We start from the raw sequence: 57,671 nt of genomic DNA, 5'->3' as shown, positions 1-57,671 counted from the left end.
ATCCAGCCGCCAGAGTGGCGAATTCTCTTCTCTGACCGCGGTGATGACCTGATCGGCGGCACTGATCTGCGTATCGAAGGCCGCTTCTATTCTGGCCATCAACTGGTATTCGGGCATGCTCTGCGTCCTGATTGCAGCAAGGGAGACGTGATTTTTTATCGCGTTATCTTGTTTAGCCTAGCGTGACCGGGATGGCAAGTCAGACCATGGCGGCATGCGCGGACAGAAGAGGGGCTCCGAGAGACTGAACCACCCGGATGGAGTGACGGGAGAGGCCGGCTGCGCCGGCGCCGACAGACTGAAACAGAAGAGAGCGCCACGCTGGGCGCCCTCCTGTCTCTGCGGGGGTCTGTGTGATCTCGACAGGGTGCTGTTGTCAGGCCGGCACCTGCAAAAGCCCGATGGGCTCAGCGGTCGCGATAGCGCTCGGTGAGATCGCCATAGGCATCGATGCGACGATCGCGCAGGTAAGGCCAGATGCGGCGCACGTCCTCGCCGCGCGCCAGGTCCACCTCGACCAGCAGCTCCTCGGGCTCGGTGCCGCCATGCGCCAGCAGCTCGCCCTGAGGGCCGCAGATGAAGCTGCCGCCCCAGAACTGGATGCCTTCGCTGGCAGGCGTCGGGTCCGCTTCGTGACCGACCCGGTTGGCGACGATCACCGGCACGCCATTGGCGACGCCGTGGCTGCGCTGGATCAGGGTCCAGGCATCCTTCTGGCGCGTCTGCTCGGCTTCATCGTCGCGCGGGTCCCAGCCGATGGCAGTGGGGTAGAGCAGCATCTCGGCACCGGCCAGCGCCATCAGGCGTGCGCCTTCGGGATACCATTGGTCCCAGCAGACCTGCACGCCCAGACGGCCGACCGAGGTGTCGATGGGCTCGAAGCCGCGGCGCGGGGACTGTGCGCTGGGGGCATCGCCCGGCGTGAAGTAGAACTTCTCGTAGAAGCCGGGATCATCCGGGATGTGCATCTTGCGGAAGGTGCCGACCAGGCCAGCGGCCTTGTCGAGTACCACGGCGGTGTTGTGATACACGCCCGCCGCGCGGCGCTCGAAGATGGAGCCGACGATCACCAGGCCGAGTTCGGCGGCCAGGCCGGCCAGACGCTGGGTGGTCGGGCCTTCGAGGGGTTCGGCGAGATCGAAGATCTCGGTGTCTTCGGTCTGGCAGAAGTAGTGGCTGGCATGCAGCTCCTGCAGCATCACCAGCTCAGCGCCATTGGCGGCAAGGCGACGAATGGCGGCTTCGCTGGCCGCCAGGCTTGTGTCCTTGTCGGGCCAGCCCTGTTGCTGGACGACACCGACCTTGAGTGTACGGCGGGAAGCAGTCATCACAGTGCTCCTTGAGAGGTGTTCGAGGTGGCCAGCGTGCCCTTGGGCAGTTGCATGGTCATGCAGTGCAGGCTGCCATGCTGGCGAATCACGGCGCGGCAATCGACCGGAATGATGTCACGCTTGGGGAAGGCGCTGGCGAGGGCCTTGAGGGCGATCATGTCGTGACGATCGGCGTAGGTCGGCACCAGCACGGCCCCGTTGATGATCAGGAAGTTGGCGTAGGTCGCCGGCAGACGATGGCTGTCGTCCGGATCGAAGCAGGCATCCGGCCACGGCAGCGGCACCAGGAAGTAGGGGTCGCCATTGGCGTCGCGCAGTGCTTCAAGCTCGGCTTCCATCGCCTTGAGCGCCGGGTAATGCGGGTCGTCGCGATCATCGCAGCGGACATAGGCGATGGTGCGCGGGTCGCAGAAGCGCGCCAGGGTGTCGACATGGCTATCGGTGTCATCGCCTTCCAGATGACCATTGGCGAGCCACAGAACGCGTTTGACCCCGAAATCGGCCTTGAGTTGCGCCTCGACCTGGGCGCGGCTCAGGCCGGCATTGCGGTTGTCGTTGAGCAGGCAGGCCTCGGTGGTCAGCAGGGTGCCCTGGCCGTCGCTCTCGATGCCGCCACCTTCCAGAATGAAGTCGCGGCTTTCCACCGGGCTTGCGTAAGCCCCCTGCGCGGCGAGGGCGCGGGTCAGGGCATTGTCGCGGGCGGCCTCGAACTTGCCGCCCCAGCCGGTGAAGGTGTAGTCGAGCAGCACCGGCTGGCCATCACGTTCGATGGTGATGGGGCCATGGTCGCGCGTCCAGGTGTCATCCAGCGGCGCCACGAAAAGATGCAGGCGCTCGGCGGGCACGCCGAAACCGGCGAAGCGCGCGGCGAGGCGCTCGCGGGTGGCGTCATCGCTGACGCTGATCAGCACGTGCTGATAGCGGCTGATGGCGATCACCATGGCCTCGCAGGTGGCTTCGATGCTCTCGAGCATCTCGCGCCAGTCACTGTGCGGGCTGGGCCAGCTGAGCTGGATGGCGTCCTGCGGGTGCCATTCGGCGAGCAGACGGGTGGCCATGGGCATCTCCCTGATGAAGAGGTAACGATAAAGGCGCAAGCCGCAATGCCGCGGACTCGGCGCGCGATGATAGCAGAGCCATGCGCCGACGCTAGCCCTGTGGCGTCTGACGTGCACATGTCTTGCCATGCTGGCGGTTCATGTTGGCCACAGACGAAGGCTGGCAAACTGCGTTCGAATATGGCTCCATGCGCCGAGCCTGCGGAATGCGTATCATGGCCCGCGACCCTGACCCAAGGAATCGACTTCGATGCTGCTGGATCGCCTACCCTTTCTGATCGGCCTGCGCTATACCCGCGCCAAGCGCCGTAACCATTTCATTTCCTTCATTTCCTTGACCTCGATGCTGGGGCTGTCGCTGGGCGTCGCCGTGCTGATTCTGGTGCTGTCGGTGATGAACGGCTTCGACCACGAGCTGCGCACCCGCGTGCTGGGCATGGTGCCGCATGTGCGCGTCGAGGCGCGTGACAGCGTCACCGACTGGGAGACGCTGGCCGGCAAGCTGCGCGAGAAGCCGCATGTCGTCGGTGCGGCGCCCTATATCGAGCAGCAGGGCATGTTCACCACCAACGGCCGCAACAAGGGCGCGTTGGTCACCGGCATCGATCCGTCCGCGGAGGACCAGGTCTCGATCATCAGCGAGCATATGGTGCAGGGCAGTCTGGCGGATCTCACGCCCGGCAGCTGGGGCATCGTGATGGGCGAGCTGCTGGCGCGCAACCTGGGCGTCGGCGTGGGGGATCGCGTCACGCTATTGGTGCCCGAGGCCTCCATCACGCCCGGGGGTATCTTCCCGCGCCTCAAGCGCTTCACGGTGACCGGTATCTTCAAGGTCGGCGCGGACGTCGATGCCAGCCTTGCCTACACCGATATCTCGGACATGGCCAAGCTGGCGCGCTTCAAGGAAGGCGACGTCCAGGGGGTGCGCCTGAAACTCGATGACCTGTTCAGCGCCGATCAGGTCACCCGCGACATCGTCAGTCAGCTGGGGCCGCAGTATCGCGGCATGGACTGGAAGCGTACCCACGGCAACCTGTTCGCCGCCATCCAGATGGAGAAGAACATGATCGGCCTGCTGCTGATGGTGATCGTCGCCGTCGCGGCCTTCAACATCGTCTCGACGCTGGTGATGATGGTGACGGACAAGCACGCCGACATCGCCATCCTGCGTACCCTCGGGGCCAGGCCCGGTTCCATCATGGGCATCTTCATCGTGCAGGGGCTGACCATCGGCGTGATGGGCATCATCATCGGCGCCATCGCCGGTGTGGCGCTGGCGCTGAGCGTCTCCGACATCATCGCCTGGGTGCAGTCGACCTTCGGTATCCAGTTCCTGGACCCCAACGTCTACTTCATCAGCTATCTGCCATCGCGCCTCGAGATGAGCGACATGGGCATCATCATCGGCTCCGCGCTGGTGCTGAGCTTCCTGTCGACGCTGTATCCGGCCTGGCGCGCCTCGCGCATCCAGCCGGCGGAGGTGCTGCGCTATGAGTAATCCGTCGACACCGTCTGATGCATCCATCCGTTCCGCTGCTGGAGACACCGCCATGCCGACGCCGGCTTCTGACACTCATGCGCCGGGTCAGGCCCACGGCAAGCCGATGCTGATCTGTGAGCGCCTGAGTCGCAGTTACGATGAGGGCCCGCAAGAGGTACAGGTGCTCGACGAGCTGGAGCTGCGCGTGCATGCCGGTGAGCGAGTCGCCGTCGTCGGCAGCTCCGGCTCCGGCAAGACCACGCTGCTCAACCTGCTCGGCGGGCTGGACCATCCCAGCCAGGGCATCGTGAAGGTGGCCGGCCAGCGCCTGTCCGAACTCAGCGAGTCGGCGCTGGGCAGCTTCCGCAATCAGCACATCGGCTTCGTATATCAGTTCCACCATCTGCTGGCGGAATTCAGTGCCGAAGAGAACGTGGCGATGCCGTTGATCATCCGTGGCCACAAGCGCGCCGAGGCCGCCGTCAAGGCGCGCAAGCTGCTGGAGCGGGTCGGCATGGCGCCGCGCGCCGATCACAAGCCGGGCGAGCTGTCCGGAGGCGAGCGTCAGCGCGTCGCCATCGCGCGTGCGTTGGTGACGGACCCGAGCCTGGTGCTGATGGATGAGCCGACCGGCAACCTGGATCAGACCACGGCGGCGCGCATTCTCGAGCTGATGGATGACATCGCGCGTGAGGCGCAGGCGGCCTTCATCATCGTGACCCACGACAACGGTCTGGCTGCGCACCAGCACCGTGTGCTGCGCCTGGACGGCGGCAAGCTGCACGAGGACTGAGTCGAGCCGCTGACTGATTCACGCCATGCCTGAAAGCCAAACGCCCCGCCATCGAGAGATGGCGGGGCGTTTTTCATGCGTGTCTGTCGGCAGTGTTCAGAGCTTGTCCGTGTCCTGCTCAGCGTTCTGGCGTGACGACTGCTCCTTGCTGCAGCGCCTGGCGGCCAGGCGCGCCTTGCGGCGGCTGCGCCAGTTGCGCACCACCTGATAGCGCCACAAGAGGCGGACCAGCATGTTGGCCAGCAGCGCGAGGACGACGGCGCTGACCAGCGAACCCAGCGCCAGGGCGGGCAGGATGTCTTCCAGCTGATTGGCGAACCAGGCCGCGGAGACCTGGTCCGGCATCACGCGTGCGGGCGTGTCCAGCATCCAGGCACCCACGCGGTAAGTGGCGTAGTAGACCACCGGCATGGTCAGCGGGTTGGTCACCCACACCAGACCCACCGACAGCGCGAGGTTGCAGCGCAGTGCCCAGGCACCGAAGGCGGCCACCACCATCTGGAAGGGAATCGGCAGTAGCGCACAGAACAGCCCCACCATGCAGGCATTGGCCACAGTACGTCGCGACAACGCCCACAGTGCGGGATCGGCGATCAGGTGATGCATGAAGCGCAGCGACTTCTTGCGCTTGAGGGCATCCGGTTCCGGCATGAGCCGCTTGAGTAGACGACGAGGCATGACTTGGCCATTTGGCATTCAACGCCGGCCATTATCCATACATGGCTACAGGACTGCCATGCTGACTGCGCAGTTATCCGGTTCGTGATCTGCAACCCGCGTGTCTCGATTCGGCACTGAGTACAGCAAAGCCCGCGCCATGCCTGACGGGCTGCGCCACGGGTGACCTTGCAAGAGGCCAGCAACATGTCAGGCGCCACCGTGAATAAATCGTCCCATCCCGCTCGATTCTGGCTGTCACCGGCCTCGCTGGCCCAGCTGCTGGCGGGACTGGTGGCGGGAATCTGGCTGTCACGCCAGGGCGAGTGGGGCGCGGATTGGCAGTCACGCTCATCGGCAGGGCTCGGCGCGCAAGAGAGTGGGGCGCATGGCTGGGCCACCTTCATGACGCTGAGCGACAACCTGCTGTTGGCCGCCTTGCTGCTCTGCTGGCTGATGGTGGCCGGGGTCTTGGCCGCCATTCCCTCCCGTGCTTTCGCGCACTCTGCTCCCGACGCTGAGTCACGCCGCTCTCGGCTCGGAGCCTTGAGCCTGCGACTCTCGGCAGCGCTGGGGGTCGGACTGGTGATAGGCCTTCTGCAGCAGCCGCTCGTGATGGCGGAGGCGCTGACGCGCCAGGAGCTGTGGCTGGAAGGCCGGGTCGAGCAGGTCAATCGCGCACTGCCGACCCCTGATGACTCGGTGCGCCTGGTGCTGCGTGTCTCGCGCTGTGATCTCTTCCAGACGACGGAGGCACCCAGCGCGGATGCCGGGCGTCAGGCCGCCTGTCAGCGGCTGCTGGATCAGCGGGTCCAGCTTCGGCGCTACTGGCCACGCAAGCTGCCTCGCGATGTTGCGACACGCGAGGCGCTGGCGACTCCCTGGCAGGCCGGTGAGCGCTGGCGCATGGTCGTGCGTCTGGTGCCGCCTCATGGCACCAGCAACCCGGCCTTCGGGCGCTCAGCGAGCCCTGCGGAGTTTGATCGTGTCGCCTGGCTATGGCGCGAAGGTATCGTCGCCACGGGTTACGTGCGCCAACTGTCCCTGGCGCAGCGCTTGGCGCCACCCGGCGGGCTGGCAGCACTGCGCCTGCATGCCGAGCAGGCTCTATGGCAGCGCTGTGGCGAGGGCGAGGCACTGGTCGACTGGCCGGGGTCGACCTGTCGCTGGCTGGCAGCATTGACGCTGGGCAAGGTCTCGGCACTGACCCACGACGACTGGGACACGCTGAACGCCACGGGACTGACGCATCTGGCGGTGGTGTCGGGGCTGCATGTCGGATTGATGGCAAGCCTGGTGCTTGGGCTGAGTTTCGGCGTGCTGCGCCTCTGGCGCCCGGGCGGGTGGCGATTCAGCGTTGCGCCCTGGTGGCTTGCCTGTCTGGCGGCCTGGAGTTTCGCCTTGCTGGCAGGCCTGGCGCCGCCGGCATTGCGCGCCGCCTTGATGGTGACGGTCGGGCTTTGGATGGCGAGTGGCCGCAGCGGCCTGGGTGTCTGGCAGGTCTGGATGCTGGCGCTGATTCTGGTGCTGGGGCTGGACCCGCTGGCGCTGTGGCGCCCGGGCACCTGGTTGTCGTTCATCGCCGTGGCGGTGTTGCTGCTGGCCTGGCAGGGCCGCTCGCGACCGCGAGGAATGCGCGGCTGGTATCTGGCCACGTTGCGCAGCCAGTGGTTGCTGACACTGGTCATGGGCGCGGCCCTGCTGCTTTCGCGCGGCCAGCTGTCCTGGCTGTCGCTGCCGATGAATCTGGTGATGGCGCCCTTGGTGACGCTATTGATCGTGCCGCTTGGCATGCTGGGCTGGGGGCTGGCGGGACTCGAGCAGCTGTTGCTGTTCACGGGACTCGTCCCGTCACGGCCCGCGGCGATGCTCGCCGATGGTGTGTTCAGTGGCGGTCTATGGCAGCTGCTGGCACAGGGCATGGCGCAGACGATGGAGACCTTGCCTTCGCTGGCGTCGACGCAGGGGCGCTGGCCGCAGGCGCCAATGGCGGCGGGCCTGTCGGACGCCACTCCCTCGGCCCTGATCCTGACGCTCGCGGTCATGGCCCTGCTGGGTGCCTGGCTGGCGGAGGGGGTGCCGGGCCTCGATGGCCGTCTGAAGCGCCTGTGTGGCAGCGTGGCACTCTGCTGGGGGCTGTCACTGGCGGTGTTGGCCTTGCCGTGGTCACCGGCGGCGCTGGCCACCGTCGGGCAGGACGCCGGTGCGCGCGCGACAGAAGCCGCCTCGTTCTCGCCCCGGGCGCCCGCGCTCAGTCTGACGGTGCACGATGTCGGGCAGGGGCTGGCGCTGTCGCTGCACAGTCATCTGGCGTCGAGTGCGAGTGACTCGACAGGCGCGTTACGGCAGGTGCCGAGGCACTGGCGTTACGACCTGGGGGCGGCGTCGCGCAATACCAGCGCCCGTTTGCCGGGGGCAATGCCCGTGGCGGGAGAGCCTTTCGGCGTGATCATGAGTCACGGGGATGGTGATCACGCCGGTGGACTGCAGGCCCTGTCTGCCGAGGAGATCGCCGCCCTGTGGGTGCCGGCCGGGCAGCGGGCGCGACTGGAGCGTCAGGTAAGCTGGCTCGATGAGGTGGCGATGCGGGAGTGTGTCGCCGGACGCAGCATCACCCTTGGTCAGCTGCAGGGCCACCCCGTGCGCCTTGAGGTGCTGTGGCCGCCAGCAGGGTTGAAGGCCCGACGTGACAACGCGCACTCCTGTGTGGTCTTGATAGCACATGGCGCCCGCCCGCTGGCGTTGCTGACCGGCGATATCGGCCAGCAGCAGGAGCGCGAGTTGCAGGCGACGCTGCGCCAGCGACTGGCCGGGCGCAGCTTGCCGTTGCTGGTGGTCGCACATCACGGCAGCCGCTCCAGCAGTGATGATGCCTGGCTTGAGAGCCTGGCGGCGCGTCACGCGATTGTCAGCGCCGGTCGCTACAATCCGCATGGTCATCCGCATCCGGACGTGGTGGAGCGTCTGGCGCGTCATGTCGAGTGTCTCTGGCATGTCGGGCTGGATGGTGCCTTGCACTGGGAGTGGTCGCCGCAGGGGGAGCGGCTGCAACCAGCGCGCAGGGCTGGCGGTATCGGAGTGAGGTGCCTTGGGGTAAAATCCGCTGAATGATCAGATGCATGGCGGATTCATACGGCCTGCGCGACAGGGATGGCGCGTGACATCTGACACGACAACAATGGTGCCCGCAGAGGCATCGAGACCAAGGGAGAGGTCACATGCTGGAAGCCTTGTACGCAGGGGGAGTCTTGATGCTCCCCATCCTCGGATGTTCCGTCGTGGCACTGGCCATCATCCTAGAGCGCCTGTGGACGCTGCGTCGTCGACGCATCGCGCCGAAGGGCCTGGGACAGCAGGTGTGTGAACTGATCAGCCAGGGACAGGTCAATGTCTACTGGCTGGAGAGTCATTCGCCGCTGGGCAACGTGCTGGCGGCAGGGCTGCGCAATGCGCGCCTGGGCAATGAGCAGGTACGCGCGCGCATGCAGGAGTCGGCCGTGGCCGTCATCCATGACATGGAACGCTTCCTGAGTCCGCTGGGCACCATCGCCGCCATCACGCCGCTTTTGGGGCTGCTGGGCACGGTGGTCGGCATGATCGACGTCTTCGCCGTGATCGTCGATGCGGGCAGCGCCGAGCGAGCCCAGGAGCTGGCCGGCGGGATTTCCCAGGCGCTGGTGACGACGGCGTCCGGCTTGACGGTGGCGATTCCGGCGCTGATGTTCCATCGCTATTTCCAGCGCTGTGTCGAGGACATCACCGTCAACATGGAGGAGCAGGCAGGGCAGGTGGTGGAATATATCTCGCACCATCAGGGCGAGCTCGGGCTGGCCGAGAGCCATGACGGCATCGACCGTCGCCCGGGCCACCGCCCCGGCCAGGTGCCGGAGCCCCATGAGCGCCTGCCGGAAGACCTGCCGGCCTACATGCGCCGTGACGCCGATGACCCCTATGGTGGCGATGATGGCAAGGGGGCAGGTGCCGGGAGGCCGTCATGAGGTTTCCGCGTCGCCAGCGTGAGTCGGTGGAGGTCAATCTCACCCCGCTGATCGACGTGGTGTTTCTGCTGCTGATCTTCTTCATGGTCTCGACGACCTTCGATAGTCGTCGAGCGCTGGACCTCATCCTGCCGCAGTCCAGTCAGGCCAGCGCGGTAGAGCAGGCGCCCTTGATCCTGAGCATCGGGGCGGCAGGTGATTTTACGCTCGGCGAGACAAGCCTCGGCGAGGATGAACTGGGAGCGCAACTTGCGCAGTACAAGGACCAGGCAGATCGCTTCGGGTTGATCCTCGAAGCCGATGGCCGCACGCCCCACGCCAAGGTGGTCACGGCGCTGGACGCCGCCGCTGAAGTGGGTATCACCCGTGTGCGCATCAGTACGCGTATCGGGACGGAATCATCATCACCGGATGCCCCATGAGGGCGCCGCCCAAGTCTATGGAGACCCCGTGAGTCGCGACTCCACCTGGATTCATTACCGCCGCTTGCTCGGCTATGTTCGCCCGTACTGGAAGATGTTTCTGGCCGCCGTCGTCGGCTACATCATCTACGGTGCCTCGAGTACGGCGCTGGCCGAGATGATGAAGCGCCTGATCGACGGCATTCAGAATCCTGACGCCCAGTTCAGACTGTTCCTGCCGCTGTTCGTGATCGGCATGTTCGCCGTGCGCGGCGTCGGCACCTTCCTGGGCACCTACTGCATGAGTGATGTGGCGCGCAACGTGGTGCATACCCTGCGCACCACGGTGTTCAACCACATGCTGCACTTGCCGGGGCGCTATTTCGACGAGAACTCCACCGGCCATCTCATCACCCGCGTCACCTACCATGTCGAGCAGATCACCGGAGCGGCCACCAAGGCGCTGACCATCATCATGCGCGAAGGCTTCTTCGTGCTCGGCCTGCTGGGCTATCTGTTCTGGACCAACTGGAAGCTGACGCTGGTCTTCATCGCGGTCACGCCGCTCATCGGCTGGGTGGTCAGCTATGCCAGCAAGCGCTTCCGCAAGCTCTCCAAGCGTATCCAGGGCTCGATGGGCGAGGTGACCCACGTCGCCTCCGAGGCGCTGTCCGGCCATCGTGTCGTGCGTACCCACGGTGCCGAGGATTACGAGAAGGCACGCTTTGCGGCGGTCAGTGAGTACAACCGCGAGCAGAAGATGAAGGAAGCGCTGACCAAGGCCACCGCCACGCCGGTCATCCAGCTGTTGATCGCCGTGGCATTGGCCACGCTGGTGTGGCTGGCGATGGCACCGGAACTGATGGCCGGCATGAGTGCCGGTGAGTTCGTCGGCTTCATCACCGCCGCTTCGATGATGGCCAAGCCGGTGCGTCAGTTGACCGAAGTCAACGGCGAGATCCAGAAGGGCATGGCGGCCTCGGAAGAACTGTTCGGCCTGCTGGATACGCCGGCAGAACCGGACAACGGCACCCTGGTACCCGAGGGGCGTCTCGAGGGGCGTGTGCGCTTCGACAATGTCCACTTCCGCTATGCAGACCATCAGCCGGAGGTGCTCAAGGGCATCGATCTGGAGGTGAAGCCGGGGCAGATGGTCGCCATCGTCGGGCGTTCGGGGTCGGGCAAGTCGACATTGATGAGCCTGCTGCCGCGCTTCTACGCGCCGACCACCGGCCGCATCCTGATCGACGATGTCGCCATCGAGGACTACAAGCTGCGCCCGATGCGTCAGCAGATCGCGCTGGTCTCGCAGAATGTCACCCTGTTCAATGCCGACCTGACCGCCAACATCGCCTATGGCACCGGTGAGGTCGACAAGGCACGGGTGGAAGAGGCGGCGCGCGCGGCCTATGCCCACGAATTCATCGAGCGCATGAGCGAAGGCTACGACACCATCGTCGGCGACAATGGCGTGATGCTCTCCGGTGGTCAGCGCCAGCGTATCGCCATCGCGCGTGCCATCTACAAGGACTCGCCGATCCTGGTGCTGGATGAGGCCACCTCGGCGCTGGATACCGAATCCGAACGCTATATCCAGCGCGCGCTGGAAGAAGTGTGTCAGGGCCGGACGACCTTCGTGATCGCCCACCGTCTGTCCACCATCGAGAAGGCGGACCGCATCCTGGTGATGGATGATGGCGAGATCATCGAAGACGGCACCCACGAATCATTGATTGCTCAGGAAGGTGCTTATGCCGCGCTGCATCGCATCCAGTTCCGGGAGACGGCAGACGCATGAGTGAACGACTGGTAGACGCCTGGTATCGCGGCGCCGGCTGGCTTCATCTGCTGCGCCCGCTGGAACATGTCTACAAGAATGTGGTGGCGCGCAAGCGCAACGCCTATCTCACCGGCAAGCGTGAGGTCTGGAAGGCGCCGGTGCCGGTGATCGTGATCGGCAACATCACCGTCGGTGGTACCGGCAAGTCGCCGCTGGTCGCCTGGCTGGGGCGCTGGTTGAGCGAGCAGGGCTGGCGCCCGGGCATCATCTCGCGCGGCTACGGCGGGCATTCGCCGCGCTATCCCCTCTACGTGCAGGCCGATACCGATCCTCAGCATGCCGGCGATGAGCCGGTGATGCTGGCCCAGCAGACCGGCCTGCCGGTGGCGGTCGACCCGGATCGCCCGAGCGCGGCGCGGCGCCTGATTGCCGCAGGCTGCGACATTCTGCTCTCCGATGATGGCCTGCAACATCATGCGCTGGGGCGCGATATCGAGCTGGTGGTCGTGGACGGTGAGCGTGCCTTCGGCAATCAGCGTTGCCTGCCCGCCGGGCCGCTGCGCGAGCCGTTGTCGCGCCTAGCCAGTGTCGATGCGGTGATCTCCAACGGTGTCATCGACTGCTCGCGCCTGCCGGTGGAATCGCATTGCATGAAGCTGACGCCGGTCCATTGGCGCCACCTGATCGACGACGTGCGCTATCCTGCCCACCAGCTGCCGTTCAGCGGTCAGGTGCATGCGTTGGCCGGTATCGGCAATCCGCAGCGCTTCTTCCGCACCCTGACCAACCTCGGGGTCGAGCATCTGCCGCGTCCGCTGGCGGACCACCATCGCTTCACGCCGACGGATCTGCGCTTTTCCGACAATCTGCCCGTGGTGATGACCGCCAAGGACGCCGTCAAGTGTCGCAGCTTCGCCAATGAGCGCTGCTGGGCGCTGGATGTCGAGGCGCGTCCGGATCAGGCGCTGGTGGACTGGCTCGCCAAACGCCTTGAGGCGCTCTGAGTGCTTGATCGCTGAATTTTCTTTCTTTTCTGCTGTTATTCCGGAGATGTCTCGATGGACAAGGAACTGCTCGCGCTACTGGTTTGCCCGCTGTGTCAGGCCAAGCTGACCTATGATGCGGCGAATGCCGAGCTCAAGTGCTTCTACGATGGCCTCGCCTATCCGGTACGCGACGGCATTCCCGTCATGCTGGAAGAAGAAGCGCGCCAGATGGATGCCGACGAGAAGCTCAAGGGGAGCCGCGGCTGATGAGTGACCTTCTGCAGCAGGGGCAGGCAGACGACAGCCGTTCAGAGGGCGAGTCCGGCTTCGTGGTCGTGATTCCGGCGCGCTTCAACTCCTCACGCCTGCCGGGCAAGCCCCTGGCGGACATTCATGGCCAGCCGATGATCGAGCACGTCTGGCGCAATGCCTGTGCCAGTCAGGCCAGTCGGGTCGTGATCGCCACCGACGACGAGCGCATCCGTGAGGCCTGTGAAGGCTTCGGGGCCGAGGTGGTGATGACGCGTGGCGATCACCCCAGCGGGACGGACCGCCTTGCCGAGGTGGTCACGCTGCTGGCGCTGGCCCCCGAGACCCTGGTGGTCAACGTCCAGGGCGATGAGCCGTTGCTGCCGGCGGCGCTGATCGATCAGGTGGCGGTACGCCTCGAGGAAGACGAGGGTGCCTCGATCGCCACGCTGGCGGAGTCGATCGCCAGTGTCGACAGCCTGTTCAATCCCAATGTGGTCAAGGTGGTGCGTGACCTGCGTGGGCGTGCCCTGTACTTCTCGCGTGCGCCTATCCCGTGGGACCGCGAGCACTTCACCACGCCGCCGGGCATGCTGGCCACCGATTCCTGGCTGCGCCATATCGGCCTCTACGCCTATCGTGCCAGCTTCCTGACCGATTACGTCGACTGGCTGCCGGCCCCGCTGGAGCAGCTCGAACAGCTCGAACAGCTGCGCGCGCTGCATCATGGTCATGCCATCCAGGTAGCCATTGCCTGCACGGCGCATCCGGCCGGTGTCGATACGCCGGAGGATCTCGAGCGCGTGCGCGACTGGCTGGCGCAAGCAGCGGCAGGCAGCGAGAGCGGAGAGGCCTGATGAGCGAGCTTCTTGAGCAACTGGCCCAGCGTCAGGCGCCATTGGAGCGCATCCTGATGGTGTGCCTGGGCAATATCTGCCGCTCGCCGAGTGCCGAAGGCGTGTTGCGTGCGGCGCTGACGCGCCATGGCCTGGAGCAGGTCGTCACGGTGGACAGCTGCGGCACCAGTGACTGGCATGTCGGTGGTCAGCCTGATTCGCGGGCCATCGCCCATGCGGCCAAGCGCGGACACGACATCAGCACGCTGCGTGCCCGTCAGTTGTGCGAGCAGGACTTTCACGACTTCGATCTGATTCTGGTGATGGACGACGCCAATCTTGCCGATACCCGTGCCTTGGCTGCGCGCAGCAACAGTGGCGATCAGGCGCTGATCGGTCGCCTGCTGGATCTGCTGCCGACCCCGCTGCCCGCGCTGGCAGCGGGCAGTCGTGAGGTGCCGGACCCCTACACCGGGGGGCCCGATGCCTTCGAGCGTGTGCTGGACCTGATCGATGTGGCCTGTGAGGCACTCATTGCGGCGCTGCCTGTGGCGACCACGACGCGGGCGCGCTCATGACTCGGGTATCCAGTGATCAGAGCGCTGGCGACACCTCGCAACGTGAGGGGGTGAAGCTGGATGGCTGCAATACGCTGGGCTTCTCGGCGCGTGCCCGTGCCCTGAGTGAGCCACACACCGTCGAGGCGGCCAGGGCGCAGGTGCTGGCCTCCCGGCAGGCTGGTGAGCGTCTGGTGGTGATCGGCGGCGGCAGCAATCTGGTATTGCTGCCGTGGCTGGATGCCCATGTCATGCGTCCGGCCTTTGACGAGGTCACCATCACGCCGGCAGAAGACGGCCTGACGGCCACGGTCTCCGTCGAGGCCGGCAAGCGCTGGCATGCCCTGGTGATGGAGCTGGCCGCCGCCGGCTGGTGGGGCTATGAAAATCTGGCGCTGATTCCCGGGTGCTGCGGTGCGGCGCCTATCCAGAATATCGGTGCCTATGGCGTCGAGCTGGCAGACCATCTGCTGCGCCTGGAAGTCATGTCGCTGGAAGATGGCAGCTGCCATTGGATGAATCGCGAGGAATGCGGTTTCGGCTATCGCGACAGCATCTTCAAGGGCGCGCTTGAGCATCGCGTGCTGATCACGCGTCTGGAGTTGCAGGTATCGCGCCAGGCGTCGCCCCGGCTCGGTTATGGTGATCTCGCCCAGCGCGTCAGTGCGGCGCTGCCGCAAGGGGAGGAAGTGACGCCGTTGCAGGTCGCCCAGGCGGTGATTGCCACGCGCAGTGAGAAGTTGCCCGACCCCGCGCAACTGGGCAATGCCGGCAGTTTCTTCAAGAATCCGCAGCTTCCCCAGGCTGAGGCCCAGGCGTTGTTGACTCGCTTCCCGAGCTTGCCGCATTACCCGCAGGCCGATGGCAGCATCAAGCTGGCAGCAGGCTGGCTGATCGATCAATGTGGTCTCAAGGGCGCGCGCAGAGGCCATGTCGGCGTACATGCTCGGCAGGCGCTGGTGCTGGTGCACTTCGGCGAGGGGGCCGTCACGGAGCTGCTGGCACTGGCGCAGGAGGTGCGTGAGGCCGTTCACGCCCGCTTCGGTGTCTGGCTCGAGCAGGAGCCGCGCGAGCTTGGGATGATGCCCGAGGGCTGAGGCCCAGAGTCGTGCACACGAGACCTGCGCTGAAGTGAAGGCACGCACACAAGGCGCTGAAAATAGCAAGCACTGAAAACAAGAACGCCCCGCAGGCAAGCCTGCGGGGCGTTCTTGTTTTCAGTGCTTGGTTCTGACTTGCTGCTCAACGGGAGCGGCTGGTAGATGCTGGCATAGGCCTTGGCATAGACCCTGTCTTGCTGCCTTTCTGTCGCCCCCTTCAGCGCTTGTGGCTGAAAGGGGCGGCAGAGTGACGGCAGGGGCAGGGCGCCAGCCTCAGGACTCAGTGAGACGTGTTGCTGTCATCCTGAGCGGTCGTGTCCTGAGTCTCTGCGCTGGCCTGTTGTGCAGCGGCACGTTCGGCAGCTTCACGCTCACGACGACGCACTTCGCGCGGATCGTTGTAGGCGCGTTCGCCACGGCGACGGCGGGTCTCGGTGGCTGGCTGCGTGCTGTCCTGCTGCGCGCCTTCTGCCACTGTCGTCTCGCCTGGCTCGCTCGGCGCCTGCTTGTGCTCGCTGTCAGCGACTTTCCCTGAGTGGGAGTCGTCGCTCACGGCTTGCGCCACGGCGACATTGTCGTGACGCTCGGCAGTCGCGAACGCTGCCTCGGCCGGCGCATTCTCGACGCTGGCGCTGACGTTGACGGCGCTTTCGGCGCCTTCAGCAGTAGCATCAGAGCCTTCAGCGTTTGCAGAGCCTTCAGCAGAATCAGAGCCTTCAGCTGATTGAGAGCCCTCAGCTGATTGAGCGCCTTCCGCAGCTTCAGCGACAGTATCTGCGGTGCGCTCAGTGCTGACGGCAGGCTCAATCTCAGTGCTGGCCACGTCAGCGCTTTGCGTCACCTTCACCTCGCTGGTCTCAGCCTGCTGAGGAGCCTCTTCGTGCGCGGCCTCCTGTACAGGCTGTTCAGCGGCAGCGTCTTCCACGGCAGCGTCTTCCACGGCAGGTTCTTCCGCCACAGGCTGCGCAGGCTGGCTGGCAGTGTCGGCTTCAGCGGCGACCGCTTCCTCTTCTTCAGCGACAGGTGCCTGAGCTTCAGTCTGCTCGGCAGCTTGCGCTTCGGCGGCCGGTGCCTGGACGCTTTGCTCGGCGGCGGCTGGTGCTTCAGGCACAGCGGCTTCGCTGGTCACGCTTTCCTTCAGCGACTGCTCATCGGCCGCGGCTTCCGGCGCGACTTCTGCCGCAGTGACGGCCGGCGTGTCGACGGTGACGTCAGCTTCGTTGGCCTGCGGCTGGTGTACGCTTGGCTGCTGGACGGCGTGCTGCTCAGTGCGCTGGGCGGCGTGTTGCTCAGTCTTCTGCGCCTGGTGAGCGCCAGTGACAGGCGCTTCGGACGCCTCTTCGACTGGTGCTTCGACGACCGGCTCGGGCACTTCCGCTGTCGCTGGCTCAGACTCAGATGCTTGCACGTCGGATGCCGCTGACTCAGGGGCTACCGTCTCTTTCAGCGCCTCGTTGCTCGGCTCGCTGACTTCCGGTGCAACGGCTGCCGTGAGGTCTGCGCTGGCAGACTGCACGGCGCTGGCCGGCGCGTCCTGTGTAGCGGTGCTGTTTTCACCCTGAGGGGCACTGGTTTCAGCCTGCGAGGCGCTGTCGTTGCCTTGCGGGGCGCTTTCCTTGCCTTGCGGGGCATTGGCTTCGCCCTGCGGAGCAGCAGTGGTGGCGCTGACGGCTTCGGCACCTTCCTCGGCAATGGCCGGCACCGCAGCGGCTGCCGAAGCAGCGGCTGCCTGCGGGCCTGCCAGCGTCATGGCCTTGAGCGACTTCTGCTCTTCGACCGCCTGCGGGTTCAGAGCATGCTGACGGCTGCGCACACGCGGGTTGTTGCGGGTCTGCTGGTCTTCGCTGCTGACCTGCTGTTCCACCTGCTCGGCCTGTTCGGCTGCCTTGATGGACTCGCGTGCCTGCTTGCTGTCGACCTGCTCGGCCTTGTCAGTCTTGGCCGGCTTTTCACCACGGGCCGGCTTGTCGCCGCGCTTGCCGGAATCGCGCTTGCTGGCGTTGTCGGCCTTGGCGTTCTGGCTGTCGCTGCTCCTGGCTTCGGCTTTCGGGCTGTTGTCAGCCTGCGGCGTCTGCTCCGGTTCGGCCTGCGGCTTGCTGTCGTTGGTGACGATTTCCTGCTGGCTGTCCTGACGCGACTCGTTGGACTTGCGACGGTTGCCACGGTCGTTGCGCTGACGACGCTTGTTATTGCTGCGGCCATCGTTCTGGCTGCTGCTGTCAGCGTCGTTGCCGCGGGAATCGTTGCCGCTGTTGCGTGACTCGCCGTCGTTGTTGCGTGACGCGTTGTCATTGCGACGACGGGAATCCTTGCGGTTGTCATCACGCTCGTTGCCACGGCCGTCATTGCTGCGGTCGTTGTTGCGGTCGTTGCTACGTTCAGCGTTGCGGCCATTGCGGGAGTCGTTGCGAGCCGCTGCCGGAGCGCTGGCTTCACTGACGGTCTCGCGACGCTCGCGGGCCTTTTCCAGTGCCTTGCGGGCTTCGCTGGACTTGGCCGGCACGGCGGTGTCGTTGTCATTGCCCAGCAGGCGGCTGAAGCCTCGGGCCAGGCGCGACAGCAGGCCGCCACCGGTGGCCGGAGCGGCAGTCCTGACGGGAGTCTGGGCTGAAGACTGCGCCACGACTTCCTGCTTGCTGGCCTGAGCGCGGGTGTCATTGCCCTGGCTCGAACGGTTGCCCTGACGGTTGTCATTGCGCGAGCTCTGACGGCTGTCGTTGCGGCCTTCGCTGCGAGTGTCATTACGAGACTCGTTGCGCGACTCCTGACGGTTGCGTCCGTTGCTGCTGCCGTTGCCGTTGCGACGACGATTGCCGTTGTTCTTGCCGTTGCCGTTGCGGCTATCGCTGTCATTGCTGCTGTCAGCGCTCTCTGCCACGGCGGCGGAGGCTGCGGCAGGCGCTTCCGGTGCGGCAACCGGGGCAGGCGTGGTGTGGGACACGCTCTTGACGGCTGCTTCAGTGCGCGCCGGCGGCTTGTCGAAGTTCGGATCCGGTTCCTTGCCGACTTCGGTCTCGACGGACAGCTCGAAGCTGGACTTGTCGGCACCGTCTTCATCGACGTGGTCGTCACGCAGACGCACGACTTCGTAGTGCGGCGTGTCGAGCTCCGGGTTCGGCAGCAGCACGACATTCACGCCCTGACGACGTTCGATGTCGAACAGCGTGGCGCGCTTCTCGTTGAGCAGGTAGGTCGCGACCGGCACCGGCAGGATGGCGCGGATCTGCGAGCTGCGCTCCTTCATGGCCTCTTCTTCGATCAGGCGCATGATGGAAAGCGCCATGGAGCGCACGTCACGGATGGTGCCCTGACCGTCACAACGCGGGCAGACCACGCCGCTGGTCTCGCCCAGTGACGGACGCAGACGCTGACGCGACATTTCCATCAGGCCGAAGCGTGAGATGCGACCGATCTGGACACGAGCGCGGTCGATCTTGAGCGCGTCGCGGACACGGTTCTCGACTTCACGCTGGTTGCGTGCCGGCGTCATGTCGATGAAATCGATCACCACCAGGCCGCCGATGTCGCGCAGACGCAGCTGGCGGGCGATCTCGTCGGAGGCCTCCAGGTTGGTCTGCAGCGCGGTTTCCTCGATATCACTGCCGCGAGTGGCGCGAGCGGAGTTGATGTCGATGGAGACGAGGGCTTCGGTGTGGTCGATGACGATGGCGCCACCGGAGGGCAGCTTCACTTCACGCTGGTAGGCGGTCTCGATCTGGGATTCGATCTGGAAGCGCGAGAACAGCGGCACGTCGTCTTCGTAGAGCTTGATCTTCTGCTGGTAGCTCGGCATCACCTGACGCACGAAGGACAGCGCTTCTTCCTGGACTTCCGGAGAGTCGATCAGCACCTCACCGATGTCATTGCGCAGGTAATCGCGCATGGCACGGATGATGACGTTGGATTCACGGTAGATCAGGAAGGGGGCAGGGCGGCTGGAGGCGGCCTTGGTCACCGCGTCCCACACCTGGGCCAGGTAGTCGAGGTCCCACTGCAGCTCTTCGGCGCTCTTGCCGATGCCGGCGGTGCGCACGATGACGCCCATCTTGTCCGGCAGGGTCAGGCTGTTCATCGCTTCTTTCAGCTGAGCGCGCTCTTCGCCCTCGATGCGGCGGGAGATACCACCGGCACGCGGGTTGTTGGGCATCAGCACGAGGAAGCGGCCGGCCAGACTGATGAAGGTGGTCAGGGCGGCGCCCTTGTTGCCACGTTCTTCCTTGTCGACCTGGACGATGACTTCCTGGCCTTCCTTGAGCACTTCACGAATGTTGGGACGGCCCTGGCCGGGGTCCTTGGAGAAGTACTCGCGGGAGATTTCCTTGAGCGGCAGGAAGCCGTGGCGCTCGGCGCCGAAGTCGACGAAGCAGGCTTCGAGGCTGGGCTCGATGCGGGTGATCTTGCCGCGGTAGATGTTGGCTTTCTTCTGTTCGCGGGCGCCGGACTCGATGTCGAGATCGTAAAGGCGTTGTCCGTCGACCAGTGCGACGCGCAGCTCTTCCGGCTGGGTCGCGTTGATGAGCATCCGTTTCATGTCGTCTCGCTAGACTGGGCGTGCCGAAGGGCAGCCGCATTGTGCGTCGGCGACGAGGAACCGTTTTCCGCTTCGTGTTGTGCTCAGCGCATGTCGTGGAATGCGTTTTTCGCATGCAGGCAAGTCCGTGGACGGGCCACATGCGGCATGATCATGTTGAGTACTTGGAAGAGGCAGGACGTGTTGCGGGGATTTGTACTCCTCCGGCCCTGCGGTCTCTTCCCTAACACCTGGCATTTGCCGATTCATCGACGCCGGCCTTCGGCACGGATATCGAATGATTACCCGGGCTTCATGCCCGAGCGGTCTTGTGTCGTTGGCCCATGAATGACTGGGCGTCTTGCTGTCTTGCCTGCGCAGGCGGCTTTCGGGCTCCCGCGACATCATCTCGTGGAGTCTGCAACGAAGGCTCGAAGGGCGATTGCGCTGCGGCGCGCGGCGTCATGCGTTCCGCGCCCGCTGATGTCGTCATCAGGTCCTGTGAGACCTGAGCGACATCGATGTTTTGCGTCAGCTGTTGGTCTGGCCACTGGCCGCGAATGACTGTCCTTGGGGCGGCCTTCGCTGCCTGTGATTGACAGGTGCGATGCGCGGGACAGCACGCTACCGACAGGGTAGATGACAACAGGGTGCTTGCGTGACCTGCACGGTGCTGATGTCGGTGCGCGTTGCTTCATTGCGGGCCATCTGACCCTCTCCGCCGGCGTGAAGCACCTTGTTGAAGTGCCGGGTGCGCCGTTTTTCCGGCCGCTGTGACAGGGCTGCGGAGACGATGATCGGGCATATAGAGAAGGCCCATCTCACTGCGCTCGAATATACCAGTAAAGGTATGTACCAGCAATTCAGCTGCCAGATCAAACGCTTCGCTACATCGCCCGAGATACGAGGCCCGGCGAGCCGTGGATGAGAGCGGCATATGGCACGATGATTCCCCATTGGTCGCATGACACCGTAGAATGACCGGTCTGAGTGCGCCCAGGCGCACGGCAACAAGATGAGCAGGCCGCGCGAAGGCGGGGCCGGAAAGGAGTGCGACATGGCCGAAGGCCAATCAGTCCAGTGGATCGAGGTTGCCCCGGAATTGGCCGGGCAGCGCATCGACAACTTTCTGCGTACCCGCCTCAAGGGCGCACCCAAGGCGTTGATCTATCGCATCGTGCGCAAGGGTGAAGTGCGCGTGAACAAGAAGCGCATCAAGGTCGATTACCGCCTGCAGGCGGGTGATCTGGTGCGGGTGCCGCCGCTGCGCCTCTCGCCGGAAGCCGCCGTGCAGGAAGTCAGTGACAACCTGCGCGAGGTACTGGCGGGCTGCATCGTGCGCGAGACGGATGACTTCATGGTCATCAACAAGCCCTCGGGGCTTGCCGTGCACGGCGGCAGCGGCGTCAAGATCGGCCTGATCGAGGCTATGCGCCAGATTCGCGCCGACCTGCCGTTCCTGGAGCTGGTGCACCGCCTGGACCGTGATACCTCCGGCTGCATTCTGCTGGCCAAGTCGCGGGCTGCGCTGTTGCAGCTCAATGCCGACCTCAAGGCCCACAAGATGACCAAGCTGTATCTGGCGCTGGTCGAGGGGCGCTGGGATTCACGTCGCGATTACGTCAATGCGCCGCTGGAGCGCTACGACGGTGGCAATGGTGAGCGGCGGGTGCGCGTCGATGAGGCCGGCAAGACGGCCAGCACCCGCTACGCGGTGCGTGAGGCCTATCCGAGCATGACGCTGGTCGAGGCCGAGCCGATTACCGGGCGTACCCACCAGATCCGCGTGCACTCGGTGCATGCCGGGCATCCGCTGCTCGGCGATACCAAGTACGGCACCGAGCGCGGCAATGCCCTGGCGAAGAAGGTCGGGCTGGAACGCCTGTTCTTGCATGCCGCCCAGCTCAGCTTTCCTGATCCGATCGACGGGCGAACCGTCACCGTGCGCGCGCCGCTGGACAAGCGGATGAAGCGCGTTCTCGCCACTGCCAGAGAGCTGGGAGCTCGTCATGACTGATCTCACTGCAGGACTGCCGCAGCCGCGCTATCGCCTGGTCATCTTCGACTGGGATGGCACCTTGATGGATTCCGAGGCGCGTATCGTCGACTGCCTGCAGGCGGCCTCGCTGGCGACGGGCATGGGCGAGCTGCCTGCCCATGCGGCGCGCGACATCATCGGACTCGGGCTGCCCGAAGCCATGGAGCGCCTGTTCCCGGGGGCGACGGCCGAGCAGTGCGAGGCGCTGGTCGCGGCCTACAAGGCGCATTTCGTGGCGGTCGATACCACGCCGCTGGACTTCTTTCCCGGTGTCGAGGCCGGCATCCAGCGTCTGCGTCGCCATCCCGATCAGCTGCTGGCCGTCGCGACGGGCAAGAGCCGCCGCGGGCTGGATCGCATGTTCATGGCCCATGACTGCGGTGACTGGTTCCATGCCTCGCGCACCGCGGACCTGACGCTGTCCAAGCCGCACCCTCGCATGCTCGAGGAATTGCTGGCCGAGCTGAACGTTGAGGCGCATGAGGCGCTGATGGTCGGCGATACCGAATATGATCTGGAAATGGCGCGTGCCCTTGGCATGCACAGTGTCGGTGTCGACTACGGCGTACACAGTGTGCCGCGCCTTGAGGCCTGTGCGCCGCAGCGCATCGTCTCGCATTTCGATGAATTGATGGATTGGCTGTACGCGGTCAGGTAACGGCCGCGATCGCCCAGCACAGGAGCAGCAATCGATGAGTGACAGGCCGCAGGATCCCTGGCGTGAAGGCGCGGGTGGCAAGGACGAGAGCGAAGCGGGCTTGAGCGGGCAGGGAATGAGTGGGCCGGGCATGAGTGGGCAGGGCGCGGCGGCTGCCTCCGACCGTGAGGTGGACTGGCAGGCGCGCGAGCGCACCGCGCAGCTCGAGATGATGGACCGCTGGGTGCAGGGCGTGGTCACCGAGCAGCGTCGTTCGCGGCGCTGGAAGCTGTTCTTCCGCTTCCTGTTCGCGTTGCTGTTCATCGCCTCGATCGCGACCTCGGTGACCCTGTTCACGCTCGGCAGCCAGCCAGCGGCGCTGCCCGGCGAGCAGCATCTGGGCGTGGTGCGTGTGAAGGGCGTGATCGAAGCGGACGGCGAAGCCAATGCCGAGCGCATCATCAAGGGGCTGCGCGCGGCCTGGGAGTCACCGGCCTCCGTGGCGGTGGTGCTCGACATCAACTCGCCCGGTGGCAGCCCGGTGCAGTCCCAGCGCGTCTATGACGAATTGATGCGGCTGCGTGAGCGGGGCGACAAGCCGGTGATCGCGGTGATTGAAGACCTGGGCGCCAGCGGTGCCTATTACATGGCGGCCGGCGCCGGCGAGATCATCGCGGCACCCTCGAGCCTGGTGGGCTCCATCGGCGTGATTTCCTCAAGCTTCGGGCTCAAGGGGCCGATGGAGAAGCTGGATATCGAGCGTCGCGTGTTCACGGCGGGAGACAACAAGGCGTTTCTTGATCCGTTCTCGGAAATCTCGCCGGACCAGCGTGCCTTCTGGCAGAGCGTGCTGGTCACGACGCACCAGCAGTTCATCGCGGCGGTCAAGGCCGGGCGCGGTGAGCGCCTCCAGGACGATCCCGAGCTGTTCTCGGGGCTGATCTGGACCGGTGAGCAGGCGCGGGGGCTGGGGCTGGTCGATCGTACCGGTACGCTGGAAGAGCTGGCGGCGGAGCTGACGCCAGAGGCGGAGCTGCACGATTACACGCCGCGTCAGGACCCCTTCGAGCGCTTCACGCGGCGCTTCGCCGGTGTGATGGCCAGTGCGATGGGGCTCGAGACGACGGTGTCGCCGGTCAGCTACCGCCTGCCCTGGTAGGCGAGCCAGGGCCGCAGCCCTCGTCGCTCAGGGCTGCGGTGTCTCTCAGGGGCGCGGTGCATCCAGCAGAGGGTCGACGCCTGCCTCGCGCAGCAGTTCGCACAGGCGAATCAGCGGCAGGCCGATCAGGCTGTTGGGGTCACGCCCCTCGAGACGCTCGAAGAGCGTGATGCCGAGTCCTTCCATGCGGAAGCTGCCGGCGCTGTCGAGGGGGCGTTCGCGCTCGACGTAGCGTTCGATCTCGGCGCTGGTCAGGGAGCGGAAGACGACCTCGTGGTCTTCATGACAGACCCAGTGACGCGCGGACCGGGTGTCGATCAGCGCCAGGCCGGTCACGAAGCGCACGCGACGTCCGGAGAAGCGCGCCAGCTGGGCGCGTGCGGCTGACAGGTTCGCCGGCTTGCCCAGTATCTCGCCTTCGAAGACGGCGACCTGATCGCTGCCGATGATCAGGTGGTGGGAGTAGGCATCAGCCACGGCGTTGGCCTTGCCGAGTGCCAGACGATGGACCAGTGTCTCGGCACTTTCTTCGCGCCGCGGCGTCTCATCGATACTGGGGCTGTCCAGGTGAAGGGCAGCCCGAGGCGTTCAAGCAGTTCACGACGCCAGCGTGAGCTGGACGCCAGGACCAGTGGAGTCATCATGGCTCTCCCGTCGGGGCGCGTTGCGGGCATTGGCTGGGCGGCGCGCGGCAAGTAATTGAAAAACAAGGGCTGCAGGATGCCGTAAATCCTCTCGGCATTGAAGCGTCAGGCGCGTACAATCGCGCGCTGGACGTGTAGCCCAGTGTCAGTTGCCGCATATCGACGTGAAAGCGTGATGGTGAGGGGGCTGGCAAAAGCAACAAGTTGCTCATGCATTTTGACACCGGGAGGGGGAATCCCTATTATGGCGCGCCTATGTTGACCACAAGACTGCCGACCAAGGTCGAGCCCTACCGGCTGGCGTCAGCGGGTAAACGCCTTGAAGGCGTGATTCCACTGGCGAACATGCCCCGTGCTGTTGAGGCCATCGGTGCTCAGGAAGGGGACGTCAGCGTCTCCATGACCTTTGACATCGACACTCAACGTCGCAGCTTCATCGAAGGCTCCATCGCCTTCGAGGCAAGTCTGCTATGTCAGCGTTGTCTGGGACCCACCGAGCCGGAGCCGCTTTCCAGCGAGTTCCTGTTGGGTCTGGTGACCAGCGATGCGCTGGCGGCGCAGCTGCCCGGTGAGTACGAGCCGGTAGTGGTGGAAAACGAACAGCTGGATCTCCTGACAGTGATCGAGGATGAAGTGCTCCTGGTCCTGCCGCAGGTGGTCTACCACGAGGAGGCCGATTGTGCCGTCTCTCGCGACCAGCTGGCCAGCGGTGTGGAACCCGAGGCCTCGGACGCACCCGCTGTGAATCCATTCAGTGTGCTTCGCACCCTGAAGGACAAGCACTGAACTCAATTTGTCGACAAGATTGGAGTAATCCCCATGGCAGTTCAGCAGAACCGCAAAACTCGTTCCAAGCGTGGCATGCGTCGTAGCCACGATGCCCTGACTGCACCGACCCTGTCCCAGGACAAGGAAACCGGTACAGTTCACCTGCGTCACCACGTCTCTGCCGACGGTTTCTACCGTGGCCGCAAAGTCGTTGATGCATAAGGCATTGATGCAGCGCGCGGCGTAACGCCGTGCGTATCGCCATCGATACGATGGGCGGGGACTTCGGTCCCCGCGCTACGTTACGGGGCACGGCCAGTGCGCTGTTGCGAGACTCGCAACTCAGCGCCATCCTGGTCGGCCCGCAGCATCTACTGGATGCCGAGTTAGACTCCCTCCCTGCTTCACTCTCCCGTGTTCGTGATCGCCTTCAGACACTCGCTGTCGACGGCATTGTCGCGTCTGATGCTCGCCCGTCCCGCGTCCTGCGCAGCCGCGAGCCCAGCAGCATGTCTCAGGCCCTGGGCCTGGTGGCGAACGGCCAGGCGGATGCCTGTGTCAGTGCCGGCAATACCGGCGCCTTGATGGCGCTGGGCATGCGCGAAGTGGGAAGAGTGAAAGGGGTGGAGCGACCTGCCATCTGTGCCGCGGTGCCCACGCGCGGCGCGCGCGCCTGCAGCCTCCTGGATCTCGGCGCCAACGTCGATGTCGCACCGCACCATCTGCTGGCGTTCGCCCGCATGGGCGCGATGCGCAGCCGCCTCATCGACGCGGTCGAGCGTCCACGAGTGGGGCTGCTCAACGTGGGGGTCGAGTCGGTCAAGGGGACGGCGCAGGTGCAGGAAGCGCACGCCCTGCTGGCTGGCAGCGAGTCGGATTTCGACTACCTTGGCTTTGTCGAGGGCGGCGACCTCTTCTCCGGCAAGGTGGATGTGGTGGTCTGTGACGGCTTCGTCGGCAATGTCGTGCTCAAGAGCAGTGAAGGGCTTGCGCAGATGCTGTCGGCACAGCTGGGGGCGACCCTGGCGGCCAGCTGGCGCACGCGCCTGATGGCGTGGCTGGCGCGCCCGGCGCTGACACGACTCTCGCGTGAACTGGACCCGGTGCGCTACAACGGCGCCAGCCTGCTGGGCCTGGCGAGCGTGGTGGTGAAGAGCCACGGCGGCGCGGCGGCGGAAGGCTTTGCCTTTGCCGTCACGCGGGCGGCCAGCGAGGCTCGCGAGCAGTTGCCCTCGCGCCTGGCGCAGGCCCTGGAAGGCACATACTCACGCTGAATGAGTAAATTGGTCTGATTTGTTCCTGTTGGGGTCGAGCTTCGGCGCACACGGTGCGACAATGCCAGCGCTTCACGGCCGGGCGGTGAAGGCGGACGGGAATCAGGGGCAGGCAGCTCCTACAGGAAGCCCCCGCAGGACAGCAGCATGACGTAAATGACAGGAAGCAGGCTTTCCCCTGGCAGAAGCGTGAGACACGACAGTGGTCGTCTCGCTTGCGAGCCAGTGGAAATCGGGTTTCTTGACCCGTGTCAGTCCCACCTGAACAGATGGAAATGGTGACAGCAATGACAGATTCCCTGGCCCTCATCTTCCCGGGACAGGGCTCCCAGCAGGTCGGCATGCTGCGGGAGCTGGCGGAGCGCTATAGCGTGGTCCGCACTACCTTCGAGGAAGCCTCTGACGCGCTGGGGCGCGATCTCTGGCACCTGACACAGGAAGGCCCGGCGGAGGAGCTCAATCGTACCGAGCTGACCCAGCCGGCGCTTCTGACCGCCAGTGTCGCCATCTGGCGCGTCTGGCAGGAGCTGGAAGGCCCGCGCCCGGCGCGCATGGCCGGTCACTCCCTGGGTGAATACAGTGCCATGGTCTGTGCTGGCGTGATCGGTTTCGCCGAGGGCGTCAAGCTGGTCAATCTGCGCGGCGAAGCCATGCAGACTGCCGTGCCGCAGGGTCAGGGCGCGATGGCGGCCATTCTCGGTCTCGAGAATGCCCAGGTCGAAGCCGCCTGTGCCAGTGCGGCACAGGGTGAAGTGGTCGCGGCAGTCAACTACAATGCGCCGGGACAGGTCGTCATCGCCGGTGGCACCGCTGCCGTCGAGCGTGCCATCGCGGCATGTCAGGAAGCGGGTGCCAAGCGCGCCATGCCGCTGCCGGTGTCGGTGCCGTCGCATTGTGATCTGATGCGTCCGGCGGCCGACAAGCTGGCCGAGGCGATGAATGCCATCGATTTCCGTGCGCCGCGCTATACCGTCATCCAGAATGTCGATGCCAAGGCGCATGACGACGTCGAGACACTGCGTCAGCGTCTGATCGAGCAGCTCTATCAGCCGGTGCGCTGGACCGATTGCGTCAATGCCATGTTCGACAGTGGCGCGCGCAGCTTCATCGAATGCGGTCCGGGCAAGGTGTTGACCGGCCTTGGCAAGCGCATTCAGCGTCAGGCGCGTGGCCTGGCCGTGAATGATCCGGATAGCCTGGAAGCGGCGCTGGAACTTGCCCGCGAGACCGCTGCCGAACAGAATCAGTAAGCTCGTGGCTGGCCCATCTGGCCGGCCATGTGACTTGGATCAGCCAACTCAGGACTCAAGATGACGAGCGAACGCAGAATCGCACTGGTGACCGGTGCCAGTCGTGGCATCGGCCAAGCCATCTCCCGTGAACTCGGCCGTCAGGGCCGTATCGTGATCGGTACTGCCACCAGCGAGAAAGGGGCAGCGGCCATCGGCGCTGACCTCGAGGCGCACGGTATCGAAGGCGCGGGCATGCTGCTCAACGTCACCGATCAGGCCAGCGTCGACGCCGTGCTCAAGGAAATCGGCGAGCGCTTCGGCGCCCCGACCATCCTGGTCAACAATGCCGGCATCACGCGTGACAACCTGTTGATGCGTTTGAAGGAAGATGATTGGGACGCGGTGCTCGACACCAATCTCAAGTCGGTCTTCCGTGTCAGCAAGAGCTGCCTGCGCGGCATGACCAAGGCGCGCTTCGGCCGCATCGTCAACATCTCGTCCGTGGTCGCGACCATGGGCAACCTCGGTCAGGTCAACTATGCTGCCGCCAAGGCAGGCATGGAAGGCTTTGCCCGCTCGCTGGCGCGCGAAGTCGCGTCACGCAATATTACCGTCAACTCAGTGGCGCCGGGCTTCATTGCCACTGACATGACTGAAGCATTGCCGGAAGCGCAGCACGAAGCGTTGCTCGGCAACATCCCGCTGGCGCGCCTTGGCCAGCCGGAAGAGATTGCTGCGGCAGTCGGCTTCCTGACCAGTGATGCAGCAGGCTACATTACCGGTGAGACGTTGCAGGTGAACGGTGGCATGAACATGCGCTGAACCCCACGCAGGGACGTGGTTGCGTCCTTTTGGGGTGGCCTATAAACTACGCCCAGCTTTTTCGAGCTGCGGATTCCGTACCACTAGGAGTGATTGTTAAATGAGCACCATTGAAGAACGCGTCAAGAAGGTTGTGGCTGAGCGCCTGAACGCCAAAGAAGAAGAAATCCAGAACTCTTCCTCTTTCACTGAAGACCTGGGCGCCGATTCCCTGGACACCGTCGAGCTGGTGATGGCTCTTGAAGAGGAATTCGATACTGAAATTCCTGACGAAGAAGCAGAGAAGATCACCACCGTGCAGGAAGCTATCGATTACATCGTCAACCACCAGTAAGGTGTGTTGAAGCGATCACGGAGCAACCTGTTGCTCATGGTCGTGATGCAATTGTCTGTACGTTCAAGAGCCGCACTGTTCCTCAGTGCGGCTCTTGTCGTTCAGGGATGTGCTGCGCAATGCCGCGCCGACAGGGCGCGTATTGCATGGTGGTAGGCGGTGGGCTTCGTGACAAATGTCCCCTTGTGGCAAGTGTCGGAATTCCTTCGTGAAAGTGGCCAGAAAAGCGCTTGAAAACCGACTGCCCACGCATGGCCAGGTTTCTGTATAATGCGCTCAATTACCGTCCGGGCGTCCATGGCCCTGGCGTGCCAATTCGATAGTTTTGGAGGAGACACGATGCCTCGCAGAAGGGTAGTGGTAACAGGTCTTGGCCTGGTAACCCCGGTCGGGAATACCGTCGAGGAAAGCTGGAGCAACATCAAGGCGGGCAAGAGTGGCATCGCGGCCATCGAGCATTTCGATGTCAGCGGTTTCAATACCCGTTTCGGTGGCTCCATCAAGGACTTCGATGTGGGTCAGTACCTGAACCCGAAAGAGGCCCGCAAGATGGACCTCTTCATCCAATACGGTATCGCGGCGGCCCACCAGGCCATCACCGACTCCGGCATTGAATGCACCGAAGACAACGCCGAGCGCATCGGTGTCGCCATCGGTTCCGGTATCGGCGGCCTGCCGATGATCGAGCACAACCACAAGGCGCTGGAGAAGGGCGGTGCACGTCGCATCTCGCCGTTCTTCGTGCCGGGCTCCATCATCAACATGATCTCCGGCAATCTGGCGATCCAGTTCGGTTATCGTGGTCCGAACATCGCGATCACCACCGCCTGTACCACCGGGACGCACAACATCGGTTACAGCGCACGTACCATCGCCTATGGCGATGCCGACGTGATGGTGGCCGGTGGTGCCGAGATGGCGACCACGCCGCTGGGTCTGGGTGGCTTCTCCGCAGCGCGTGCGCTGTCGACCCGCAACGATGATCCGCAGGCGGCCAGCCGTCCGTGGGACCGTGACCGCGATGGCTTCGTGCTGTCCGACGGTGCCGGTGTCGTCGTGCTGGAAGAGTACGAGCACGCCAAGGCACGTGGCGCGACCATCTACGCCGAGGTGCTCGGGTTCGGCATGTCCGACGACGCTCACCACATGACGGCGCCGCCCGAAGACGGCCGTGGTGCGGCCGCCGCGATGCGCAACGCCATCCGTGACGCCAAGCTCGAGCCGAGCCAGATCGACTACATCAATGCCCACGGCACCTCCACCAATGCCGGCGACAAGGCGGAAAGCCTCGCCGTCGAGTCGGTGCTGGGCGACGCGGCACGTGATGTGGCGGTCAGCTCCACCAAGTCGATGATCGGTCACCTGCTGGGCGCTGCCGGCGCGGTCGAGGCCGTGTTCTGCGTGCTGGCGATGCGTGACCAGATCGCGCCGCCGACCATCAACCTGGACAACCCGGCCGAGGGCTGCAATCTCGATTACGTGCCCAACGTCGCACGTGACATGAAGATCGAGTACACCCTGTCCAACTCGTTCGGCTTCGGTGGCACCAACGGCTCGCTGGTGTTCGGCAAGCTCAAGGACTGATCACACGCTTTCGTGTTCTCTCTCCTCAGACGCGCTCCCATCCGGGGGCGCGTTTGTCTGTGGGGCGTCACCTGCTTTGCGTGTCGTGTCCGCAACCGTTCTCTGGAGGGCTGTATCGATGACGACTGATGCCTCTGGCAACAAGAGCTCTGAAGACAAGCGTGCTCTTGCGGCGCTCGCCGCCGATCTGCCCAGTGATGACCGTGGCCTCGCCTATGGCGAGGGCGTGTTCGAGACGATTCTGGTGCGTGAGGGGCAGCCGCAGCTGTGGTCCTGGCACGAGGCGCGCCTGACGCGCGGTTGTCAGCGGCTGGGGATTGCAGCGCCTTCGTCAGCTGAGTTGGCGGGCTGTCTGGCGGTCTGCCAGGGCGAGGGGCTTGAAGTGCTCAAGCTGATCGTCACCGGCGGCTCCGGCGGGCGGGGCTACATGGCGCCTGAGTCACCGGAGACGCGCTTGCGGGCACGCGCGACGCCTTTTGCGGTCAATCAGCAGGCGCGGGGTGGCATCACGGCGCGGGTCTGTGAGCTGCGAGTGGCCGAGCAGCCGGCACTGGCGGGGCTCAAGCACCTCAACCGGCTCGAGAACGTGCTGGCGCGCCGTGAGTGGAGCGACACGGCCATCAGCGAGGGCCTGTTGCTCAATGCGCAGGGTGAGCTGATCGAGGCCACCAGCATGAATCTGGCCTGGTATCGTGACGGGCGCTGGTTCACGCCGTGTCTTGATCGTGCCGGTGTCGAGGGCACGCTGCTGGCGGCGCTTGAGGCCGAGATGGTGTTCGAGCGAGTGCGTGAGGGGCTTGAGTCACTCGCGTGGGCCGAGCGGGTCGTCGTCATGAATTCCGTGCAGGGCGTCTGGCCGCTGCGCACCCTGCTCAAGGCCGATGGCGCGATTCTGGCTGAGTGGAAGGATGAGGCGCATCCGGCGCTGGACGAGTTGAATCACACTGTCGCGCGCTTGCTGGGCGAGCCCGCGAACTGACGGAAGACGACGAGCGTCAGCAGGCATGCCTGTGCGGTCGTCGCCTTCGCCATGAAGACTGGAAACCTGATTATGCGAGTGTTCAAGATCCTCCTGATGCTGGTAGTGCTGGCCGTGGCTGCGGGTGTGGTGGGCTTTCGTTATTGGCAGGCGCAGTTGCTGTCACCGTTGGCGATCGAGAAGGAACAGCTGTTCGAGGTGCCCAAGGGCGCCAGCCTGACCAGGGTGGTGAGCGAGCTCGAGTCACAGGGCATCATCGAGGCGAGCTGGCCGTACAAGGTGTGGTCGCGCCTCGAGCCTGAGGCCGTCAATGGCCTGCGCGCCGGTGAATTCCGTCTCACGCCGGGCTTGAACGGCCGTGAGCTGGTGGCGCTGCTGTCCAGTGACGATGTGGTCAGCTATACCTTGACCGTGCCGGAAGGTTGGACCTTCGCCCAGATGCGCACTGCCATGGATGCCTCGCCCAAACTTGAGCACACGACTCGCGACATGAGCGACGAGGAACTGATGGCGGCCGTCGGTGCAGAGGGCGAGAAGCCGGAAGGGCGCTTCTTCCCGGACACCTACCGCTATCACAAGGGCGTCAGCGACCTCTCGCTCTACAAGCAGGCCTATAGCCGCATGAGCAAGACGCTGGAGGAAGTCTGGGCCGGGCGTGACGACGACCTGCCGATCACCAGCGCCTACGAGGCGCTGATCATGGCGTCACTGATCGAGCGCGAGACCGGCGCCCCGGAAGAGCGCGACGAGATCGCCGGCGTCTTCAAGCGTCGCATGGAGCGTGGCATGCGCCTGCAGACCGACCCGACCGTCATCTATGGCCTGGGCAAGGACTATGATGGCTCGTTGTCGCGTGCCGACCTGCGCAAGCCGACGCCCTGGAATACCTATGTGATCACCGGCCTGCCGCCGACGCCGATCGCGATGCCCGGGCGCGCCGCTCTGGAAGCGGCGGTGCATCCCAAGGAAGGCGATACCTACTACTTCGTCGCCAAGGGTGAGGGCAAGCATCACTTCTCGCGCACGCTGCGCGAGCACAACAATGCCGTGCGCCGTTATATTCTCAATCGGTAATGCGTGGCGAATGAGCTGAAACCCGTGTGGCGAACAGGGTCTGCCATGCTGCACGGGGGCTTTCGTCGCGAGTCATCTGCTGTCTGAATCAGGAAACATCATGTCTTCACGTCCGAGCGCATCAAGCACGACGTCTTCTCGCCACGCCGCCAGCGCGGCGGCCACCCAGGCTTCGCCCGCTGGTCGCTTCATCACGCTGGAAGGCGGTGAAGGCGTCGGCAAGAGCACCAATGTCGCCTTCGTGGTCGCCGAGCTCGAGGCGCATGGCCTCGAGGTCGTGCGCACGCGTGAGCCGGGTGGCAGCGAGCGAGCGGAAGCCATTCGCCAGTTGTTGCTGGACCCGGCGCCGGCCGAGTCGCTGAGTGATGATGCCGAACTGCTGTTGATGTTCGCCGCGCGTGCCCAGCATCTGGCCGCGACCATTCGCCCGGCGTTGGCGCGCGGTGCCTGGGTGGTGTGCGATCGATTCACCGACGCGACCTTTGCCTACCAGGGCGGTGGCCGCAACCTGCCGCTGGCCGATATCTCGGCGCTGGAATCCCTGGTGCAGAAAGGCTTGCAGCCGGACCTGACCCTCCTGCTGGACATGCCGGTCGAGGCGGCGCGTGGCCGTCTGGCCGCTCGCCGCGCCGAGACCGGTGAAGGCGCCGACCGCATCGAGCAGGAAGCCGAGCAGTTCTTCGAGGCGGTGCGTGTCGGCTATCACATGCGTCGTGACGCCGACCCCGAGCGCTTTGCCACCATCGATGCCGGTCAGTCGCTTGAAGCCGTGCAAGCCGATATCGCGGCGGTGCTGGCGGCTCGCGTGGCGGCCTGGCAGGCGAACACTGCCACGGATGAGCAGCCATGAGTGCTTCAGACGTCAGCAGTGGTGTCACGCTTTCGAGCTTCTCGCCGCTGCCGTGGCAGCATTCGCTGTGGCAACACTTCACCGCGGTGCACGACAACGGTCGCCTGCCGCATGCGGTGATGCTCAGCGGACCGTCGGGGCTTGGCAAGCATGAGCTGGCCGATGCGATGATCGCCCGCGTGCTGTGTCGCACCGCTCAGGGCAAGCCCGGCGCGGCGGCCTGTGGTGAATGTCATGGCTGTCATATGCTGGCGGCGGGGCATCACCCTGATCTGATGGCGGTCGCGCCGCAGGATGTCGGCAAGATGATCCGCATCGACCCGATCCGTGAGGTCAATCGCTTCGTCTCCCAGACGGCCCAGCAGGGCGGCTACCGCGTCATCCGTCTGCAGCCGGCGGAGTCGATGAACATCGCCTCGGCCAACGCCTTGCTCAAGAGCCTCGAGGAACCCGGCGCCAATACGCTGTTCATTCTGCTCAGCGACATGCCGTCACGGGTGCTGCCGACCATTCGCTCGCGCTGTCAGCAATGGCCGCTGGTGATTCCGCCGGCCGAAGAGAGCCTGCCGTGGCTCACGCAGCAGCTGGGCGAGGATGCTCAGGCCCTGCTGCGCATGGCGGGCGGTCTGCCGCAGCTGGCGGTGCGTCTTGGCGAGGCGGAGCAGCGTCAGCTGCGTCAGGCCTTGCGCGAGCTGTTCGATGCGCTGGTGCGCGGCGGCGAGCCGGTGGCTGAAGCGTGGCGACTGGAGCGCCAACCGCTGGCGCAGGTGCTGTGGTACGGTATTGCCTGGCTGGAAGACCTGATTCGCATGGGCCTGTCCGGCAACGCCAGCGACCTGCGTGACCCCAGTCTTGAGCCGCTGCTGAGACAGGCGGTCAAGAACGGGCGCACCCAGGACTGGTTCAAGCTGCTGGATTTCGCCCGCGAGCAGCGCCGTCTGCTGGCCGCGGGCGGCAACCCCAACCCTCAGCTGGTGCTGGAAGCCTGGCTGGTGCGTTGGGCCGCCTTGCTGCGCTCCTGAATGCGCAGCTGCCTTTTTCTGGCGTGAAGGTCTGAGCGAAGAGCTGAGGAAAGGCCTGAGCGATGCCCGCGTGGAAAGCTACGAGGCTGCGCGAGGCAAGGCGGGCAGGCTAGACTGAAGCCAGCCAGGCCGCTTGCTCGCCCTGCGTCAGATAACAGCAGGCAATGGCCGAAGAATACGCATTGATACGCAGCGTGAGCCCTCATGTGAGCGCTGACGCTCGTCACGGGACTGCATGTGCCGGGAGACCGGCCGGAGGTGAAGGATGGATACCGCTCCACAGCAAGGCCAGAAGGCGCTCTCGCTGACCATTCGTGATCAGAAGACCCTGTTGGCCGCCTACATGTCGACCCTCGTGCGCGGCGGCATCTTCGTGCCGACCACCGAGCGCTACACCATGGGCCAGGAAGTCTATCTGCTGCTGACCCTGCCTGAGGAATCCGAGCGCATTCCGGTCACCGGGCGCGTGGTATGGATTTCCCCGCAGGGCGTCAGTGGCCGGCGCACTGCCGGGATCGGCATCCACTTCAGTGAAGAGGACCGCCAGGTGCGTGACCATATCGAGAACCACCTGGCCGGCATGCTCGGCAAGGGTCACGCGACCTATACGCTGTAGCGCGAGCGCAGCGTCGCTTCATCATCTCGACCGGCAGTGCCATGGGCGCCCGCCGGTCGAGCACGTTTTTCGCCGCGCAGCGCGTGGCCATCAGTAGTGAGAGTTTCCGGATGTTTGTCGATTCGCATTGCCACCTTGATCGTCTGAAACTGGAAGAGCACGGCGGCAGCCTCGAGGCCGTGCTGGACGCCGCGCGCGCCCGTCACGTGCACCAGTTCCTCGCCATTGCCGTCACGCTCGACGATGTGCCCGAGATCTCGGCCATCGCCCAGCAGCATGAGGATGTGGTGATTTCCGCCGGTGTGCATCCGCTGCATCAGGTCGACCCGGAACCCACGGTCGAGGACATCAAGAAGTGCGCCGAGCGCTTCGGCGCGGTGGCCATCGGCGAGACCGGCCTCGACTATCACTACGAGAGCGTCAGCCGCGAGCTGCAGTACGAGCGCTTCACGCGCCATCTGATCGCCGCGCGTGAGCTCGAGCTGCCGGTGATCATCCACACCCGTGAGGCGCGCGAAGACACCCTGGCGCTGATCAAGCAGCACACGGACCCCGCTGTCGGTGGCGTGCTGCACTGCTTCACTGAAGATCTCGACATGGCGCGCGTCGCGGTGGGCCACGGCTTCATGGTCTCCATCTCCGGTATCGTCACCTTCCGTAACGCCGAACACGTCCGCGAGCTGGCGCGCGCCATCCCGCTGGACCGCCTGCTGATCGAGACCGACAGCCCCTATCTGGCGCCGGTGCCGTACCGTGGCACCTCCAATGTGCCGGGCAATGTGGTCGAGGTCGCCGAATGCATCGCCGCCGAGCGCGGCATCACCGTCGATGAACTGGCGATGCAGACCACTGCCAACTTCTATCGCCTGTTCCGTGCCGCTGCGCCGGAAGCGCCGGACAACGTTCGCGAAGCGCTGGCCAGCAGCGGTATGCTCATCGATTGAGCGTGGTACCCCGCATGATCTGACCACCAGGGAGGGAACGTCATGAATCCAGCCGCCATCCTCACCCAGCTGGGCGACAAGGCCACCAGCGGCAAGGCATCGCCGCCGGTGGATCAATGGCACCCGGCGCATTGTGGCGAGATGGACCTCGTCATCTGCGCCGACGGGCGCTGGATGCACGAGGGCACGCCCATCGGCCGTGCGCGACTGGTGCACATGCTGTCGCGTGTCCTGCGCCGCGAGCCCGATGGCAGCTACTGCCTGGTCACGCCGGCGGAAAAGGTCACCATCCAGGTCGAGGACCGCCCCTTCCTGGCGGTGGACTGCTCCCGCGTCGAGAGTGATTCTGCGCCGGCTGAGCTCGGTCAGCCAGAGCCAGGACAGACAGAGCCAGGACAGACAGAGCCCGGACAGACAGAGTCCGGGCAATCCGAGCCTCAGCCGGACGTCTGGCAGCTGGTCACCGATCAGGGCGATGTCGTGCGACTGGAAGGGGAGACCTGCCTGACGCTGAGCGAGACGCCGGACGGCCTGCGGCTGCCGGAAGTGCCGGTGCGCTTCGGCCTTGCCGCGCGCCTGCACCGCAACCTCTACTATCGGCTGCTCGAGAGCGCCGAGACGCATGAGCAGGAAGACGGCAGCCTGACACTCGGCTTCATGAGCGGCGGGCGCTTCCAGATTCTGGGACAGCTGGCGGCCGATGAGGTCGAGGTCTGAACCTGTCTGCGCTTGTCTGAACTTGTTTGAGCCTGCCGCCTTCCGCTCTCTCTTCCGTACGCCCCTCGCGTTCTGCTTCGCCCCTTTTCTCTCGCCGTCAGCCATTGCAGGTCTTCATGTCGTCACCACTTCCTCCCATCGAGCCCGACAGCACCGCAACCTCCGAGCCAGACGTTGCAGCATCGCCACTGGCGCTGGCCGTCGATCAGCTGACGCAACGGCTGACGGATCAGCAGCGCGCCGTGGTGGCGCATCGTGGGAGGCATGCGCGGGTAGCGGCAGTGGCGGGCTCGGGCAAGACCACCACGCTGGTGGCGCGGGTGCTGAGCCTGCTGGCGGAAGGCATTCCGGCTCAGCGGATTCTGGTGCTGATGTTCAACCGTTCGGCGCGCGAGGACTTCGTCGCCAAGCTGGCGCAGTCGGCCCCGCCGGGCACACGGCTGCCCGACATCCGCACCTTCCACTCCATCGGCCATCGCCTGACCACCACCCTGGTGCGCTGGGGCAGCCTCGAGCCGCGCGAACTCATCCAGCAGGACTGGGCGTTGGAGCGTCTGCTCAAGCAGGCCGCCCAGCGTGCGCTGGGCGATGCTGATCGCGCCGATCGTGAGGCGGCGCTGGAAGGCGAGCGCCTCGAAGCGCTCGCCCAGTTCTGTGATCTGGTCAAGGCCGAGATGTGCGAGCCGACGCTGCTCTACGAGCGCATGAATCTCGGCGAGCACACCGGCCACTTCGTCGAGTCCTTCGCTCAGCTTGAGCAGCTGCTCGAGCAGTACGGCCAGATGACCTATGCCGATCTGCTCTACCGGCCGCTTCGTCAGCTGGAGAAGGAGCCCGAGACCCGCGCACGCATCCAGGGGCATCTGCAGCACGTCATCATCGATGAGTATCAGGACATCAATGAGGCGCAGCAGCGCATGCTGGCGCTGCTGGCGGGTGCACCGTCCGGCGGCGAGCCGTCGCCCGGCGAAGCGTCGCCCGCGGCCTCCGGCGCCATGGCAGAAGTCATGGCCGTGGGGGATGCCAACCAGTGCATCTACGAGTGGCGTGGCGCGCGGCCTGACTACATGCTGACGCGCTTTGCCGAGAGCTTTTCCGCGCCGCTGGATTTCCCGCTCAGCTACACCTTCCGCCACGGTCATCGTCTGGCGCTGGCGGCCAATCACGCCATCGCCGCCAATGCGCGCCGCCCGGACCAGCTGTGTCTGGCCGCGCCCGGCACGCCGGCGACGCGCTTGTTCGAAGGCCAGGGCGCCGCCAGTCTGGTCGCGGCGCTCACGGCCTGGCGAGAGTCGGGTCGCAGTGGCGCCGAGGCCGCCGTGCTGGTGCGCAGCTGGGCGCTGTCGGTGCCGGTGCAGTTGCAGCTGCTCAAGGCCGGCATTCCCTTCCGGCTGGGGCAGGGGGATCGCTTCGTGTTCCGTCTGCCGCTGGTGCAGGCGCTGGCGGGCTATCTGGAGCTGGCGCGTGATGCCACGCGTCTGCGCGACCCGACGCACCTGCTGCTGCTGTTCACCCAGCCCACCGCCTTCGTCGCGCACGAGCGCCTCGAGCGCCTGTGTCAGCAGCTGGCCGACAGCCAGCGCTGGCCACGCAAGGAAGACCCTATCCTCGAGGGGCTCAAGCCGCTGCAACGCCGCAACCTGCACAAGCGCTGGAAGCTGTTGTGTGATCTGCCCTCGCTGGGCGCTTGGGCGCCCGCGCGGCTGCTGCGCCATGTGGTCGATGAGCTGGAGGCCGACAAGGTGCTGCGCCGCGCCGCGGCCCGGCGTGACAAGGGCGAGGAGGACGTGCGCCTGCTGGATGTGCTGATCGAGCAGGCAGGGGAGCTGGCCAATGACCCCGACGCCTTCATCAATCTGCTGCGCAATCCGGTCGAGGACGCCGCCGACGGCGTGCTGATCACCACGGTGCACGGGGCCAAGGGGCTGGAGTGGCCGCTGGTGGGGCTGTGGGGCATGAACGAGGAAGACTTCCCGGCCTACTCGCGTGACAACCCGCTGTCGCCGGAGCGCCTCGAGGAGGAGCGTCGCCTGTGGTACGTCGGCGTGACGCGTGCCCGCGAGCAGCTGCACCTGTGGCGTGACGGCGGCACGCATACGCCAAGCCGCTTCCTCGCGGAGCTGTGCGTGGAGGACTGCACCCGCCTCGGCGACTGGATTCACGGTGCCGGCAAGCGCGCCAAGCTCGCCCGTCTGCAGGCCGAGGAAGGTGATGAGGGCGCCCGTGAGTCAGCGGACGGAAGCGACGAGCGCCTGCGTGTGGCGGTGCCGGCACTTGGCGAGGCCTATCTGGCGCGGCTGCCTCTGGCACGTCACGGCATCACGCCGCCGACGCTGGAAGCGCTGCCGAAGAAGGCCGCCAAGTCCTCGGGCAAGCCGGCCAGCAAGTCGGCTGCGCAAGGCCAGTCCAGCTCGGGCGGCACCTATGCTCGCGGCGCTCGACAGGGCAATCGCTCTCCACGCGGCGAGCCGGCCGTGCTGCGACGCGTCGGTGATTGGGAGGTCGGTCAGCGCTTGCGTCACGAGAGCTTCGGGGAGGGGGTGATCGAAGAGGTCTCCGGCAATGAGGCCAATCCGCTGATCGAGGTGCGCTTCGCCGATGGCAACAAGCGCCGCCTGATCGCCACGCGTGCCCCGCTGACAGCCTTGTGACCCTTGTGACCCTTGTGTCCCTTGTGTCCCTTGTAACAATGGACTTGAGACGCGGGCGACAAGGCAGCGCGATTGCCAAGCCTTGCGCCGAGCACCATCATGCCTGCAGCGCATCTTCGTCTGCCCGAAAAGGAGTTCCCATGGCTCAGTATCCTGATCCTGCCGCATTGGCGGCAGCCTCCGTCTCCGCCTCATCGCTGCTGGTGCCGGACCAGCGCCAGGCGCCCCTGATCGATGCCAGCCAGCTGGTGACCCAGCTGGCGATGGCGGGCCTCAAGTCGCCCGTGGTGCTGGATTGCCGTGCGCGTCTCGACGATGGGGAAGCCGGCGAGCGCCTGTGGCGTGAAGGCCATCTGCCAGGGGCCATCCATGTCGATATGGACCGCGATCTCTCGGCCGCCGTGCGCGAGGACGGCGTGGGCGGGCGGCATCCGCTGCCGTCACATCAGGCGACGGCCGAGCTGTTCCGCCGCCTCGGCATCACGCCCGAGCAGCAGGTGGTGGTCTATGACGACATGGGCGGGCAGATGGCGGCGGCGCGGCTATGGTGGATGCTGACCTGGGCCGGGCATCCGGATGTGCGGGTGCTGGATGGCGGCATCCAGGCCTGGAATCAGGCCATGGGCGAGCTCAAGCGTGCGCCTGCCCAACCGGTGAGCCCCACACCCAGCGACTGGCAGCCGAGCTTTGATGACAGCCTGCTGGTCAGCGCCCAGGAGGTGGCCGCCACGGATGACAGCTTGCTGGATGCCCGCGGCGAGGCGCGTTTTCGCGGTGAGCAGGAGCCGGTCGATCCGGTGGCAGGCCATATTCCCGGGGCATTCTGCCGGCCGACTCCCAGCAATCTGGAAGCCAATGGCCGCTTCAAGGACCGCATGAGCCTGATGCGTGAGCTGCGCAGCCTGTTGCCGGCGCAGGGTGAGGTGATCGCCTATTGCGGTTCCGGCATCAGCGCCTGCCAGAACATCCTGGCCTTCGCGATCGCGGGGCTGCCGCTGCCGCGCCTGTATGCCGGCTCCTGGAGTGACTGGATCAGTGATCCCGCGCGTCCGGTCGCCACCGGTGAGGCCAGCGAGAAGTAGCCGCACGCGCCAGCGCGATGACGGCCCCACAAATGACAACGCCCGCCAGAGAAACCTCTGGCGGGCGTTGTCATTTGTGGGGCGCTTTGTCTGACTCTTTGCGTGCGTGCTTACGCTTGCGACTTGGGCTCAGCAGCGGACTTGCGCGAATCGAAGCGCTCCAGCAGGGCGGCGTTGGCGCAGTTGCCCATCACGTTGAGGGCGGTGCGCAGGCCATCGGTGAAGCGGTCCACCCCGGCGACCACGGCCACGCCTTCCAGCGGCAGCCCTGCCGCGCCCAGCACGGTGGTCATCGCGACCAGCCCCGCACCCGGCACGCCAGCCGTCGAGAAGCTGACCAGCAGGCCGGTGGTGAACACGGTGATCACCAGCGAGGTGGTGACATCGATGCCGAACAGCTGGGCCACGAACAGCGCATTGAAGCCCTGCAGCACGGCGGCGCCGTCACGCTTGAGCGCCGTGCCGAAGGGCAGCGCGAAGCTGGCCAGGGATTCATTCATGCCGTAGTCGCGGGCATTGCCCAGCGCCAGCGGCAGGGTCGCGCCGGAGCTTGCGGTACCGAAGGCGAAGCCCAGGCTCTGGCCGAAGTGGCGCACGAAGGCCAGCGGGCGGGCACCGGTGACGGCCAGCAGCACCAGATAGAGCAGTGCCATCAGCGCCAGCGCGATGATCAGGCCGATCACGTACATGCCCAGGCGCATCAGCAGGTCCAGCCCCTGGGTGGCGATCACCGAGGTGATCAGCGCGAAGACCCCCACCGGCGCCAGCTTGAGCACGAAGGACAGCACCTTGAGGCTGACGGTGTAACCGCTCTCGATCACGCGATGCAGCGGTGCGCTTTCCTCCGGCAGAGCGCGCATCGCCAGCCCGATCAGGGCGGCCGCGAAGATGACCTGCAGCAGACCGCCGCCACCCAGCGCAGTGAAGGGGTTGTTGGGCACCAGGCCCACCAGCCACTGGGCGATGCTGTCGGCGTTGCGTCCTTCAGGTGCTGAATCCACCAGGCTCTCGGCGCCGCTGCCCGGCGTCAGCCAATGCGCGACCAGCATGCCAAGTGTCAGTGCCACGGCGCTGGTGACCACGTAACTGCCCAGCAGGCGGCCGGCATGGCGACCGACGTCGGCGCCGCCTTCGCGGTTGGTCAGGCTCATGATCAGGGCGCCGAACACCATCGGCACCACCACGAACTGCAGCAGGCGCAGGAAGATCTGGCCCACCGGTGTCAGCAGGTGGCTGTCGAGCCAGGCGACGCTGCCCTCGGGCAGAGCGCCTGCCCCGGCGTTCAGGGCAAGGCCGCTGAGAATGCCCAGCCCCAGGGCGAGCAGTATCTGGCGTGTGACGGACATGGTGGCTCCGAAGCGATGGCGTGAGTCTGAATTCGAGGGAGGCTAATGTGCTACCGGGAAGCTGTTATATCAACAATCGCTTTGAGATTTTTTTGGAATAACACAAGAAGCACTTACGGGGCGCAAGGTGTGCGCGTACGCGGTGCTGAGGGATGAGGAGAGCCAGACACGACAACGCCGCCACGGCAGGGCCGTAGCGGCGTTGTCAGCTGGCGGGCAGCAGGGGCTTACATGTTGGGGTAGTTGGGGCCACCGCCGCCTTCCGGCGCGACCCAGGTGATGTTCTGCGCCGGGTCCTTGATGTCACAGGTCTTGCAGTGCACGCAGTTCTGGAAGTTGATCTGGAACTGCGGCTCACCGGCCTCCTCGACGATCTCGTAGACACCGGCCGGGCAGTAGCGCTGGGCGGGCTCGGCGTAGCGCGGCAGGTTGTCACGCACCGGAAGCTCCGGGTCGGACAGGCGCAGGTGGCACGGCTGGTCTTCCTCGTGATTGGTGTTGGAGAGGAACACCGAGGACAGCTTGTCGAAGGACAGCTTGCCGTCCGGCTTGGGGTACTCGATCTTGGTGCACTCAGCCGCCGGGCGCATGCGCGCGTAGTCCGGTGTGGTGTCATGCAGGGTCGGCAGGCGGCCGCCCGTCAGCTGATCGAGGAAGTTGTAGGCGCCACCGAGGAAGGTGCCGTACTTGTGCATGGCCGGGCCGAAGCTGCGCGAGGCATCCAGTTCCTCATAGGCCCAGCTGTCCTTGAAGCGCTTGCCGAAGTCGACCAGGTCTTCGCCGCCTTCGTCGCCGCCCTTGATGGCGTCGAACACGCTTTCCGCCGCCAGCATGCCGGACTTCATCGCGGTGTGCAGGCCCTTGATCTTGGCGAAGTTGAGGGTGCCGGCATCACAGCCGATCAGCAGGCCGCCCGGGAAGCTCATCTTGGGCAGGCAGTTGAGGCCGCCCTTGGCGATGGCGCGCGCACCGTAGGAGACCCGCTTGCCGCCCTCGAGATGGCGGGCCAGGGTCGGGTGCTGCTTCATGCGCTGGAATTCATCGAAGGGCGACAGGTACGGGTTGTCGTAGGCGAGATCGACGATCAGGCCCACCACCACCTGCTGGTCATCGGTGTGATAGAGGAAGAAGCCGCCTTCGGCGTTGCCCTTGAGCGGCCAGCCGCTGCCGTGCACCACCAGTCCCGGCTGGTGCTGTTCGGCGGGCACATCCCACAGCTCCTTCAAGCCGATGCCGTAGTGCTGGGCATCCGCTTCGCTATCGAGCGAGAAGCGCGAGATCAGCTGCTTGCCCAGGTGGCCACGGCAGCCCTCGGCGAACAGGGTGTACTTGCCGCGCAGTTCCATGCCTGGCATGTGGCCATCCTTTTCGCTGCCATCGGCGGCCACGCCCATGTCCCCGACCACGATGCCGCGCACCGTGCCATCCTCGCCATGCAGCACTTCCTGGGCGGCGAAGCCCGGGAAGATCTCGACGCCCAGCTCCTCGGCCTGCTCGCCCAGCCAGCGCGTCAGGTTGCCGGCGCTGATGATGTAGTTGCCGTCGTTGTGCATGGTCCTGGGGACCAGTGCATTGGGGATGACCTGCGCTTTCTGGTCATCCTTGAGCAGCACGACCTCGTCACGGGTGACGGCCGTCTTGAGCGGTGCGCCGCGCTCGGCCCAGTCGGGGAACAGCTCGGTCAGTGCACGCGGTTCGAGCACGGCGCCGGACAGGATGTGCGCGCCGACTTCAGAACCTTTCTCGACCACGCAGACCGTCAGCTCCTTCTCGGCCGCATTGGCCTGCTGCATCAGTCGGCAGGCCGCCGCCAGGCCGGAAGGGCCGGCACCGACGATGACCACGTCGAAATCCATGAATTCGCGTTCCATGACCCGTCTCCTCAATCTTTGCGCCGTCAGGGCCCCGCGGATCCGGCGGGGCGGGCGTGTCACGAACGACCATGGCCGTTCGCTGGGCAGTGAACCTCCGGCGTGGCGTGCGTCAGGGCACGACTCGTCGGAGTGAAAATAGGGGTGCGACTCACGCTGGTACGCCATGTCCTGCACGGACGATCGGCCGCTCGACACAAGGCGCTGGCGCGAAGCAGCCGCATAGCATGCCGCAACAGTAGCATTTAAAACGACCGTTTGTTTATTATGCTTGGGTCTGACGTAATAGCCACCGGGGGCGTTGCAGGAAATCACCCGATGGGTTTCACGCTCGGGCGTGTTGAGAGTGATTGTCAGGTTTGACCCCGGCAACCAATTCTGCGCAAGATGCCCGCATGAGAATGGCGGCGCCCGGACAGTGAAAACCACGCCGGTCTGGCTGACTTCATCCGTCGGGTGCCAGCGGATATCGTGGCGAGACACTTGTCATCACGGTCATCTGTGGAAGATATTCACCTATCAAACGCTTGCATGAATCGAGCGCTGGCGGCCTCACGGTCACTGGTACTCCATGAGAAATCAGCGAGGACACCATGAAAGTACTCGTCGCGGTGAAACGCGTCATCGATTACAACGTCAAGATTCGCGTCAAGGCTGATCAGTCTGACGTCGATCTGACCAACGTCAAGATGGCCATGAACCCCTTCTGCGAGATCGCCGTGGAAGAAGCGGTGCGCCTGAAGGAAAAGGGCGTGGCGACCGAAGTCGTGGCCGTCACCATCGGTCCGAAGGCCGCCCAGGAACAGCTTCGTACCGCGCTGGCGCTGGGCGCCGATCGCGCCGTGCAGGTAATGACCGATGACGCCGTCGACTCGCTGGCCGTGGCCAAGCTGCTGGCCAAGGTGGTCGAGGAAGAACAGCCCGGCCTGGTGATTCTCGGCAAGCAGTCCATCGATGCCGACAACAACCAGACTGGCCAGATGCTGGCGGCACTCACCGGCATGGGGCAGGGTACCTTCGCTTCCGAAGTGGCGGTCGATGGCGAGAGCGTCAATGTCACCCGCGAGATCGATGGCGGCCTGCAGACCGTCAAGCTGAACCTGCCGGCGGTGGTCACCACTGACCTGCGCCTCAACGAGCCGCGCTACGCCAAGCTGCCGGACATCATGAAGGCCAAGAAGAAGCCGCTGGATGTGAAGACGCCGGAAGAGCTGGGTGTCTCCACGGCCTCCAAGGTGACGCTGGTCAAGGTCACGCCGCCGGCCGAGCGTCAGGGCGGCATCAAGGTCGGCTCCGTCGATGAGCTGGTGGACAAACTCAAGAACGAAGCAAAGGTGATCTCATGAGCATTCTCGTCATTGCCGATCATCATGATGGCCAGCTGACCAGCAGCACCGCGAGTGTCGTGGCAGCCGCAACCGCCATCGGTGGCGATATCGACGTGCTGGTCGCCGGTGAGGGCGTAGGCGCCGTCGCCGAGCAGGCCGCCAGGCTTGCCGGTATCGCGCGTGTGCGTGTCGCCGACAATGCCGTCTACGCCCATCAGCTGGCCGAGAACCTGTCGGCACTGGTCGTGGCGTTGGCCGATGACTACAGCCACGTGCTGTCCAGCGCCTCGACCACCGCCAAGAACTTCATGCCGCGTGTCGCGGCACTGAAGGACGTGGCACAGATCTCCGAGATCATCGCTGTCGAGAGTGCCGATACCTTCCAGCGCCCGATCTACGCCGGCAACGCCATCGCCACCGTCAAGAGTGACGATGTGCTCAAGGTCATCACCGTGCGTGCCACCGGCTTCGATCCGGTCGCGCTCGACGGACAGGCGGCCATCGAGGCCGTGGACGTGGTCGAGGATGCAGGTGTCTCGAGCTTCGTCGAGGAAACCCTGGCCGAAAGCGAGCGCCCTGAGCTTGGCTCCGCCAAGGTGGTGATCTCCGGTGGCCGCGGCATGGGCAACGGTGAGAACTTCGCGCTGCTCAACGGTATCGCCGACAAGCTGGGCGCCGCCATCGGTGCCTCTCGCGCAGCGGTCGACGCCGGCTTCGTGCCCAACGACATGCAGGTCGGCCAGACCGGCAAGATCGTCGCGCCGGACCTCTACATCGCCGTCGGCATCTCCGGGGCGATCCAGCACCTGGCGGGCATGAAGGACTCCAAGGTCATCGTCGCGATCAACAAGGACGACGAAGCGCCGATCTTCCAGGTCGCGGATTACGGCCTGGTCGGGGATCTGTTCGAGGTGCTGCCGGAGCTCGAAGGCAAGCTCTGAGCAACGCCCCGTAAGGCTGAGGCCGAGACACCGCAAGGTGCCCCGGCCAATCAACGCGACCCGCTTTGGCGGGTCGCGTTTTTTTGTGTCTGCGGGCAAGGGTAGGGGCGAGGGCAGGGGAGAGAGCGTCAGGAGAAAAGTGCAACGCTGCATTGCAGGTTTCAGGGCCTGCTGATGGGGCAGAGCGAGGCAAGATCAATTGATAATTGTTCTTGTTTGTAATACCGTCCATGCCAGTGATTTGCATTTCCACTCGGAAGCCACTAGCGGCCTGGCAGGCGACCGAGGATGCAACCAAGCCTAGTTCTTCAGGAGATGTCCGTGCGGCGTTCGACTTCTTTCCCCTTCCCGTGCGTGCGAGCCCTTGGCGGCCTGCTCCCGGCGCTGGTGCTGCTTGCACCGCTGACAGCCACCGCATTGCCGGCGCATGCCGAGACACTGCGTGACAGTGCCGCCACTCATCAGGAAACCCAGCGTGAGCTGCAGGCGCGCATCGATGCCACTGATGACGAGACGCGTGCGCTGCTGGTGCGCCTGCGTGAAGCGCGTCAGGAAGCCGCGCGTCTGGAAAGCTATACCGCGGAACTGACGCCGCTGAATGCTGACCGCGCGGCGCGTATCGAGCGCCAGCGCACGGCGCTGGAGAATCTCGAGGCCACGCGTGAGTCGCTGCCGGGCCTGCTGCGTCAGCAGGTCGAGGAGCTGGCGGACTTCATCGAGCAGGATCTGCCGTTTCTCAAGGACGAGCGCCTCGCGCGCGTCCAGCGTCTGCGTGACAACCTCTCCAATGCCAGCCTGAGTAATGACGAGCGCCTCGATCAGCTGCTCAACGCCTGGCAGCAGGAGCTGAGCTACGGTCAGGGCTTCGATACCTGGCGTGCTGGGCTGGTCGGTGGGGAAGACACCGAGGTGCAGTATCTGCGTGTCGGCCGCGTCGGCCTCTATTACCTGACGCTGGATGGTCAGCATGGTGGCGCCTGGCAGGCCAGAAATGGCAGCTGGCAGGTGTTGGATGACAGCGGCCTGGAGGCGCTGCGCAAGGGTATCAGCATGGCGCGTGACCAGCAGGCACCGTCACTGGTAACCCTGCCGCTGTCGGTGCCGGTCGAGGACGTCGAGCTGGCTCCGAAGGGGCGTCTGTCGCAGTCCGCGCTCAAGAGCGCCGATCAGGCTGCCGCGGCAGTCACCAGCACACGTACCACCACTACCCGTACCGCGCAGGAGTCCAGCTGATGGCGACGAATTCACAAGCGCCACGCGCGTCTCTGTCACGCCTGTTGCTGACGGCCGGCACTCTGGGGCTGCTGACATTGTCATCTCCCGCCGTGCTGGCGGCGACCGGCAGTGCCGAGCAGTCATTGAGCGTCGAGCAGTTCGAGCAGGCCGCCAGTCAGGCCGAAGGCCGCGATCAGGCGCGTCTCGACACCCTGTTGTCGGATCGCGAGGCACTGCAAGCGGCGGTCAGCGAGGCCGAGGCGCGGCGTGACAGCCTGCGCGAGACGCGCGCGACCCTCGAGGCCGAAGCGCAGGAACAACAGGCGACCCTCAGCGGTCTGGACGAAGAGCGTCAGGCCCAGCAGGGCGATCTCGGTCAGGTCTTCGAGGTAGCGCGCAAGCATGCCCGCGAGACGCGTGAGGCGCTGGCGGGCAACTGGCTGCTGGTCGGCGGCCAGGCGCGTCTGCCGGACCTGGGGCCGCGTGATGAGGTGCCGGGCCGCGAGCGACTCGCCGCCCTGACCGCGGACATCCGCAGCATCGCCACCGAAAGCGGTCGCGCGCTGCGCTTCCAGGCACCGCTGGCCGGGCCGGATGGCAGCATCAAGCCGCGTGAGATCGTGCGCGTCGGCGAACAGATGGCCTTCAGTGGTCGCCACCTGCTGGCGCCGCTGTCGGAAGACAAGGCCGTGGATGGTCCCTCTGCGCTGGACACCCTCGGCCTTGCGGGTACCACGCCGCTGCGCATTCGCAAGCAGCTGGCGGCCTTCGATGCCGGCGACAGTGATCGTCTGAGCTTCGACCCCACCGGTGGCGATGTCACCCAGGCGCTGGCGCGGGCGCCGCGTCTCGGTGAGCGCCTCAAGCAGGGTGGTGCCGTCGGTTACGTCATCGTCGGTCTTGGCGTGCTGGGCCTGATCATCGCGCTGATCCAGCTGGTGCGTCTGTCGCTGACCCGCCGGGCGGTCAAGCGTCAGGAAGCCGACCTGAGCCAGCTCAGGGACGACAACCCGTTGGGCCGTGTGCTGCATCGCTTTGAAGGCATGCGGCATGATCACGAGCCGGAAGCGCTCGAAGCCCGTCTCGATGAGGCGTTGCTGGCCGAGCAGCCCAGGCTCGAACGTGGCCAGGCGCTGGTCAAGCTACTGGCTGCCATCGCGCCGCTGCTGGGTCTGCTGGGCACCGTGACCGGCATGATCGGCACCTTCCAGTCGATCACCGTCTTCGGTACCGGCGACCCCAAATTGATGGCCGGCGGTATCTCCCAGGCGCTGGTGACTACCGTGCTGGGTCTGGTGACCGCCGTGCCGTTGCTGTTCGCCCAGACCGGACTTTCCAGTCTGTCCAAGGGCCTGATGGGCCGCCTCGAGGGCCGCGCCAGTGCACGTCTGGCCGACCACCTCGAGAAGCGCGCTCCGAGCAAGGCTGCCAGCGCGGCGGCGCGTCAGCGGGATACCGAGCATGCCTGATTCGTTGGCCGCCTCTTCCTTGCTGAGCGGTGGCTTCGCGCCAGTGATGCGGCTGGTGGAAAGCGGTGGCCCGCTGATCGTGGTGATCTGCCTGATCGCCATGGTGCTGTTCGGGCTGGCGCTGGAGCGCGGCCTCTACTGGCGGCTCGTGCATCGCCCGGCGCGTCAGCAGTTGATCCACGACTGGGTGGCGCGCAGCGAGCACCACAGCTGGTCGGCGCTCACCCATCGCGAGGTGCTGACCCGTGAGCTGCTGTCACGTCTGCGCGCACCGCTGCCGTGGCTCAAGCTGCTGGTGCTGATCTGTCCGCTGGCAGGCCTGTTGGGCACCGTGACCGGCATGATCCATGTCTTCGATTCGCTGGCGATCGCCGGCACCGGCCAGGCGCGTGCCATGGCCGACGGTGTGGCACGTGCCACGCTGCCGACGCTGGCCGGCATGGCGGTCGCGGTGGTGGGCCTGATGTTCGTCACGCGCTTCGAGCGCGTGGTGCGTCGTGAAGACCAGCGCCTGCACGACCGTCTGGCGCGTGCCGTCGATGATGCACGTTCCGGCATGTCCGCTGCGAACGGCTTTGATTCCTCCTCTGATACAAGCGAGACACCACATGCGTAGACGTCGCATGGAGGCCGCGGAAGACAGCGGCGAGATCAATCTGACGCCGATGCTGGATGTCGTCTTCATCATGCTGATCTTCTTCATCGTCACCACCAGCTTCGTCAAGGAGTCCGGGGTCGAGATCCAGCGTCCGGAAGCCTCCAACGCCACGGCGCGCCCCGACGCGGCGGTCATGGTCGCCATCACCGCCGAGGGCGCGGTATGGGTCGACGGCAAGCCGGTGGATGCCCATCGCGTCGGCGACGCCGTGGCCGATCTTGCCGATGGTCAGCCGGTGGTGATCCAGGCCGACAGTCGCTCACAGACCGGTCTGCTGGTCGAGACGATGGATGCACTGCGCAACGCGGGTGTGCAGGACATCGCGGTCGCCGCCTCGAAGGGCGAATGACATGACGCGACGCCTGTATGCCAATCGACTCGTCGGGCTTGTCGGCGGCGCCTTGCTGGCGCTGGTGCTGTTCTATGCGCTGGCCTTGCTGGTCGCGCCGCCGGTGAACGACACGCCGCCACCGGAGCCGCTGTCGGTCTCCACCGTTCAGGCGCCTGAAGAGGCACCGGAGCCCGCGCCGGCGGCGAGTGAAAGTCTGCCCACGCCGCCGGCCGAGCCACCGCCGCCACCGAAGGCAGCGCCGATGCCGGCACCCAAGGCGACAAGCCCGGTGGCGATTCCCGAGGTCAAGACACCATTGCCGCCGACGCCAGAGCTGACCATGGATGACAGCCTGCCGCCGCTGGAAGTCGAGCGTCCGCCCAAACCGACCCCCAAGCCGAAACCGACGCCCAAGCCAGCACCCAAGGCCAAGCCGGAACCCAAGGCGGTCGCCAGGCAGGCCGAGGCCGCTTCATCGGCGCAGTCGGCGTCTGATGCGTCATCACAGACCGCGGCGAAGCCGTCCAAGCCCAAGGCGGCCCCGGCGGCGCAGGGTGGTTCACCGCGGCCCACCGTGCGCACCGCTCCCGAATATCCGAGTCGTGCGCGTCGCCGCGGCATCGAGGGCTTCGTCGAGGTGGCCTTCGTGATTCGTCCGGACGGCAATGTCGATGGCGGCTCGCTGCGGGTGGTGCGTGCCGAGCCGTCGGGCGTGTTTGACCGGGCGGCGATGAAGGCGATCGCGCGCTGGGAATTCCCGGCCGCGGGCAATGCGCGCCAGGCGCGCCAGCGGCTTGAGTTCCAGTTGCGTTGAGGCAACCCATGACCCCATGGCGCGGGCTTTCATCGGGTGTCTGATGTGTGTCATATGTCGTCATCTCTGATGCCGTGGACTTGTCGGCAATGCGCCGGGTCATGGCAGCAGATGAACGCAAGAGGAAAGACTCATGGTAGCGAAATCCACACCGCCGCAGGACGCCGACAGCGCTGAGCGATCGCGAGGCCTGATGGCGCGGGCGCGCCAGCTGCTGACACGCGGCGGGCGCCGACTCACCCGCGTGACGCTGGTCTCGACCTGCCTGATGCTGATGATGGAAGTCGGTGGCATCAGCGCGGCCCATGCGGCGACGCGCGTCTCCGCCGAAGTGGCGGGGCAGTTGCGCACGCTGCAGTCACGGCTGGATGAAGGCGATTATGACGCGGTCGGTGAGCGCGCCGAGCGTGAGGCCAAGCGCCAGCGTGGTGAAGTGCGTGCGCTGTATCTGTCATTGGCGGCCAGTGCGCGAGCGCGCCAGGGCGATCAGGCCCAGGCGGCACGTCTGTATGCCGAGGCGCGTCGCCTGCCGGGCGTCAACGCCTCCCAGGCCCGCGAGTGGCTGCGTCGTGAAGCGATGCTGCGCCTGCGCGCCGGTGAGCGCGACAGTGGTATCGCTCGCCTGGCGGAATATCTGCACGGCGGCTCGGCGAGTGCCGATGACCTGTGGCTGGCGGTCAGCCTGGAGGCCAATCGGGGTGACTGGGCGCGCGCCGAGGACTGGCTGGAGCGTGCCAGCAAGGCGAGTGCGCCGAGCGGTGATCGCCTGAAGCTGGCCGTCAGTGTCTATCAGCAGACCGGCCGCCATGGCGCGGCGGTGGCGCTGGTCGAGCAGGGACTGGGCGAGTCACGCGACCCGCAGGACTGGCAGCGTGCCGTGGCGCTCTATCAGCGCCTCAACCAGAACACCCGCGCCGCCAGTACCTGGGAAGCGGCGTGGGCGGCGGGAATCGTCAGCGGCAGTGACGCCTACCAGCAGCGGGTCGACCTGCAGCTGGCGGCCGGTGCGCCGGCGCGGGCGGCGGAGCTGATCGAGGCGGGGCTTTCGAAATCCGCGACACCCGAGGGGCAGCCGCTGCTTGAAGACACCCCGGCGCTGCGTCGCCAGCTGGCGCAGGCCTGGACGGCGGCGCGCGATGTCGAGCATGCGCTCAAGGCGTGGGCAGCCGTCTCGCAGCAGAGCCAGTCACTCGAGGATGCCCGGCAGTATGCCGAGCTTGCCTATGATTGGGGTCGCTGGGAAACGGCGCAGCAGGCGCTGGCCGCGGCCGGTGAGCGTGGCGATGACTCGGCGCGTCATTGGCTGCTCTCCGGCGTGGTCGCCAGTCAGCTGGAGCAGTTCGACCCTGCGCGTGAAGCCTTCAAGAAGGCTCAGGCGCGTGGCGCCGAAGGGGCCGATGCCTGGTTGAAATCCGTCGCGCAGCGCTGATGATGTGAGACGCTTACGATCCAGCGCTGTCTGAGCATCACTGCAACGAAAACGCCGCCTTTCCTGATCGTCCTGAGACGGGGAAGGCGGCGTTTGCGTGTCTGGCGATCGTGTTCGCGCTGGCGTTGCTCAGCGTATCAGCCGATATCGGTCCACACCGGGGCGTGATCCGACGGCTTTTCCATGCCGCGCAGCGCGTAGTCGACACCGGAATCCTTGATCAGCGGAGTCAGGCCGGGGCTGGTCATGATCAGGTCGATGCGCAGGCCGCGCCTGGGCTCACGCTCGAAGCCGCGCGAGCGGTAGTCGAACCAGCTGAACTGGTCATCGACTTCCGGGTGCACGTGGCGGAAGCTGTCGGTCAGGCCCCAGGCGTAGAGGCGCTCCATCCACTCGCGCTCGATGGGCTGGAAGCTGGTCTTGCCTTCGCGCAGCCAGCGCTTGCGGTTGGGCTCGCCGATGCCGATGTCGCGGTCAGTGGCCGAGATGTTGTAGTCGCCCATCACCACCACATGCTGCTCGGGCTGGTGGTCTTCTTCCAGCAGGCGGAACAGCTGCTGATAGAAGCGCGTCTTGTAGGGGAACTTCACCGGGTGCTCGATATTCTCGCCCTGGGGGAAGTAGCCGTTGTAGACGATCAGCGGCTCGCCGTTCGGGCCGTCGATCTCGACGCCGATCATGCGCTTCTGGGCATCCTCATCGTCATCCGGCATGCCGTAGTGCACCTTCTTCGGCACCTGACGGGTCAGCATCGCGACGCCGTAGTGACCTTTCTGGCCGTGCCACACCACGTGATAGCCCAGCGCCTCGATGTGCGCGTGGGGGAATTCACTGTCCTGCACCTTGGTTTCCTGCAGGCCAATGACTTCCGGCTGATGCGTCTCGATCAGCGCTTCCAGCTGATGCGGACGCGCACGGATGCCGTTGATGTTGAAGGAAATCAGGCGCATCACGCTTCGCCTCCACCATCATCCTTGGAGGAGCTGTCTTCCTTGGCCGGCGCATCAGGGTGCAGCGGCAACAGCGGCGCGGCGTTCATGCGTTCCAGCTTGGCGGCAGCCTGGGACTTGCGCTGGTCCTTCTTCTTGGCCACGTAACGCGGCCCGGAATGCACCTGGTCCGGGTTCTCGGCGCGCCACTTCTTGAAGTCCTTGCGGCGGCCGGTACGAATCTGCACCTTGTCGGCGATGGAGCGGCTCTTCTTTCTACGTGTCATCTTCGGGCTTTCCTGTTCGGTGTCGGCAGTCGCCAGCCTTGAGTCGCACGGCAAGGCCGCGGCACGCGGGCAACCGCATCAGTTGTCGTGCATTCTACCAGCCTGCATGGGGCGGGTGCCATGAGGGGCTTCGTGGTGAGAAGCATCGCGTGTCGTGCACGCGAGGATGTCTCGCGCCGAGTGCGTCATGATGCAGGGGCGCGAAGACGCCGGCGGGCTGGTACAATATGTCGGCGTTATCGTCGCTGCCCGCAGGTGAGGTACGTGACAGGCCGCTTGAATCGGCGCCTTGTGTCTCATGCACGATGGCGGGTCGCCTGCCCCTCGGGGCGCGCTTCCCCTCACGCATGTCAGAGACAACGGCTTGCCGGACGCGCCAGTCTTGCTGCCATTGCCCGTGCCAGCGACATGCAATATGCAATATATGAGTGTTACCTGAATGACCCTGGCAGGTACGCCGCCCCGGCCCACACAGACAGATAGACAGACAGACTGACGGGCGGCGGCGAACTGTCCCGTGGCGTGGCCAAGGTTGCCCGGCAGCCTGATGCCCGCCCGATGAAGAAGCCCTTTCGACCGACACGCAGTATCGGCCGTCCTTGTGGCGACCCATGAGCCTGTCCGTTGCGTGAGCCCGGCGATGACATGACCGGTGCCACGTGAGCAGACCCTCATGGCAGACGTCCGCTCCAGTCCCTTGCCGAACATTCGGGCAGGGGAGCGCTGGATGCGTGAATCCGTCAAGAACAGGTGAGAGCATTCGTGTCCTTCTGCACCCGAGGCCTGCGTGGCCTCGGAGACGCACACCCAGGGGGTGTTGCCGCAGAAGGGCAGGGGATGGCTCCCAATCCGGTAAAGGCGCATGCAGCCCGAGACTACCGCGCATCAGGCGCGAGTCAGGCGAACCAGGTGAGACGACTGGGCATGACGAACCAACCGGGTGTGGCCTGTCACGGCGAGATTCCGAGAACGACCCGCGCCTGTCGCATATGAACCCTTGAAAAGAACGGATTACATGAGCGAGACGGATCAGACCCAGCCAGCCGCTGAGCAGACTCAGCAAGAGCCGCAGGACCCGAACCAGAAGCCGAGAAAGCCCAAGCGTCGTCGTCGCAAGCCGCGTCGCTCCCAGTCCAAGTGGAACCTCGATCAGTTCCCGGTCGCGCCGGTCGCCGGCCAGTGGCGCTTCCATGATTTCGATCTGCCGCTGCCGCTGATGCGTGCCATCCAGAAGGCCGGCTTTGAATACTGCACCCCGATCCAGGCCCAGACCTTCGAGAAGGCACTGCTGGGTGGTGACGTGGTCGGCCGTGCCCAGACCGGCAGCGGCAAGACCGCCGCCTTCCTGATCGCCACCCTGGCCTACTTCCTGGAAGAGAAGGCGCCGGAAGGCCAGAAGCCGGGCGCGCCGCGTGCCGTCATCATCGCGCCGACCCGTGAGCTTGCGCTGCAGATCGAGAAGGACGCCAAGGCGTTCTCCGAATTCGCGCGCATCTCGGTGGCCTGCGTGGTGGGTGGCATGGACTACCAGAAGCAGCGTGAACGCCTCGAGCGCAAGGTCGACCTGCTGGTCGCAACGCCAGGCCGCCTGCTCGACTTCCACACCAAGCGTGATGTCGATCTCTCCGAGACCGAGGTGCTGGTGGTCGACGAAGCGGACCGCATGCTGTCGATGGGCTTCATCCCCGACGTCAAGCGCATCATCCGCGCCACGCCGCGTCCCGAAGAGCGCCAGACGCTGCTGTTCTCCGCCGAGCTGTCTTCCGACGTGCTGGGGCTGGCCGAGCAGTGGACGCATGAGGCGACTCAGGTCGCGGTCGAGCACGAAGCGACGGCTGCCATCGCGGCGGATAACGACGCCGTGCAGACCTACACCGTGAGCGATGATGACAAGCTGCGTCTGCTGATCAATCTGGTGAAGCAGGGCGAGATGGAGCGCTCCGTGGTCTTCGGCAACAGCCGTGGGCTGGTGCGCAAGATCAACGCCGCGCTCAAGGAAGCCGGTATCGAATCGGCGGTGATGTCCGGCGCCGAGACCCAGACCGAGCGCCTGGAAGCCCACGAGGCCTTCCGCAACGGCAAGCTCAAGGTGCTGGTGGTCAGCGATGTCGCCGGGCGTGGCTTCGCACTTGAAGACGCGACCCATGCGATCAACTTCACGCTGCCGGAAGTGCCGGAAGACTACGTTCACCGTGCAAGCTTCAGCGATGTGACCTTGATCAGCTTCGTCGGTGAGGAAGATGTCTTCTCACTGCCGGAAATCGAAGACTACCTGCAGGAAACACTGCCGCGTCAGCAGCCGCCCCAGGGCCTGCTGTAACGTCTGCTTGCCTCCGACCGGCCACAGAAAGGTGGCCGGCCGCGCAGGGCAGTCGAGGTAGATGGCAGTAGCACGCAAAGACGGCGGACAGCTCAGGCTGTTCGCCGTCTTGCGCTCCATGACCCGCTGGTTTGACGACAAGCGGCCAGTTGCCAGTTGTTGTCGGCCGGATGTCGTGGGTCAGGGGTGGATGGCCAGTTGAGGAGAGAGACACGCAATGCTGGAAGATAGCCTCAAGGGCGAGATTCAGGGCGCCTATCGCAAGTTGCTGGAGGGTCTTGAGCTGACGCCGCGCTACGGGCAGCGGCTGATGATCGCCGAGATCGCGCGCACTCTGGGCAACATCGAGCAGAATCCGGAAGGCTATCGCCTCGGCAACGAGCATGTCTGCGTGCTGGAGGCCGGTACCGGCACCGGCAAGACGCTGGCCTATCTGCTCTCCGCGCTGCCGGTGGCCAAGGCGCGCGGCAAGCGGCTGGTGGTCTCGACCGCGACCATCGCGCTGCAGGAGCAGGTCATGCATCAGGACCTGCCGGCGCTCAAGAAGCATTCGGGGCTGACCTTCGACTATGCGCTGGCCAAGGGCCGTCGCCGTTACCTGTGCGTGCAGAAGCTGGATCAGGCGCTGGAAGGTGTCGAGGACAACCCGACCATGGCGCTGTTCGAGCGCGACATGATCGCCAGCGACGGCGGCAGCTTCGTGGAGCTGGCCGGCAAGATGGCCGAGGACTATGCCAGCGGCGAGTGGGCAGGGGACCGCGACAGCTGGCCGCTGCAGGTCGAGGATCGCGACTGGGCGCGTCTGACCACGGATCACCGTCAGTGCACCAATCGCCGCTGCAGCCACTTCTCGGCGTGTGCCTTCTTCCGTGCCCGTCGTCAGCTGGAGCAGGCCGACATCATCGTCGCCAACCATGACCTGGTGCTGGCGGACCTCTCGCTGGGCGGCGGGCTGGTGCTGCCATCGCCCAGTGACTGCATCTACGTCTTCGATGAGGCGCACCATCTGCCCGACAAGGCGCTGGATCACTTCCACCACCGCACGCCGATCAATCAGACGCTGCGCTGGCTGGGCAACCTCAAGAAGTCGCTCACCGAGCTGAATGCGGCGCTGGGCAGTCAGCCGACCATCGGCCGCCTGCTGGCGCGCATGCCCGAGTTGCTGGCGGATATCGAGCCGCGTCTGGGCGAGGTGTTCGGGCTGGGGCATCAGCTGGCGGATCTGCCCAATGGGGCCGGCGAGGACGTCACCAATCATCGCTTCGAGCGCGGTCAGGCACCGGAGGCGCTCAAGGATCTTGGCCACAACCTGCTCAAGGGCTTCGCGGAGCTGTCGCGGGCGCTGGAGCAGATCGCCGACATCCTGCGTGAGAGCCTGGACCCGGAGAAGGCCACCGGCCTGCCCAAGGAGAATGCCGAGGACTGGCTGCCGCTGGTGGCCCTGCTGCACGGGCGTGCGCTGGAAGCCCATGCGCTGTGGGAGGCCATCGGCCTGAGCGATCCTGCCGATGGGCCGCCGCATGCGCGCTGGCTGACCTTCGAGCGCTTCAATGGCGAGCCGGAGATGACCGTCTCGGCAAGTCCGGTGTCCGCCGCGGAAACGCTGGCACGCCATCTGTGGGGCACCTGTTTCGGTGCGGTGCTGACGTCGGCGACCCTGACGGCGCTCAATCGCTTCGAGCGCCTGCAGGAGCGCGCAGGCCTGGCCAATCGCTATCGCTATCAGCGCCTGCCCAGCCCGTTCGATTATGGCAAGGCGGTGCTGGCCATCCCGCGCGAGGCGGTGGAGCCGTCGCCACCCGGCCCGCATGAGCAGGCGATCGTCGACTTCGTCAATGCGCTGGATGTGCGCGAGGCGGTGCTGGTGCTGTTCAGTTCGCGCAAGCAGCTGGCGGCGGTCAACAAGGCGCTGGACAGCGAGACCCGCAAGCGGGTACTGGCGCAGAGTCGTCTGCCCAAGCATGAGCTGCTCAGTCAGCATCGCAAGGCGGTGGATGGCGGGCGCGGCAGCATCATCTTCGGGCTGGCGAGCTTCGCCGAGGGCATCGACTTGCCCGGCAAGTATCTGACCCACGTGGTGATCACGCGGCTGCCGTTCGCGGTGCCGGATGACCCGGTCGGTGCGACGCTGGCGGAGTGGATCGAGTCGCGGGGCGGCAACCCGTTCATGCGTATCGCGGTGCCGGATGTCTCGATCAAGCTGGTGCAGGCCTGTGGGCGCCTGATCCGCAAGGAAGCCGATGAAGGGCGTATCACGATTCTGGATCGACGCATCCTGACCAAGCGTTACGGCCAGCAGTTGATCGAGGCGCTGCCGCCCTTCGTGCGCGAGATCGATGGCGTGCGCCAGAACTGATGGGGCACAAGTGATGGTTCAGGGCTGATCGATCAGAGCTGGCCCGTCAGCTGCCGACCCAGCAGCCACAAAAAAGCCCCGCCAATCGGCGTAATGCCAGTCAGTTAAGCCTATTCTCCATAAGCTGATCATGAGACCTTCCTGTGCCAGGTACACTTATTATGGGAAGGTCTCATGCATTTCAGCGACGCCATTGATGCCATTGCCAAGGCGG

The 57,671-nt window shown here is 65.4% G+C and carries 48 protein-coding genes and 2 pseudogenes (1 of these 50 running past the window's edge); 40 read left to right on the top strand and 10 right to left on the bottom strand.

Annotation, left to right across the window (positions count from 1 at the left end; translation table 11 throughout):
• The 3 genes from IZU87_RS00250 to IZU87_RS00240 form a co-directional block, all read right to left on the bottom strand.
• Positions 1-117: the 5' end (the start) of a DNA replication terminus site-binding protein gene (locus IZU87_RS00250; protein ID WP_213113351.1), read on the bottom strand. 753 nt of this gene lie to the left of the window's left edge; only the first 117 of its 870 coding nucleotides appear in the window; it begins with the start codon at positions 115-117; its stop codon lies beyond the left edge, outside the window.
• Between the two features lie 290 nt (positions 118-407).
• The gene (locus tag IZU87_RS00245; protein ID WP_213113350.1) at positions 408-1,328 is read right to left on the bottom strand and encodes a carbon-nitrogen hydrolase; all 921 of its coding nucleotides are present in this window, start codon (positions 1,326-1,328) and stop codon (positions 408-410) included.
• The gene (locus IZU87_RS00240) at positions 1,328-2,389 is read right to left on the bottom strand and encodes an agmatine deiminase family protein (RefSeq protein WP_213113349.1); all 1,062 of its coding nucleotides are present in this window, start codon (positions 2,387-2,389) and stop codon (positions 1,328-1,330) included. Before IZU87_RS00240 ends, IZU87_RS00245 begins: the two co-directional genes overlap by 1 nt.
• 253 nt (positions 2,390-2,642) lie before the next feature.
• On the opposite strand from IZU87_RS00240, the gene IZU87_RS00235 reads away from it, so the two are divergent.
• Both IZU87_RS00235 and IZU87_RS00230 read left to right on the top strand, forming a co-directional pair.
• A complete protein-coding gene (locus tag IZU87_RS00235) occupies positions 2,643-3,887 on the top strand; it encodes a lipoprotein-releasing ABC transporter permease subunit (protein WP_043332064.1) in 1,245 nt (414 codons plus the stop codon).
• A gap of 52 nt (positions 3,888-3,939) precedes the next feature.
• Positions 3,940-4,662, top strand: a complete 723-nt coding sequence (locus tag IZU87_RS00230) for an ABC transporter ATP-binding protein (RefSeq protein ID WP_054555014.1) — start codon at positions 3,940-3,942, stop codon at positions 4,660-4,662.
• A gap of 96 nt (positions 4,663-4,758) precedes the next feature.
• Here IZU87_RS00230 and IZU87_RS00225 read toward each other — a convergent pair whose 3' ends face one another.
• Positions 4,759-5,340, bottom strand: coding sequence for a DUF2062 domain-containing protein (locus IZU87_RS00225; protein WP_043331907.1), 582 nt, complete (start codon positions 5,338-5,340; stop codon positions 4,759-4,761).
• A 201-nt stretch (positions 5,341-5,541) separates the two neighbouring features.
• Between IZU87_RS00225 and IZU87_RS00220 the strand changes: the two genes are divergently transcribed.
• The 9 genes from IZU87_RS00220 to murB all read left to right on the top strand — a co-directional run bounded on the left by IZU87_RS00220 (position 5,542) and on the right by murB (position 15,223).
• Positions 5,542-8,430, top strand: coding sequence for a ComEC/Rec2 family competence protein (locus IZU87_RS00220; protein WP_213113348.1), 2,889 nt, complete (start codon positions 5,542-5,544; stop codon positions 8,428-8,430).
• A gap of 107 nt (positions 8,431-8,537) precedes the next feature.
• Positions 8,538-9,317 (top strand): MotA/TolQ/ExbB proton channel family protein, encoded by a 780-nt coding sequence (locus tag IZU87_RS00215; RefSeq protein WP_213113347.1) that lies wholly within the window; start codon positions 8,538-8,540, stop codon positions 9,315-9,317.
• Positions 9,314-9,739, top strand: a complete 426-nt coding sequence (locus IZU87_RS00210) for an ExbD/TolR family protein (protein WP_213113346.1) — start codon at positions 9,314-9,316, stop codon at positions 9,737-9,739. Before IZU87_RS00215 ends, IZU87_RS00210 begins: the two co-directional genes overlap by 4 nt.
• 28 nt (positions 9,740-9,767) lie before the next feature.
• Complete coding sequence (gene msbA / locus IZU87_RS00205; protein ID WP_349305152.1) at positions 9,768-11,516, top strand: lipid A export permease/ATP-binding protein MsbA; 1,749 nt, start codon at positions 9,768-9,770, stop codon at positions 11,514-11,516.
• Positions 11,513-12,502 carry a tetraacyldisaccharide 4'-kinase gene (lpxK, locus tag IZU87_RS00200; protein ID WP_054555010.1) on the top strand — a complete coding sequence of 330 codons (990 nt, stop codon included), beginning with the start codon at positions 11,513-11,515 and terminating at the stop codon, positions 12,500-12,502. Before msbA ends, lpxK begins: the two co-directional genes overlap by 4 nt.
• Before the next feature lie 54 nt (positions 12,503-12,556).
• Positions 12,557-12,751: a Trm112 family protein gene (locus IZU87_RS00195; protein WP_043331901.1), complete on the top strand. Its 195-nt coding sequence runs from the start codon at positions 12,557-12,559 to the stop codon at positions 12,749-12,751.
• Positions 12,751-13,590 (top strand): 3-deoxy-manno-octulosonate cytidylyltransferase, encoded by an 840-nt coding sequence (kdsB, locus tag IZU87_RS00190; protein ID WP_213113344.1) that lies wholly within the window; start codon positions 12,751-12,753, stop codon positions 13,588-13,590. Before IZU87_RS00195 ends, kdsB begins: the two co-directional genes overlap by 1 nt.
• Complete coding sequence (locus IZU87_RS00185) at positions 13,590-14,147, top strand: low molecular weight protein-tyrosine-phosphatase (protein ID WP_213113343.1); 558 nt, start codon at positions 13,590-13,592, stop codon at positions 14,145-14,147. Before kdsB ends, IZU87_RS00185 begins: the two co-directional genes overlap by 1 nt.
• Entirely contained in the window at positions 14,144-15,223 is a 1,080-nt protein-coding gene (gene murB / locus IZU87_RS00180) for a UDP-N-acetylmuramate dehydrogenase (protein ID WP_213113342.1), read from the top strand. Before IZU87_RS00185 ends, murB begins: the two co-directional genes overlap by 4 nt.
• 2,683 nt (positions 15,224-17,906) lie before the next feature.
• On the opposite strand, the pseudogene rne reads toward murB, so the two are convergent.
• Positions 17,907-19,757 (bottom strand): annotated as a pseudogene (gene rne / locus IZU87_RS18120) (ribonuclease E); the annotation flags it as partial.
• 1,036 nt (positions 19,758-20,793) lie between these two features.
• Here rne and IZU87_RS00170 point away from each other — a divergent pair.
• Genes IZU87_RS00170 through IZU87_RS00160 form a run of 3 tightly spaced genes read left to right on the top strand, consistent with a single transcriptional unit; the run spans position 20,794 to position 23,570 of the window.
• Positions 20,794-21,753, top strand: coding sequence for an RluA family pseudouridine synthase (locus IZU87_RS00170; protein WP_054555007.1), 960 nt, complete (start codon positions 20,794-20,796; stop codon positions 21,751-21,753).
• Positions 21,746-22,432, top strand: coding sequence for an HAD-IA family hydrolase (locus IZU87_RS00165; protein WP_213113340.1), 687 nt, complete (start codon positions 21,746-21,748; stop codon positions 22,430-22,432). The genes IZU87_RS00170 and IZU87_RS00165 overlap by 8 nt, the downstream gene beginning before the upstream one ends.
• 34 nt (positions 22,433-22,466) lie before the next feature.
• Positions 22,467-23,570, top strand: a complete 1,104-nt coding sequence (locus tag IZU87_RS00160; protein WP_213113339.1) for a S49 family peptidase — start codon at positions 22,467-22,469, stop codon at positions 23,568-23,570.
• A 45-nt stretch (positions 23,571-23,615) separates the two neighbouring features.
• On the opposite strand, the pseudogene IZU87_RS00155 reads toward IZU87_RS00160, so the two are convergent.
• A pseudogene (locus IZU87_RS00155) lies at positions 23,616-24,211 on the bottom strand (Maf family protein).
• A 258-nt stretch (positions 24,212-24,469) separates the two neighbouring features.
• On the opposite strand from IZU87_RS00155, the gene IZU87_RS00150 reads away from it, so the two are divergent.
• The 16 genes from IZU87_RS00150 to IZU87_RS00075 all read left to right on the top strand — a co-directional run bounded on the left by IZU87_RS00150 (position 24,470) and on the right by IZU87_RS00075 (position 40,163).
• A complete protein-coding gene (locus IZU87_RS00150; protein WP_213113338.1) occupies positions 24,470-25,000 on the top strand; it encodes a YceD family protein in 531 nt (176 codons plus the stop codon).
• Between the two features lie 33 nt (positions 25,001-25,033).
• The gene (gene rpmF, locus IZU87_RS00145; protein ID WP_065392644.1) at positions 25,034-25,204 is read left to right on the top strand and encodes a 50S ribosomal protein L32; all 171 of its coding nucleotides are present in this window, start codon (positions 25,034-25,036) and stop codon (positions 25,202-25,204) included.
• Between the two features lie 29 nt (positions 25,205-25,233).
• Positions 25,234-26,256: a phosphate acyltransferase PlsX gene (gene plsX / locus IZU87_RS00140; RefSeq protein ID WP_192838427.1), complete on the top strand. Its 1,023-nt coding sequence runs from the start codon at positions 25,234-25,236 to the stop codon at positions 26,254-26,256.
• 287 nt (positions 26,257-26,543) lie between these two features.
• Positions 26,544-27,506, top strand: a complete 963-nt coding sequence (fabD, locus tag IZU87_RS00135; protein WP_043331894.1) for an ACP S-malonyltransferase — start codon at positions 26,544-26,546, stop codon at positions 27,504-27,506.
• 60 nt (positions 27,507-27,566) lie between these two features.
• Positions 27,567-28,310 carry a 3-oxoacyl-ACP reductase FabG gene (gene fabG / locus IZU87_RS00130; protein WP_043331893.1) on the top strand — a complete coding sequence of 248 codons (744 nt, stop codon included), beginning with the start codon at positions 27,567-27,569 and terminating at the stop codon, positions 28,308-28,310.
• 100 nt (positions 28,311-28,410) lie between these two features.
• Positions 28,411-28,644 carry an acyl carrier protein gene (acpP, locus tag IZU87_RS00125; RefSeq protein WP_024950601.1) on the top strand — a complete coding sequence of 78 codons (234 nt, stop codon included), beginning with the start codon at positions 28,411-28,413 and terminating at the stop codon, positions 28,642-28,644.
• Between the two features lie 339 nt (positions 28,645-28,983).
• Complete coding sequence (gene fabF / locus IZU87_RS00120; protein WP_043331892.1) at positions 28,984-30,228, top strand: beta-ketoacyl-ACP synthase II; 1,245 nt, start codon at positions 28,984-28,986, stop codon at positions 30,226-30,228.
• Positions 30,229-30,346: 118 nt separating this feature from the next.
• Positions 30,347-31,207: an aminodeoxychorismate lyase gene (gene pabC / locus IZU87_RS00115; protein WP_213113337.1), complete on the top strand. Its 861-nt coding sequence runs from the start codon at positions 30,347-30,349 to the stop codon at positions 31,205-31,207.
• Between the two features lie 72 nt (positions 31,208-31,279).
• Entirely contained in the window at positions 31,280-32,281 is a 1,002-nt protein-coding gene (gene mltG / locus IZU87_RS00110; RefSeq protein ID WP_199852376.1) for an endolytic transglycosylase MltG, read from the top strand.
• 100 nt (positions 32,282-32,381) lie between these two features.
• Positions 32,382-33,131: a dTMP kinase gene (tmk, locus tag IZU87_RS00105; protein ID WP_213113336.1), complete on the top strand. Its 750-nt coding sequence runs from the start codon at positions 32,382-32,384 to the stop codon at positions 33,129-33,131.
• Positions 33,128-34,153 (top strand): DNA polymerase III subunit delta', encoded by a 1,026-nt coding sequence (locus IZU87_RS00100; RefSeq protein WP_054555003.1) that lies wholly within the window; start codon positions 33,128-33,130, stop codon positions 34,151-34,153. The genes tmk and IZU87_RS00100 overlap by 4 nt, the downstream gene beginning before the upstream one ends.
• A 265-nt stretch (positions 34,154-34,418) precedes the next feature.
• Positions 34,419-34,769, top strand: coding sequence for a PilZ domain-containing protein (locus IZU87_RS00095; protein ID WP_043331891.1), 351 nt, complete (start codon positions 34,419-34,421; stop codon positions 34,767-34,769).
• Positions 34,770-34,879: 110 nt separating this feature from the next.
• Entirely contained in the window at positions 34,880-35,713 is an 834-nt protein-coding gene (locus IZU87_RS00090; protein WP_213113335.1) for a TatD family hydrolase, read from the top strand.
• Positions 35,714-35,755: 42 nt separating this feature from the next.
• A complete protein-coding gene (locus tag IZU87_RS00085) occupies positions 35,756-36,430 on the top strand; it encodes a DUF1285 domain-containing protein (protein ID WP_213113334.1) in 675 nt (224 codons plus the stop codon).
• Between the two features lie 116 nt (positions 36,431-36,546).
• Entirely contained in the window at positions 36,547-39,081 is a 2,535-nt protein-coding gene (locus tag IZU87_RS00080; RefSeq protein ID WP_249330354.1) for an ATP-dependent helicase, read from the top strand.
• 140 nt (positions 39,082-39,221) lie between these two features.
• Positions 39,222-40,163: a sulfurtransferase gene (locus tag IZU87_RS00075; protein ID WP_225996472.1), complete on the top strand. Its 942-nt coding sequence runs from the start codon at positions 39,222-39,224 to the stop codon at positions 40,161-40,163.
• A gap of 110 nt (positions 40,164-40,273) precedes the next feature.
• Here the strand turns inward: IZU87_RS00075 and IZU87_RS00070 are convergent, their stop codons facing one another.
• Both IZU87_RS00070 and IZU87_RS00065 read right to left on the bottom strand, forming a co-directional pair.
• Entirely contained in the window at positions 40,274-41,509 is a 1,236-nt protein-coding gene (locus IZU87_RS00070) for a dicarboxylate/amino acid:cation symporter (protein WP_213113333.1), read from the bottom strand.
• 227 nt (positions 41,510-41,736) lie between these two features.
• A complete protein-coding gene (locus tag IZU87_RS00065) occupies positions 41,737-43,380 on the bottom strand; it encodes an electron transfer flavoprotein-ubiquinone oxidoreductase (protein WP_153635265.1) in 1,644 nt (547 codons plus the stop codon).
• A 593-nt stretch (positions 43,381-43,973) separates the two neighbouring features.
• Between IZU87_RS00065 and IZU87_RS00060 the strand changes: the two genes are divergently transcribed.
• From IZU87_RS00060 to IZU87_RS00025, 8 genes are all read left to right on the top strand, one after another.
• Entirely contained in the window at positions 43,974-44,726 is a 753-nt protein-coding gene (locus IZU87_RS00060; RefSeq protein WP_192838434.1) for an electron transfer flavoprotein subunit beta/FixA family protein, read from the top strand.
• Positions 44,723-45,649, top strand: coding sequence for an electron transfer flavoprotein subunit alpha/FixB family protein (locus IZU87_RS00055; protein WP_043331885.1), 927 nt, complete (start codon positions 44,723-44,725; stop codon positions 45,647-45,649). The genes IZU87_RS00060 and IZU87_RS00055 overlap by 4 nt, the downstream gene beginning before the upstream one ends.
• A gap of 321 nt (positions 45,650-45,970) precedes the next feature.
• Entirely contained in the window at positions 45,971-46,882 is a 912-nt protein-coding gene (locus IZU87_RS00050) for a DUF3450 domain-containing protein (RefSeq protein ID WP_349305151.1), read from the top strand.
• The gene (locus tag IZU87_RS00045) at positions 46,882-48,333 is read left to right on the top strand and encodes a MotA/TolQ/ExbB proton channel family protein (RefSeq protein WP_213113332.1); all 1,452 of its coding nucleotides are present in this window, start codon (positions 46,882-46,884) and stop codon (positions 48,331-48,333) included. The genes IZU87_RS00050 and IZU87_RS00045 overlap by 1 nt, the downstream gene beginning before the upstream one ends.
• Positions 48,326-48,949: a MotA/TolQ/ExbB proton channel family protein gene (locus IZU87_RS00040; RefSeq protein WP_082388107.1), complete on the top strand. Its 624-nt coding sequence runs from the start codon at positions 48,326-48,328 to the stop codon at positions 48,947-48,949. The genes IZU87_RS00045 and IZU87_RS00040 overlap by 8 nt, the downstream gene beginning before the upstream one ends.
• Positions 48,942-49,340, top strand: coding sequence for an ExbD/TolR family protein (locus IZU87_RS00035; protein WP_043331884.1), 399 nt, complete (start codon positions 48,942-48,944; stop codon positions 49,338-49,340). The genes IZU87_RS00040 and IZU87_RS00035 overlap by 8 nt, the downstream gene beginning before the upstream one ends.
• A 1-nt stretch (position 49,341) precedes the next feature.
• Entirely contained in the window at positions 49,342-50,136 is a 795-nt protein-coding gene (locus tag IZU87_RS00030; RefSeq protein ID WP_213113331.1) for an energy transducer TonB, read from the top strand.
• 133 nt (positions 50,137-50,269) lie between these two features.
• Positions 50,270-51,565: a hypothetical protein gene (locus tag IZU87_RS00025; protein WP_213113330.1), complete on the top strand. Its 1,296-nt coding sequence runs from the start codon at positions 50,270-50,272 to the stop codon at positions 51,563-51,565.
• A 137-nt stretch (positions 51,566-51,702) separates the two neighbouring features.
• Here IZU87_RS00025 and xthA read toward each other — a convergent pair whose 3' ends face one another.
• Entirely contained in the window at positions 51,703-52,515 is an 813-nt protein-coding gene (xthA, locus tag IZU87_RS00020; protein WP_054554994.1) for an exodeoxyribonuclease III, read from the bottom strand.
• Entirely contained in the window at positions 52,515-52,781 is a 267-nt protein-coding gene (locus IZU87_RS00015; protein WP_043331879.1) for a hypothetical protein, read from the bottom strand. The genes xthA and IZU87_RS00015 overlap by 1 nt, the downstream gene beginning before the upstream one ends.
• A gap of 1,015 nt (positions 52,782-53,796) precedes the next feature.
• Between IZU87_RS00015 and IZU87_RS00010 the strand changes: the two genes are divergently transcribed.
• Positions 53,797-55,101 (top strand): DEAD/DEAH box helicase, encoded by a 1,305-nt coding sequence (locus IZU87_RS00010; RefSeq protein ID WP_131431459.1) that lies wholly within the window; start codon positions 53,797-53,799, stop codon positions 55,099-55,101.
• A 217-nt stretch (positions 55,102-55,318) separates the two neighbouring features.
• Positions 55,319-57,457: an ATP-dependent DNA helicase DinG gene (dinG, locus tag IZU87_RS00005; RefSeq protein WP_213113329.1), complete on the top strand. Its 2,139-nt coding sequence runs from the start codon at positions 55,319-55,321 to the stop codon at positions 57,455-57,457.
• Positions 57,458-57,671 lie beyond the last annotated feature (214 nt).

The sequence above is a fragment of the Cobetia sp. MC34 genome, from assembly GCF_018340035.1.
In the GTDB taxonomy this organism is placed as follows: domain Bacteria; phylum Pseudomonadota; class Gammaproteobacteria; order Pseudomonadales; family Halomonadaceae; genus Cobetia; species Cobetia amphilecti.
Note: the sequence above shows the minus strand (reverse complement) of the source record. Positions and strands in the feature narration are given on the sequence as shown.

Coding starts and splice junctions, on each gene's coding strand:
- fabG (WP_043331893.1), top strand. CDS start 27,567: ATGACGAGCGAACGCAGAATCGCACTGGTGACCGGTGCCAGTCGTGGC.
- IZU87_RS00030 (WP_213113331.1), top strand. CDS start 49,342: ATGACGCGACGCCTGTATGCCAATCGACTCGTCGGGCTTGTCGGCGGC.
- IZU87_RS00165 (WP_213113340.1), top strand. CDS start 21,746: ATGACTGATCTCACTGCAGGACTGCCGCAGCCGCGCTATCGCCTGGTC.
- IZU87_RS00015 (WP_043331879.1), bottom strand. CDS start 52,781: ATGACACGTAGAAAGAAGAGCCGCTCCATCGCCGACAAGGTGCAGATT.
- IZU87_RS00085 (WP_213113334.1), top strand. CDS start 35,756: ATGAATCCAGCCGCCATCCTCACCCAGCTGGGCGACAAGGCCACCAGC.
- IZU87_RS00210 (WP_213113346.1), top strand. CDS start 9,314: ATGAGGTTTCCGCGTCGCCAGCGTGAGTCGGTGGAGGTCAATCTCACC.
- rpmF (WP_065392644.1), top strand. CDS start 25,034: ATGGCAGTTCAGCAGAACCGCAAAACTCGTTCCAAGCGTGGCATGCGT.
- IZU87_RS00045 (WP_213113332.1), top strand. CDS start 46,882: ATGGCGACGAATTCACAAGCGCCACGCGCGTCTCTGTCACGCCTGTTG.
- kdsB (WP_213113344.1), top strand. CDS start 12,751: ATGAGTGACCTTCTGCAGCAGGGGCAGGCAGACGACAGCCGTTCAGAG.
- IZU87_RS00170 (WP_054555007.1), top strand. CDS start 20,794: ATGGCCGAAGGCCAATCAGTCCAGTGGATCGAGGTTGCCCCGGAATTG.
- IZU87_RS00025 (WP_213113330.1), top strand. CDS start 50,270: ATGGTAGCGAAATCCACACCGCCGCAGGACGCCGACAGCGCTGAGCGA.
- pabC (WP_213113337.1), top strand. CDS start 30,347: ATGACGACTGATGCCTCTGGCAACAAGAGCTCTGAAGACAAGCGTGCT.
- IZU87_RS00035 (WP_043331884.1), top strand. CDS start 48,942: ATGCGTAGACGTCGCATGGAGGCCGCGGAAGACAGCGGCGAGATCAAT.
- IZU87_RS00080 (WP_249330354.1), top strand. CDS start 36,547: ATGTCGTCACCACTTCCTCCCATCGAGCCCGACAGCACCGCAACCTCC.
- IZU87_RS00160 (WP_213113339.1), top strand. CDS start 22,467: ATGAGTGACAGGCCGCAGGATCCCTGGCGTGAAGGCGCGGGTGGCAAG.
- IZU87_RS00090 (WP_213113335.1), top strand. CDS start 34,880: ATGTTTGTCGATTCGCATTGCCACCTTGATCGTCTGAAACTGGAAGAG.
- IZU87_RS00095 (WP_043331891.1), top strand. CDS start 34,419: ATGGATACCGCTCCACAGCAAGGCCAGAAGGCGCTCTCGCTGACCATT.
- IZU87_RS00075 (WP_225996472.1), top strand. CDS start 39,222: ATGGCTCAGTATCCTGATCCTGCCGCATTGGCGGCAGCCTCCGTCTCC.
- IZU87_RS00215 (WP_213113347.1), top strand. CDS start 8,538: ATGCTGGAAGCCTTGTACGCAGGGGGAGTCTTGATGCTCCCCATCCTC.
- IZU87_RS00010 (WP_131431459.1), top strand. CDS start 53,797: ATGAGCGAGACGGATCAGACCCAGCCAGCCGCTGAGCAGACTCAGCAA.
- IZU87_RS00040 (WP_082388107.1), top strand. CDS start 48,326: ATGCCTGATTCGTTGGCCGCCTCTTCCTTGCTGAGCGGTGGCTTCGCG.
- mltG (WP_199852376.1), top strand. CDS start 31,280: ATGCGAGTGTTCAAGATCCTCCTGATGCTGGTAGTGCTGGCCGTGGCT.
- dinG (WP_213113329.1), top strand. CDS start 55,319: ATGCTGGAAGATAGCCTCAAGGGCGAGATTCAGGGCGCCTATCGCAAG.
- fabD (WP_043331894.1), top strand. CDS start 26,544: ATGACAGATTCCCTGGCCCTCATCTTCCCGGGACAGGGCTCCCAGCAG.
- tmk (WP_213113336.1), top strand. CDS start 32,382: ATGTCTTCACGTCCGAGCGCATCAAGCACGACGTCTTCTCGCCACGCC.
- lpxK (WP_054555010.1), top strand. CDS start 11,513: ATGAGTGAACGACTGGTAGACGCCTGGTATCGCGGCGCCGGCTGGCTT.
- IZU87_RS00070 (WP_213113333.1), bottom strand. CDS start 41,509: ATGTCCGTCACACGCCAGATACTGCTCGCCCTGGGGCTGGGCATTCTC.
- fabF (WP_043331892.1), top strand. CDS start 28,984: ATGCCTCGCAGAAGGGTAGTGGTAACAGGTCTTGGCCTGGTAACCCCG.
- acpP (WP_024950601.1), top strand. CDS start 28,411: ATGAGCACCATTGAAGAACGCGTCAAGAAGGTTGTGGCTGAGCGCCTG.
- xthA (WP_054554994.1), bottom strand. CDS start 52,515: ATGCGCCTGATTTCCTTCAACATCAACGGCATCCGTGCGCGTCCGCAT.
- IZU87_RS00185 (WP_213113343.1), top strand. CDS start 13,590: ATGAGCGAGCTTCTTGAGCAACTGGCCCAGCGTCAGGCGCCATTGGAG.
- IZU87_RS00225 (WP_043331907.1), bottom strand. CDS start 5,340: ATGCCTCGTCGTCTACTCAAGCGGCTCATGCCGGAACCGGATGCCCTC.
- IZU87_RS00230 (WP_054555014.1), top strand. CDS start 3,940: ATGCCGACGCCGGCTTCTGACACTCATGCGCCGGGTCAGGCCCACGGC.
- IZU87_RS00245 (WP_213113350.1), bottom strand. CDS start 1,328: ATGACTGCTTCCCGCCGTACACTCAAGGTCGGTGTCGTCCAGCAACAG.
- IZU87_RS00100 (WP_054555003.1), top strand. CDS start 33,128: ATGAGTGCTTCAGACGTCAGCAGTGGTGTCACGCTTTCGAGCTTCTCG.
- IZU87_RS00195 (WP_043331901.1), top strand. CDS start 12,557: ATGGACAAGGAACTGCTCGCGCTACTGGTTTGCCCGCTGTGTCAGGCC.
- IZU87_RS00065 (WP_153635265.1), bottom strand. CDS start 43,380: ATGGAACGCGAATTCATGGATTTCGACGTGGTCATCGTCGGTGCCGGC.
- IZU87_RS00240 (WP_213113349.1), bottom strand. CDS start 2,389: ATGGCCACCCGTCTGCTCGCCGAATGGCACCCGCAGGACGCCATCCAG.
- IZU87_RS00055 (WP_043331885.1), top strand. CDS start 44,723: ATGAGCATTCTCGTCATTGCCGATCATCATGATGGCCAGCTGACCAGC.
- IZU87_RS00060 (WP_192838434.1), top strand. CDS start 43,974: ATGAAAGTACTCGTCGCGGTGAAACGCGTCATCGATTACAACGTCAAG.
- murB (WP_213113342.1), top strand. CDS start 14,144: ATGACTCGGGTATCCAGTGATCAGAGCGCTGGCGACACCTCGCAACGT.
- IZU87_RS00150 (WP_213113338.1), top strand. CDS start 24,470: ATGTTGACCACAAGACTGCCGACCAAGGTCGAGCCCTACCGGCTGGCG.